The sequence below is a fragment of the Amycolatopsis anabasis genome (genome assembly GCF_009765355.1).
Taxonomy (GTDB): Bacteria; Actinomycetota; Actinomycetes; order Mycobacteriales; family Pseudonocardiaceae; genus Amycolatopsis; species Amycolatopsis anabasis.
This window is the reverse complement of record NZ_VTHK01000021.1, coordinates 1-56631: the sequence shown is the minus strand read 5'-3', so window position 1 is coordinate 56631 and position 56631 is coordinate 1. Positions and strand designations below refer to the sequence as shown.

54 protein-coding genes (1 of these 54 only partly in view) are annotated in these 56631 nt (G+C 66.7%); 27 read left to right on the top strand and 27 right to left on the bottom strand.

What is annotated here, in order from left to right; translation table 11 throughout:
- A protein-coding gene (locus tag FXO23_RS26120; protein ID WP_158888079.1) for an NAD(P)H-binding protein crosses the window boundary here: on the bottom strand, positions 1 to 682 show its 5' portion. Its footprint begins 155 nt before the window's first position; 682 of the gene's 837 nt are visible here — the first part of the coding sequence; its start codon is at positions 680 to 682; its stop codon lies off the left edge, out of view.
- Between the two features lie 77 nt (positions 683 to 759).
- On the opposite strand from FXO23_RS26120, the gene FXO23_RS26115 reads away from it, so the two are divergent.
- Positions 760 to 1527 (top strand): TetR/AcrR family transcriptional regulator, encoded by a 768-nt coding sequence (locus FXO23_RS26115; protein ID WP_343034514.1) that lies wholly within the window; start codon positions 760 to 762, stop codon positions 1525 to 1527.
- A gap of 179 nt (positions 1528 to 1706) precedes the next feature.
- Here the strand turns inward: FXO23_RS26115 and FXO23_RS26110 are convergent, their stop codons facing one another.
- From FXO23_RS26110 to FXO23_RS26095, 4 genes are all read right to left on the bottom strand, one after another.
- A complete protein-coding gene (locus FXO23_RS26110) occupies positions 1707 to 2204 on the bottom strand; it encodes a hypothetical protein (protein ID WP_158888077.1) in 498 nt (165 codons plus the stop codon).
- A gap of 718 nt (positions 2205 to 2922) precedes the next feature.
- Positions 2923 to 3291, bottom strand: a complete 369-nt coding sequence (locus FXO23_RS26105; protein WP_158888076.1) for a hypothetical protein — start codon at positions 3289 to 3291, stop codon at positions 2923 to 2925.
- Between the two features lie 475 nt (positions 3292 to 3766).
- Positions 3767 to 4267, bottom strand: coding sequence for a GNAT family N-acetyltransferase (locus tag FXO23_RS26100; RefSeq protein WP_158888163.1), 501 nt, complete (start codon positions 4265 to 4267; stop codon positions 3767 to 3769).
- A 639-nt stretch (positions 4268 to 4906) separates the two neighbouring features.
- Complete coding sequence (locus FXO23_RS26095) at positions 4907 to 5317, bottom strand: MerR family transcriptional regulator (protein ID WP_158888075.1); 411 nt, start codon at positions 5315 to 5317, stop codon at positions 4907 to 4909.
- A gap of 49 nt (positions 5318 to 5366) precedes the next feature.
- Here FXO23_RS26095 and FXO23_RS26090 point away from each other — a divergent pair, with 49 nt between their 5' ends.
- Entirely contained in the window at positions 5367 to 6248 is an 882-nt protein-coding gene (locus tag FXO23_RS26090) for an NAD(P)-dependent oxidoreductase (protein WP_158888074.1), read from the top strand.
- A gap of 1219 nt (positions 6249 to 7467) precedes the next feature.
- Positions 7468 to 8511 (top strand): S8/S53 family peptidase, encoded by a 1044-nt coding sequence (locus tag FXO23_RS26085; protein ID WP_158888073.1) that lies wholly within the window; start codon positions 7468 to 7470, stop codon positions 8509 to 8511.
- A gap of 169 nt (positions 8512 to 8680) precedes the next feature.
- On the opposite strand, the gene FXO23_RS26080 is transcribed toward FXO23_RS26085, so the two are convergent.
- The 3 genes from FXO23_RS26080 to FXO23_RS26070 are packed head-to-tail and all read right to left on the bottom strand — an operon-like array spanning position 8681 to position 11345.
- Positions 8681 to 9301: a LysE family transporter gene (locus tag FXO23_RS26080; protein WP_158888072.1), complete on the bottom strand. Its 621-nt coding sequence runs from the start codon at positions 9299 to 9301 to the stop codon at positions 8681 to 8683.
- A 49-nt stretch (positions 9302 to 9350) separates the two neighbouring features.
- A complete protein-coding gene (locus FXO23_RS26075) occupies positions 9351 to 10115 on the bottom strand; it encodes a helix-turn-helix domain-containing protein (RefSeq protein ID WP_158888071.1) in 765 nt (254 codons plus the stop codon).
- A gap of 33 nt (positions 10116 to 10148) precedes the next feature.
- Entirely contained in the window at positions 10149 to 11345 is a 1197-nt protein-coding gene (locus tag FXO23_RS26070; protein ID WP_246257813.1) for a vanadium-dependent haloperoxidase, read from the bottom strand.
- A gap of 410 nt (positions 11346 to 11755) precedes the next feature.
- Between FXO23_RS26070 and FXO23_RS26065 the strand changes: the two genes are divergently transcribed.
- The 4 genes from FXO23_RS26065 to FXO23_RS26050 are packed head-to-tail and all read left to right on the top strand — an operon-like array spanning position 11756 to position 14442.
- Positions 11756 to 11881, top strand: a complete 126-nt coding sequence (locus tag FXO23_RS26065) for a lasso RiPP family leader peptide-containing protein (RefSeq protein ID WP_158888070.1) — start codon at positions 11756 to 11758, stop codon at positions 11879 to 11881.
- A 13-nt stretch (positions 11882 to 11894) separates the two neighbouring features.
- Positions 11895 to 13757 (top strand): asparagine synthase-related protein, encoded by a 1863-nt coding sequence (locus tag FXO23_RS26060; RefSeq protein WP_158888069.1) that lies wholly within the window; start codon positions 11895 to 11897, stop codon positions 13755 to 13757.
- Complete coding sequence (locus FXO23_RS26055) at positions 13748 to 14005, top strand: lasso peptide biosynthesis PqqD family chaperone (RefSeq protein ID WP_158888068.1); 258 nt, start codon at positions 13748 to 13750, stop codon at positions 14003 to 14005. Before FXO23_RS26060 ends, FXO23_RS26055 begins: the two co-directional genes overlap by 10 nt.
- The gene (locus FXO23_RS26050; protein ID WP_158888067.1) at positions 14002 to 14442 is read left to right on the top strand and encodes a lasso peptide biosynthesis B2 protein; all 441 of its coding nucleotides are present in this window, start codon (positions 14002 to 14004) and stop codon (positions 14440 to 14442) included. The genes FXO23_RS26055 and FXO23_RS26050 overlap by 4 nt, the downstream gene beginning before the upstream one ends.
- 648 nt (positions 14443 to 15090) lie before the next feature.
- Here the strand turns inward: FXO23_RS26050 and FXO23_RS26045 are convergent.
- Entirely contained in the window at positions 15091 to 15774 is a 684-nt protein-coding gene (locus tag FXO23_RS26045) for a hypothetical protein (protein ID WP_158888066.1), read from the bottom strand.
- A gap of 444 nt (positions 15775 to 16218) precedes the next feature.
- Here FXO23_RS26045 and FXO23_RS26040 point away from each other — a divergent pair, with 444 nt between their 5' ends.
- On the top strand, positions 16219 to 17148 hold the full coding sequence (locus tag FXO23_RS26040) for an NAD-dependent epimerase/dehydratase family protein (protein ID WP_158888065.1): 930 nt from the start codon (positions 16219 to 16221) through the stop codon (positions 17146 to 17148).
- A 120-nt stretch (positions 17149 to 17268) separates the two neighbouring features.
- Here FXO23_RS26040 and FXO23_RS26035 read toward each other — a convergent pair whose 3' ends face one another.
- Positions 17269 to 17670: a hypothetical protein gene (locus FXO23_RS26035; protein WP_218952160.1), complete on the bottom strand. Its 402-nt coding sequence runs from the start codon at positions 17668 to 17670 to the stop codon at positions 17269 to 17271.
- A 452-nt stretch (positions 17671 to 18122) separates the two neighbouring features.
- Here FXO23_RS26035 and FXO23_RS52705 point away from each other — a divergent pair, with 452 nt between their 5' ends.
- Complete coding sequence (locus FXO23_RS52705) at positions 18123 to 18515, top strand: peptidase inhibitor family I36 protein (RefSeq protein WP_425484907.1); 393 nt, start codon at positions 18123 to 18125, stop codon at positions 18513 to 18515.
- Positions 18516 to 18572: 57 nt separating this feature from the next.
- Complete coding sequence (locus FXO23_RS26025; protein WP_158888062.1) at positions 18573 to 19016, top strand: DUF3224 domain-containing protein; 444 nt, start codon at positions 18573 to 18575, stop codon at positions 19014 to 19016.
- A gap of 2 nt (positions 19017 to 19018) precedes the next feature.
- On the opposite strand, the gene FXO23_RS26020 is transcribed toward FXO23_RS26025, so the two are convergent.
- The 3 genes from FXO23_RS26020 to FXO23_RS26010 form a co-directional block, all read right to left on the bottom strand.
- Entirely contained in the window at positions 19019 to 21832 is a 2814-nt protein-coding gene (locus tag FXO23_RS26020) for an AfsR/SARP family transcriptional regulator (protein WP_158888061.1), read from the bottom strand.
- A 356-nt stretch (positions 21833 to 22188) separates the two neighbouring features.
- Positions 22189 to 23076 (bottom strand): LysR family transcriptional regulator, encoded by an 888-nt coding sequence (locus FXO23_RS26015; RefSeq protein ID WP_246257845.1) that lies wholly within the window; start codon positions 23074 to 23076, stop codon positions 22189 to 22191.
- Positions 23077 to 23329: 253 nt separating this feature from the next.
- Positions 23330 to 23683 carry a DUF1330 domain-containing protein gene (locus tag FXO23_RS26010; RefSeq protein WP_158888059.1) on the bottom strand — a complete coding sequence of 118 codons (354 nt, stop codon included), beginning with the start codon at positions 23681 to 23683 and terminating at the stop codon, positions 23330 to 23332.
- 261 nt (positions 23684 to 23944) lie between these two features.
- Between FXO23_RS26010 and FXO23_RS26005 the strand changes: the two genes are divergently transcribed.
- Positions 23945 to 24436, top strand: a complete 492-nt coding sequence (locus FXO23_RS26005) for a peptidase inhibitor family I36 protein (RefSeq protein WP_246257844.1) — start codon at positions 23945 to 23947, stop codon at positions 24434 to 24436.
- Positions 24437 to 24651: 215 nt separating this feature from the next.
- Here FXO23_RS26005 and FXO23_RS26000 read toward each other — a convergent pair whose 3' ends face one another.
- The 3 genes from FXO23_RS26000 to FXO23_RS25990 are packed head-to-tail and all read right to left on the bottom strand — an operon-like array spanning position 24652 to position 28219.
- Entirely contained in the window at positions 24652 to 26757 is a 2106-nt protein-coding gene (locus FXO23_RS26000; protein ID WP_158888057.1) for a xanthine dehydrogenase family protein molybdopterin-binding subunit, read from the bottom strand.
- Positions 26758 to 26759: 2 nt separating this feature from the next.
- Positions 26760 to 27749, bottom strand: coding sequence for an FAD binding domain-containing protein (locus tag FXO23_RS25995; protein ID WP_158888056.1), 990 nt, complete (start codon positions 27747 to 27749; stop codon positions 26760 to 26762).
- A complete protein-coding gene (locus FXO23_RS25990) occupies positions 27746 to 28219 on the bottom strand; it encodes a (2Fe-2S)-binding protein (RefSeq protein ID WP_179956879.1) in 474 nt (157 codons plus the stop codon). Before FXO23_RS25990 ends, FXO23_RS25995 begins: the two co-directional genes overlap by 4 nt.
- A 362-nt stretch (positions 28220 to 28581) precedes the next feature.
- Here FXO23_RS25990 and FXO23_RS25985 point away from each other — a divergent pair, with 362 nt between their 5' ends.
- The 7 genes from FXO23_RS25985 (at position 28582) to FXO23_RS25955 (ending at position 35819) form a co-directional block, all read left to right on the top strand.
- Positions 28582 to 28938 carry a hypothetical protein gene (locus FXO23_RS25985; protein WP_158888054.1) on the top strand — a complete coding sequence of 119 codons (357 nt, stop codon included), beginning with the start codon at positions 28582 to 28584 and terminating at the stop codon, positions 28936 to 28938.
- 449 nt (positions 28939 to 29387) lie between these two features.
- Positions 29388 to 29720, top strand: a complete 333-nt coding sequence (locus FXO23_RS51730) for a dihydrodipicolinate synthase family protein (RefSeq protein WP_246257810.1) — start codon at positions 29388 to 29390, stop codon at positions 29718 to 29720.
- Positions 29721 to 30125: 405 nt separating this feature from the next.
- Entirely contained in the window at positions 30126 to 30806 is a 681-nt protein-coding gene (merB, locus tag FXO23_RS25975) for an organomercurial lyase (protein ID WP_158888053.1), read from the top strand.
- 1220 nt (positions 30807 to 32026) lie between these two features.
- Positions 32027 to 32329 (top strand): hypothetical protein, encoded by a 303-nt coding sequence (locus FXO23_RS25970; protein ID WP_158888052.1) that lies wholly within the window; start codon positions 32027 to 32029, stop codon positions 32327 to 32329.
- Between the two features lie 194 nt (positions 32330 to 32523).
- Positions 32524 to 33381: a helix-turn-helix transcriptional regulator gene (locus FXO23_RS25965; protein WP_158888051.1), complete on the top strand. Its 858-nt coding sequence runs from the start codon at positions 32524 to 32526 to the stop codon at positions 33379 to 33381.
- Positions 33382 to 33451: 70 nt separating this feature from the next.
- On the top strand, positions 33452 to 34219 hold the full coding sequence (locus FXO23_RS25960; RefSeq protein ID WP_158888050.1) for an SDR family NAD(P)-dependent oxidoreductase: 768 nt from the start codon (positions 33452 to 33454) through the stop codon (positions 34217 to 34219).
- Positions 34220 to 34247: 28 nt separating this feature from the next.
- The gene (locus tag FXO23_RS25955; RefSeq protein WP_158888049.1) at positions 34248 to 35819 is read left to right on the top strand and encodes an MFS transporter; all 1572 of its coding nucleotides are present in this window, start codon (positions 34248 to 34250) and stop codon (positions 35817 to 35819) included.
- 376 nt (positions 35820 to 36195) lie between these two features.
- Here FXO23_RS25955 and FXO23_RS52530 read toward each other — a convergent pair whose 3' ends face one another.
- On the bottom strand, positions 36196 to 36558 hold the full coding sequence (locus tag FXO23_RS52530; RefSeq protein ID WP_343034510.1) for a hypothetical protein: 363 nt from the start codon (positions 36556 to 36558) through the stop codon (positions 36196 to 36198).
- Positions 36558 to 37130 (bottom strand): LysR family transcriptional regulator, encoded by a 573-nt coding sequence (locus tag FXO23_RS52525; RefSeq protein ID WP_343034509.1) that lies wholly within the window; start codon positions 37128 to 37130, stop codon positions 36558 to 36560. The genes FXO23_RS52530 and FXO23_RS52525 overlap by 1 nt, the downstream gene beginning before the upstream one ends.
- Before the next feature lie 138 nt (positions 37131 to 37268).
- On the opposite strand from FXO23_RS52525, the gene FXO23_RS25945 reads away from it, so the two are divergent.
- On the top strand, positions 37269 to 38519 hold the full coding sequence (locus FXO23_RS25945) for an MFS transporter (protein ID WP_158888048.1): 1251 nt from the start codon (positions 37269 to 37271) through the stop codon (positions 38517 to 38519).
- A 163-nt stretch (positions 38520 to 38682) separates the two neighbouring features.
- Positions 38683 to 38835, top strand: a complete 153-nt coding sequence (locus tag FXO23_RS25940) for a hypothetical protein (RefSeq protein WP_218952159.1) — start codon at positions 38683 to 38685, stop codon at positions 38833 to 38835.
- 461 nt (positions 38836 to 39296) lie between these two features.
- On the opposite strand, the gene FXO23_RS25935 is transcribed toward FXO23_RS25940, so the two are convergent.
- The 3 genes from FXO23_RS25935 to FXO23_RS25925 form a co-directional block, all read right to left on the bottom strand.
- A complete protein-coding gene (locus tag FXO23_RS25935) occupies positions 39297 to 39728 on the bottom strand; it encodes a histone-like nucleoid-structuring protein Lsr2 (protein WP_158888047.1) in 432 nt (143 codons plus the stop codon).
- A 623-nt stretch (positions 39729 to 40351) separates the two neighbouring features.
- Positions 40352 to 40603, bottom strand: coding sequence for a hypothetical protein (locus FXO23_RS25930; protein ID WP_158888046.1), 252 nt, complete (start codon positions 40601 to 40603; stop codon positions 40352 to 40354).
- Positions 40604 to 40744: 141 nt separating this feature from the next.
- On the bottom strand, positions 40745 to 41875 hold the full coding sequence (locus FXO23_RS25925) for a serine hydrolase domain-containing protein (protein ID WP_158888045.1): 1131 nt from the start codon (positions 41873 to 41875) through the stop codon (positions 40745 to 40747).
- A 1281-nt stretch (positions 41876 to 43156) separates the two neighbouring features.
- Here FXO23_RS25925 and FXO23_RS25920 point away from each other — a divergent pair.
- Positions 43157 to 43354 (top strand): hypothetical protein, encoded by a 198-nt coding sequence (locus tag FXO23_RS25920; RefSeq protein ID WP_158888161.1) that lies wholly within the window; start codon positions 43157 to 43159, stop codon positions 43352 to 43354.
- A gap of 831 nt (positions 43355 to 44185) precedes the next feature.
- Here the strand turns inward: FXO23_RS25920 and FXO23_RS25915 are convergent.
- Positions 44186 to 45151, bottom strand: coding sequence for an alpha/beta hydrolase (locus tag FXO23_RS25915; protein ID WP_158888044.1), 966 nt, complete (start codon positions 45149 to 45151; stop codon positions 44186 to 44188).
- A 325-nt stretch (positions 45152 to 45476) separates the two neighbouring features.
- Here FXO23_RS25915 and FXO23_RS25910 point away from each other — a divergent pair, with 325 nt between their 5' ends.
- From FXO23_RS25910 to FXO23_RS25900, 3 genes are read left to right on the top strand one after another with little or no spacing between them, the layout of a single operon-like run.
- Positions 45477 to 46547, top strand: coding sequence for a sensor histidine kinase (locus FXO23_RS25910; RefSeq protein WP_218952158.1), 1071 nt, complete (start codon positions 45477 to 45479; stop codon positions 46545 to 46547).
- Entirely contained in the window at positions 46544 to 47200 is a 657-nt protein-coding gene (locus FXO23_RS25905) for a response regulator (protein ID WP_158888042.1), read from the top strand. The genes FXO23_RS25910 and FXO23_RS25905 overlap by 4 nt, the downstream gene beginning before the upstream one ends.
- Before the next feature lie 17 nt (positions 47201 to 47217).
- Entirely contained in the window at positions 47218 to 47952 is a 735-nt protein-coding gene (locus FXO23_RS25900; protein WP_158888041.1) for an FkbM family methyltransferase, read from the top strand.
- 272 nt (positions 47953 to 48224) lie between these two features.
- Here the strand turns inward: FXO23_RS25900 and FXO23_RS25895 are convergent, their stop codons facing one another.
- A complete protein-coding gene (locus FXO23_RS25895; RefSeq protein ID WP_158888040.1) occupies positions 48225 to 48695 on the bottom strand; it encodes a hypothetical protein in 471 nt (156 codons plus the stop codon).
- A gap of 230 nt (positions 48696 to 48925) precedes the next feature.
- Here FXO23_RS25895 and FXO23_RS25890 point away from each other — a divergent pair, with 230 nt between their 5' ends.
- Positions 48926 to 50071: a serine hydrolase gene (locus tag FXO23_RS25890; protein ID WP_218952157.1), complete on the top strand. Its 1146-nt coding sequence runs from the start codon at positions 48926 to 48928 to the stop codon at positions 50069 to 50071.
- A gap of 663 nt (positions 50072 to 50734) precedes the next feature.
- On the opposite strand, the gene FXO23_RS25885 is transcribed toward FXO23_RS25890, so the two are convergent.
- The 4 genes from FXO23_RS25885 to FXO23_RS25870 all read right to left on the bottom strand — a co-directional run bounded on the left by FXO23_RS25885 (position 50735) and on the right by FXO23_RS25870 (position 54808).
- On the bottom strand, positions 50735 to 51829 hold the full coding sequence (locus FXO23_RS25885) for a methyltransferase domain-containing protein (RefSeq protein ID WP_158888039.1): 1095 nt from the start codon (positions 51827 to 51829) through the stop codon (positions 50735 to 50737).
- A gap of 738 nt (positions 51830 to 52567) precedes the next feature.
- Positions 52568 to 53146 carry a hypothetical protein gene (locus tag FXO23_RS25880; protein ID WP_158888038.1) on the bottom strand — a complete coding sequence of 193 codons (579 nt, stop codon included), beginning with the start codon at positions 53144 to 53146 and terminating at the stop codon, positions 52568 to 52570.
- Positions 53139 to 54077: a hypothetical protein gene (locus tag FXO23_RS25875; protein WP_158888037.1), complete on the bottom strand. Its 939-nt coding sequence runs from the start codon at positions 54075 to 54077 to the stop codon at positions 53139 to 53141. Before FXO23_RS25875 ends, FXO23_RS25880 begins: the two co-directional genes overlap by 8 nt.
- 47 nt (positions 54078 to 54124) lie before the next feature.
- Positions 54125 to 54808 (bottom strand): hypothetical protein, encoded by a 684-nt coding sequence (locus FXO23_RS25870; protein ID WP_158888036.1) that lies wholly within the window; start codon positions 54806 to 54808, stop codon positions 54125 to 54127.
- Positions 54809 to 55001: 193 nt separating this feature from the next.
- Between FXO23_RS25870 and FXO23_RS25865 the strand changes: the two genes are divergently transcribed.
- Positions 55002 to 55946, top strand: coding sequence for a hypothetical protein (locus FXO23_RS25865; RefSeq protein ID WP_158888035.1), 945 nt, complete (start codon positions 55002 to 55004; stop codon positions 55944 to 55946).
- Between the two features lie 491 nt (positions 55947 to 56437).
- A partial coding sequence (locus FXO23_RS51105) for a hypothetical protein (protein ID WP_218952169.1) occupies positions 56438 to 56631 on the top strand: 194 nt, incomplete at its 3' end.

Sequence of the window (56631 nt, the reverse complement as noted above, 5' to 3'; positions counted from 1 at the left end):
CCCACTGGGTGTACTGGGCCTTCGCTTCGGCATGGGTCAGTTCCTCGAATCGGATTTCCCGGCCCAGCGCTGCGCCGATGGCTTTCACCTGGTCGAACTGGCTGATCGCGCCCGGTCCGGTGATGTCGAGTTTCTGCCCGGTGTAGCCCTCGTCCTCGATCGCCTTTGCCGCGACGGCCGCGATGTCCGCGAGGTCGATCGGGTTGACCATCGCCGCGCCGTAGGGTGCCCGCACGACGTTCTCGGCGCGGATCGAGTGTGCCCATCCCAGCGTGTTGGTCATGAACGCGCCCGGCCGCACGAACGTCCAGTCGAACCCCGCGGCCTCCACCGCTTTCTCGACGGCGTGGTAGCCGGGCCCGCTGGAACCGGGGACCGGGTCGTCGTCGGCGTTGATGCCGCTGAGCGCGACGACCCGCCGCACCCCGGCCTCCTTCGCGTGGCGGGTGAACTCCTCGACGGTATCCGCGAGCGGGGCGAGGTACACGGTGTCGATGCCCTCCAGCGCGGCCGGGAGGGTGTGCGGTTTGCCGAGGTAGCCCTTCGCCACCTCCACGCCGTCGGGCAGCGCCGCGCGTTGCGGGTTCACGGTCAGCGCGCGCACCTTCGCGCCGGCCGCCACCAGCTCGTCGACGACCAGCCTGCCCACGCTGGCGGTCGCCCCGGTCACCAGAATCGTCATGCTCTTCCTTTTGTCGTATGCCGTACGCCTAAATTTAATCGTACAGCATACGGGAATGTAGGATCGCCGCTGTGCCCATGGAACACAGCGGCGGAGGAGACCCGGACCGGACGCTCGCCCTGCTCTGGCGCGACCGCGATGCCGGGCCAGTCGAGCCCGCGCGCGGCCGCAAACCCCGGTTCACGATCGACGACGTGGTCGACGCCGCGGTGAAGCTCGCGGACGCGGAGGGCATGGCCGCGGCTTCGATGCACCGCGTCGCGAAAGAACTCGGCGTCGGCACGATGACGCTCTACACCTACGTGCCGTCCAAAGAGGAGCTCATCGACCTCATGCTGGACGTCGTCCTCCGCAGGCGCGCGTTCCCGGGACCGGGGGAACCGCGCCCGGACGACTGGCGGGACCAGGTGCGCCTCTACGCCGAGCGCACGCGCGCGATGTACCGGCGCCATCCGTGGATGCAGGAGGTGTCCACGGTCCGGCCGAGCCTCGGGCCGGGGATGATGGCTGGCAACGAATATCTGCTGTCCACCATGGCGAATCTCGGGCTGGCCCCGCGCGACCTGGCCGCGGCGGCGAACGCGGTGGCCGGGTTCGTCGAGTCCGCGGCGGGAGTGGAAGCCGGGCACGCGCGGCTGGAGCAGCTCACCGGTGAGACCGAGGACACCTGGTGGCGGCGGCGGTCCTCGTTCTGGGAGAAGTACTTCGACGCCGCCAAGCACCCGACGATCGTGCAGGTCTGGAACGACGGTGGGTACGACGACAGCGCTGCGGACCAATCCTCGTGCGCCTTCGACTTCGGACTCGAACGCATCCTCGACGGTATTGCGTCCATTGTGGACTAAACTACCGCGGCACCGGGCCTTTGTCCTTGACGAACCCACCGCTCGAACCGTCTTCGGCGAGCGCGAGATCGACGATCACCCGCGCGCGCCCGGCGACCGTGCGGGGCGCCGCGGTACCCGTTCATCACGGTCGCGGTGAACGGCCTGGCCCCGTAACGCGCTTCGCTGCCGAGTTGGTGTCACTCGGCCGGCCGGAGCTGATAGCTGGGGTGCTGCCCGTCCCACGCTTCCCGAAGCTCGCGGACCAGGGCGGTGCAGTGCCGGCACACCCTGCGGTCCGCCCATTCTGGGGTGTGGTCCGCGGCGGTGCGTAACGCCTGCTCGGCGGACCGGCTGAAGCCGGTGATCGCCTCGACCGCGGCGTCGGCGGCTGGCCCGCGCAAATGTTCGGTGACATCGGGCGGATCGGCCAGCACGATCTCCTGAGCCGCCAGTGCCGGTGCCCTCACCAGTTGTTCGGCCATCGCGAACTCGACGGCCTCGGCGTTACGGTGCCGGGAGGTCCAGCGCGCCTCGCCCGCAGCGGCGAGGCCGCACCGGCGTGCGGCGATCAGCCCGTTCCGCACCACGGCCAGCACGCCGACGATGTCCTCCGGGGCGGCCGAGTCGATCAGCGCGGTCGCGGCCTTCAGCATCGTGGTGGTTTCACTGTGCGGTGTCTCCCCGTCACCCTGCATCCGCACAGCATCGCTTACCCGCCCATTGGGTGGCGCGGTGGCTCGGCATCCGATGATTACTCCAGTTGCCGGCCATGGTGAGGTCGCGTTTGACGGTTTTCCGAATCGTAACGTACGGCTGATCTGCGGTTCTTGGAACCAGGTGGGCCTCCGGGGCCTGGCTTGCCGGGTTTCGGCGCCGTCGCGGGCGAGGTGCCGTCGGTCGGATGTCACACACGCGAAACCAGCCCCCGCTCCCACACCAGCACGAACGCCGAGGCGCGAGCCCGCACCGCCGCCGCGGTGCTGCACGCCGCCGGGACCCGGCGCCGAACCGCCCTACGACGGGCCGAGTCGCGCCAGCTCACCCTGGCCAGCGCTCAGCTGATACGCCGCTCCCATGCGCTGCGGCGGCGTGGCGAGAGCGGCAGGACGAGGGCGGTGCCGGGTCTGCCGCCGACGCCGTGGCCGGAGCAACGGGCCAGCGGCCCGCCTGGATCACTTCCGGGTAGACAGGGCGTTGCCCTGGTCGCAGCTGCAGTCCGCGACCAGGGCACATTCGTCGAATTCAGGGCTAGGCTCCGCAAGCAACTCTAGTGGCCTGCCGATACCGCCGGGATTATTCTGGGCGAGTCCTTCCTTGGGTTGCGGGCTCTTATCCACGCCGCTGGACATTCGATCCCCAGGTGATCCACTCAAAATTCGGCCAGCGGGCAGTAAAGGTGTCTGAGGTGGCCCGTCAGCAGGGGATGCTGTACCTGACCGCCAGGTCGTTGTCGCCGCGGTACAGGTCGCGCCGCACGTTGGGGGCGAAGTCCCCGATCACTCCATCGTTCTTGTAGAGACGCACCGGCTTGGACCTCGTCTGAATCGAGGATACGCGGTACTTCCATTCGGCAGGCAGGTACTTGGTGCCGCAGTCGTAGAGCTCATAGCGGGACGTCTGTCCTCCAGCGTCCTCGTAGAGGCATCCAAAGCGTCCCTGGCACTCCCAGGCGGTAACTCCCGCAGTGTCGGCCGAAGCCGTGGCAGGGGACAGTAGCAATGACGAGGCGGCCACGGCGGTCAAAGTCGCGCCGATTGCCGCTTGACGACGAGTTCTGGACATGTTTTCGCTCCTGTGAAATCATGGCCAGATGTGGCTGGTCGAAACGAAAATAACGATCAATACTCCCCTTGGTCAATGATTGGCGCCATTTCAATTCGCGTGGTATTGATTTAGCAACGGGTATCATTGGATGCTCGTTGCGAATAGTCAAAAGGTATTCGCTCCAAGTTAATGCGCGAGTCATTTGCGAGAAACTGTTAGATGGGGAATCCCTACCGTCACGGCGGCTGACCGACTGACGGAAAGCGCAACTTCACCCAGAGTTGCTGAACGGCTCTTCCTGACTCCATCCTCCGTGCGCAGGCTCGCGCCTCGGCAAAGGCCGCCAAGCCAAGTGCATAGATCGCCGTGAAGGGTGGCCCGGACGCCTCGTGCCGCGTACTCGCGGCTGTCCTCGTGGCCACCTCACAAAGCCGAACGAGATTTGATCCTGGGACAGGCGAAGTGGGCGCGGTGACCACGCCGCACCGACCCGCTATGTGAGGTCTTCGGCAAGCAGATCCATCAGCAGTCCGTCGTGCCAACCACCGCCCTCGGTGTCGCGCTCGTAGCGGCGCATGATCCCGACCTCGCGGAAGCCGACCGCCTTGTAGCAACGGATCGCGGCGGCGTTGTCCGCTGCGGGATCGATCACCAGCCGGTGATGCCCGCGGTCATGGACGAGGTGGCGGGCCATTGTGCGGACGGTGTCCATGCCAAGCCCACGGCCGTGCGCCACCGGGTCGAGGAACACGTCGACCGACGCGTGCCGGTACATCGGATCCGCTTCCTCCCCGTACTGCACCAGACCGCGCACTACGCCATCCTCAAGGACCGCGAAGCACACCACACCGGGCTCATCGAAGGGCCAGGTGGGTGAACCGTCCACGCTACCCCAGCGCTCCCTGACCTCGACGGTGGAGACGATCCGCCGCAACTCCGGGACATGCGCCTCGGCGACCGGAGCCAGCACGACGGTCTCCCCGCGCAACTCGATACTCAATTCGCGCTCCGTCCACTCCTGCAGTGCCGCCGCTCGGCAGAGAAGGCGCGGGCCCCGCGGTGGCAACTCCACCGATCCCGTGGATGTTATAGGTCGCCGGCTTCATCGAAACTTCGCCTTTCACACACCATGGGATACCTCGGCCACTCCGCTGATGGCAATTGGCCAACACATCAAGGTCGTCAGTTTCTTCCGACCTTTCCGTCGGCGTTGGTACGCCATGAAAGTCAAGGCTTGCTGGAAGCCGAAGTGGCACCGGCATGTTCCGCAGATCCACCACCGCACCCGTCGGGTGCCCGGCCAGCGCATCGAGCAGATCTCCAATGATTACTGCCACCCTGGGAGCCATCGCCGCGGGTGCGCCGCGCCGTGAACGCCGGCGTGAGCATCCTGCGCAGCCGCCGGTGGTCGGCCCCGTACGAGGTGAGCAGGTTGCTCATCCCCACCCACGGCCGAAACCACGACGCGTCGTCCGGCAACCGGTCACTGTAGAGCGGCCAGTGCCACTTGGCGTCCTTCGCTACCCACGGACCCCCACCAGCTGGGTGAGCATCGCTGATCACCGCCCAAGCGGCCACTCCACCCGACAGTTCCACCGGCACCACACGGCCGTGTTCCCGCAACAGCGCGATTTCACGGAGAAAGGACGGGCTCCGCGTCTACCTCGTCGAACGGTGGATAGCTCTGCCTGCCCAGTCGCTCGGCCGCGTCGATGTAGTCGGCGAGAGCGTCGCGGGACTGCGCGAGCCTGCTCATTTGGCCCTCCAGTCGATGCAGTCGTTCTCGCATCGCGGCGAGCAGTTCGGGGCATCCGATCAGTTCCGGTGCCTCGCCGACCGCGCAGGGCAGCAGGTACGCGATGTCCTCGGAGGACAGACCGGCGCCGAGCAGGTGCCGAATCTGCTTCACCCGCAGCACGGCGGTCTCGTCGTACTCGCGGTAACCGTTCGCGCGACGGTCTGCCTCCAGCAAGCCCTGGGCCTCGTAGTAGCGCAACTGATGGGCGTTGACGCCCGTCCGACGACTCAGTTCCCCGATCCTCATCGAAACCTCGCTTGACCTTCACACCGGTATCAACGTTGACGATGCTGCCATGAACAACAGCGATACACCCGTGACAGTCATCGGACTCGGGCTGATGGGCCAGGCACTCGCCCGCGCGTTCCTGAAAGCCGGGCACCCGACAACCGTATGGAACCGTACGACCTCCAAGGCCGACCAACTGGTGGCCGACGGTGCGCGGTCGGCGCCGACGATCGCCGACGCGCTCAAGGCAGGCTCCCTGACGATCGTCTGCGTCACCGACTACCAGGCCATGCACGAGCTGCTCGGCGCGAGCGAGGTCGAGCTGGACGGCACGATGTTGATCAACCTGACCTCGGGCGACTCGACCCAGGCCCGGGAAGCCGCCCACTGGGCCGAGCAGCGCGGCGCCCGCTACCTGGACGGCGCCATCATGGCCATCCCGTCGACGGTCGGGACCGCCGAGGCGGTGATTCTGCACAGCGGACCGCGGTCGGACTTCGAAGCACACAAGTCGACGCTCGGCGCGCTCGGCACCACCACCTATCTCGGTGCGGACCCTGGGCTGGCGTCCCTGTACGACGTGGCCGGCCTGGCCATGATGTGGAGCGTCCTCAACGCCTGGCTCCAGGGCACCGCCCTGCTCGCGACCGCCGGTGTCGACGCCGCCGCGTACGCGCCGTTCGCGCAGCAGATCGCCACCGGCGTCGCCGAATGGCTGCCTGGGTATGCCGAGCAGATCGACCGCGGCTCGTTCCCGCCCGAGGTGTCGGCCCTGGAAACCGACGCGCGGGCGATGGCACACCTGATCGAGGAGAGCGAGGCGGTGGGCGTCAACGCCGAACTGCCAAAGTTGATCAAAGCGATGGCCGACCGCTCGATCGCCGCCGGACACGGCGGGCAACAGTATCCCGTGCTGATCGAAGAGTTCAGCAAACCCCACGACGACTGACCAATCCGATACGGGCGCGCCAGGTTCGGCCAGGGCTTCGAGGACCACGCAGGAAGGCCTGGCCGACCAGCCCGTACTGGCGAGGTGGGAGGCTGGCGGGTGCGCCTGTCGGTTACCCCTCGGACGTGTTGATTAGGGTTCGGGGGAGGTATGTCCGAGTGGTTGGTGGCGGGACCGGCGGGCACGCTCACGCAGTCGGGCGGGGCCTACCGTGGCGGCGTCGTCGTGGCCAAGGACCGGCGAATGATCAGATAGCTCAGCGGCAGTACCTAGCGAACTACCTCGTCTGCGGTGGGCTCCCGGCCAGTCTCGGTGGCCCAACGGCAGCCGGTTGAAGCTCGTATGAAGCGGAGCGTGCTTACAGTCAAGGGCGCTGAACCGGCGATGAGGAGAGGATCATCTATGAACGACGGCTTCCAGGTCTCCTCGGTGGTGTGGCCGCGGTCGCCGGCGCGCTGCTGATCCAGAACGGTGCCGCTGCGCCGCGCCGCTGATCGCAGCCCACTCCAGCACGCCTGCGGCGGGCGTCCAGGCCACATATTCCCGGGACCGTCCGACGATCACCTGCACGTTGGCTGTCCCCGATTTCCCCGGCGGCACCATGAGCGTCGACGCCGATGCCGACGGTCGGGGCAGGCGACCTGGGTTCGGCACCGACACACACTGGGCCCGGATCGGTGCCCGCTGGTTACAGGTCAGCCCGTGGCTTCCGCGGTGCGCCCAAAGAAAGGTGTGCAATGAAACATCAATTCAGAAAACGCGCGGTCAGTGCGATAATCGCAGGAAGTGCGCTGGCTCTCGGTCCGGTACTCGCGCCTCCGGCGGCCGCGGTCCCCGGTTCCGCGGCGGTGACACTGCCGTTCAGTTTCAGCTTCGACTTTCAATTCAGCAGGAACACGCAGGACTTTCACGCTACGAGTTCCGGCCGGGTGTGCCTCGAATTGAGGGTGACTGGAAGCACGGATCCGGATGTCGCCACCCGCGACGTCATCGCCAAGGTGTGGCGACATGGCGGCGGTGGATATACCCAGGTCGGGTCTGCGGCGTCGTACCGTGCGGACGGTTCGTACCGGTCATTCTGCTGGTCCAGTTCGCCCAACCAGGTGCACCACATCGAGTTGTACAAGGAGTGGGGTCCATTCGCGCGAGTGTGGGGCGACGGCCACGTGAAGTCCTAAGGGCCTTGGTCGTGGACTTGTTGGGCTGACTAATCTCGCCGGTGATCAATTGCCCGAACAGTAATCAATCATTTGAAGGGTTCGATCACATGATTGCCAATAAGAAGTTGAGATGGATTGCCTCCCTTGGCGCCCTTCTTGTCGCGGTGAGTACCAGTTTCTTCCCCCAGGACGCCAGCGCGGTGGCCTCAGAGAAGGATTCGGGCACGCCGGGCCGGTCTGCCGGTGGAATCCAGGTCAATCCAAACCACGGGCTCGACCGGATCGATCAGCGCCAATTCCCTCTTTCGCGAAGCTATGGCTGGCATACTGCAGCCGAAAATGTGCATGCCTATGTGCTGGATTCGGGCATCGAGGTGACTCACGCAGACTTCGGCGGGCGGGCTGCCCGCGGCATCGACCTGGTAGGCGGAGACATTGCTAATGATTGCGCGTTCTTTTCCGCGACCGGCGTAGCGGGCCAAATCGGCGGGACCAAGTACGGTGCCGCGAAGGGCGTACGCATGGTTTCTGTGCGTGTGCGTGATTGTAAGTGGCAAACGACGCCTTCGCGGGTCGTCGCCGGCATCAACTGGGTGACTGCGAACGCGGTGCGTCCTGCCGTGGCTGTGCTCCCTTTCGATCTGCCTGCCAACAATGAGGTTGACAACGCGATCCGGGAATCGATCAAATCGGGAGTGACCTGGGTAGTGAGCGCGGGGAGTTCACCTCGGGAGTTCGAGGATACCTGCGCGGAAACTTCGCCGGCGCGCGTCTCCGAAGCGATTACTTCCACCGGTTCGGATGTCCTGAGGTCTGGCGATTTCCTACAGGTCGAAGCGCGCATCGGCTCCTGCGTCGACTTAGCCTCCCCTGAGCACGATCCTACTGCCATCGGACCAGGCAGCGATGAGAATCCCTGGGGAGTACACGACGGAGGAAGCGGGCTCGCCGCGGGTGCCGTGGCCCTGATCCTGGCGGAGCATCCGACTTGGACGCCGCAGCAAGTGCATCAGGAACTGGTTGGCAAGGCCACCCCGGCCAAGTTTCGTGGCGCGAACAGTTCCATTAAGCCCGATCGTGTTCTCTTCACTGGGACTAAATAATGTAAATTGGGCCTCGGCGGTGTCGATCAGGTCAGTTTGATCCTGAGCTGTTCGACACCCGCCTCGGTGAACTTGCGTTCGTAGTCGGCGATGAGGGCGTGCCTGGCCAAGGTACACGCCCATGGATCCGGCCCGCTGGTTTCCTTGCGCGGGCGCGGGAAGGTGCAGGTCAAAGGGAAAGGACCATCCATATTCCCAGGCCGACCAGGCTGAGGCCGCATGCGGCCTCGAGCAACCGCACACCCCGTGTCGACAGCGCTCGCCGGAACAGTGCGATAGCTCCGGCGCAGATCCAGCACCACAGCAGCGAGGCGACGAAGAACCCGGTGAAGAAAACGGCCAGTGACAGCCACGTGGCCTCTTCACCGAGGACGCCGCTCACGGCTGCGGCGGCGCCACCCCAGAAAACGACGTTCATCGGGTTTGCCAGGGACATGACCGCGCCGACCGAGAATCCGCCTCGTGTCGCGTCGACGTGGCTCTTATGGGCCGGGTCCGAGCCGGGCGGGCGCAGTGCCGCGCGCAGCGACATCACTCCAAGACCTGTCGTGAGCACGGAGCCGGCCAGCAAGAGCGGCACCCGCACGCCGTCGAGTAGGAAGAGCGTCCCGACTCCGGCCAGGCCCAGGACGGCCCAGGTCACGTCGCCCGCAAGCGAGCCGAGCTGGACCGCGAACGCACCGCGGAATCCTCCGCGCATCCCGCGGCGGAGGGATTCGGCGAAGACCGCGCCTGGAGCGGCGTTGAACACCATTCCCAGCCAGAAGGCGAGCAGGGCGACGTTGAGCATTGTCCCAGGCTCCCGCCAGGTGAGTGGCCCGGTCTTGTAGATCTGTGACCTATTTGGTCGACGCACGGATCTGTGCGGGAGTGATCGAGTACGCGGCTTGGAAGTGTTTGTGCAGGTGGGCTTGGTCGGTGAAGCCGACCAAGGTCGCCACCTCGGCGGGGCTGTGGCCTTGCCGCAGCAGGCGGCGCGCTTGCAGCAGTCTGGCCTGTAGGTGCCAGGCGTATGGTGGGGTTCCGGTCGCCTGTGTGAACCGCCTGGTGAAGGTTTCCCGCGACCATCCCAGGTGGGCAGCCACCCGCCCGACGTTCAACGGCTCCCACGGTTCTTGCCCTGTGCCGTCCCTGATCCAGGCGTGCGCTTGAGCCATCTCGGACGAGCCCCGTCTAGGGCCGAGGGCCGCCTGGTCGAACACCGCGTCGAGTAGTCGTTCCAGACGGCGGGGTGTGGTGGCGTCCACCGGCGACAAGGCCAGCCTCACCAGTTCGGCCCTCAGCGCCGGTGCTGTGAGGACCGGCTCCTGGAATTCCGCCGAGTGGCTGAGCCTGCGCATGAGGACTTCCGGGGCGAGGTAGAGGCTGACGCACGACCATCGCTCGTCATCGCCGACCGCGGTCCGGCACGACTGCACCTCGCCAGGGTTGTACAAGGTCAGCTCGTCGGTGCCCAGTGTGAACTGGCGGCGGTCGAGCTGGACGTCCTCGACGCCGCAGACGTTCGCGCTGATGACGTACTCGTCATGGCTGTGCCGGGTAAACCCACCCGACGCGGGAGCGGCGACGAAGAGCTCGATCCCGTCTTGCGACCACACCCGCACTCGGACAGTCTAGCTTCACGCTACCGTCGGACTTCAGCAGAAGAGCCGGTCGATTCCGGCGAGGGTGTGCGCGGCGATGCGGCCGCCGAGTGCGGCTCCTACATGGTCTGAGTTGCGGTAGTGGATGCCCGACCACACCCGCGCGTCGATGTTGTCCTCAGTCAGTTCCTGCCACGCCCGGTAGGTTTTGACCACTGCTGGCGCTGTCGGACTGGTGAGCTGGAACTCCCGGGCGGCGGCTGGGCCGCGCAACACGGTCAGGATGCGTTCCGCCGAACCCGCGTAGCTCGTGTGCCCGCTGGGGTATTCCGGGAACGCCGGGGTGACGTGTAGTGGTGTCCACTTCGGATGGGCGGCCTGCATCGCGGTCACTGGGCGCCAGTAGAGGTAGGTGTACTTGGCCTCGGAGACCGCGATCTCGGTGTCGACCGCGGCGACGTGGAAGGCGGCGACCAAGCGAGTCCGGTCGGTAAGCGAGCCTCCCGTCTCGGTGAGGGCGTGGCGCAGCGCGCCGGTGAACCCCAGGACCGAGGACTGGTACCAGAACGCGGCCGTGTCGGTCTGGGACTGTGTGCGGAGTTTACTGTCGAGGGCGCCTACGGCCTCCACCTCAGCAAGGTCTTGGCGATAACGCTCCGAATCGAGGGCGGGCGGCGGGCCGGGCCGGAACTGGTTCGCCCGGTCGAGCAGGAACGGCCGCGCGTTGCGGAAACCGGCCTGTTTGGCCTCGCGGAATCCGGGCGGCGTGGGCTGCCACACGCCGGGCGCGGGCGCGGGTGTGGGGAATGGTGCATTCATCGAGGCCGGGTCCAGGCCGTCGCCTTCCCGGTCGGCCAGCACCTTCAGCGCCTGCGCGCGGCCCACCTGGACCCCGCAGCGAGTGCCCGGACCGTCCGGGAGCCGCCGCAAGGTTTCGCTCAGCCGGGTGTCGAGGCGTTCGGCCTGGTTCGGGGCGAGTGCGCGCAGGGCGGTGTGGACGGCGGAAGCCAGAGCGGCCTCGGCGAACGGACGATCGCAGCGGGGGGTCCGCACCGCTTTCGCGGCGCTGAGCCAGGTCACCGCCCAGTTCCGGCTTTGCGTCACGTACGGGTCGGGATGCGGGGCCAGTGCCTCGGCGGTCGCGTCGAACCATTCGACAGCGACGTCGACATGGCGCTCTTCCGCCACCGCCATCACCGGGCTAGCCAGCAGGCCGACCAGAATCATCGTGAAGATCGATTTCACTCGCACACCGGGAGGTTATCGCAGTATCCGGTTGGGCTCACGAGGTTTATCGAGTACGCGGGAACCAGTTGCGCGTCGAGGACGACGTAGCCCGCACGGTGTGGGGTAGTCAATGATGTCAATCATGCGAAGTTTCTAAAGAATGATGCAGCGTTGTGTATGTACCCCTTGTTTATAGGAAGGTGCCGCAGCGAAGATTTCCTCCGTATCTGGTTGTCGTGCCCTCAAACGTGCTAACTTGACTCAAGTCATCGCAGTTTCGATTCGCTGGGACCGTGGTGCGCGAGTATTCGTCGCTGGCGACACCGTCGTGGCGGACTTCGCCCGTGCTTGCCCTGCTTTCGAGAATGTGTTTGCAAGAAGGCGTCGTGCGACACTTTTGCGCATGCGAGAAATTGAGAACGAGGAGAGGTGACATGGCAGAGACACAGGAGAAGCTGGTGTACGAAACGCCACAGTTGACGGAGGTCGGTGGATATTCCGAACTGACCGCCAACCTCGGTGGCTTCCCCCTGCCGGACCATATTTTCAATTGGTTCTGAGCTTCCTGCGGGGATGGATGAGATGAGTAGCGGTGGTCGCGGTACGGGCTGGTTCGTGGTCCTCTCGGACTGCGTGGCCGGCGCGGCCGTGGCCGCCGCCTTTCACAAAGCAGACCACCGCATCGTCCGGCATGCTTCGGGTCGTCCGTGGCTGATCGGGCAATGGGGCGACGAAGAACTGATGGTGGCCTCGGCTGGTTCGGCACGCGTCGCAGTGGTCGGCGACTGCTCGGCCACGCCGTCTCAACTGCGGCACGCGGCCGAAGGGCTGCGTGCCTTGACCGACCTCGACACCGTCGGCCACAGGTGGGCGGGCAGTTTCCACCTGCTTGCCTCTGCGGCGGGTCGGGTGCGCGTGCAGGGCACCGCGTCGGGACTACGCCGGGTCTTCTCAGCCCGAGTGGGCGAGGCGGTGGTGGCCGCCGACCGTTCCGATGTGCTGGCGCGGGTTTTGGGGGCGGACGTGGACGAGGAGATCCTCGCGCTGCGCCTGATCGTGTACGAGATTCCGCACCCTCTCGATCAGCGGTCGGTGTGGCGCGGAGTCGAGGCCGTCGCGCCGGGCCACTGGTTGGAACTGCGTGACGACCGAACCGCCCGCCAGCGGCGGTGGTGGTCTCCGCCGGAACCGGAGTTGTCGGTGACCGAAGGGGCGCCCGGGCTGGCCCGCGCCCTCGTGGACGCGGTCGATCTCCGAACTCGCGGGGGCGGGACGATCAGTGCGGACCTGTCCGGTGGCATGGATTCCACGCCGCTGTGTTTCCTGGCCGACCGCGGCCCGGCGCATCTGATGGCCGTGACGCGCATGGGCATCGACGCGAGTCAGGACGACGCCGGCTGGGCCCGCCGTGCCGCCCAATACCTCGGCAACACCACGCATCGTCTGCTGGTCCCGGAGAGCGTGCCTGCCTGGTACACCGATCTGCCACGCAGCGGTGAAGGCATGGACGAACCGACAGCAGGCGCTCGTATCTGGGCGCAGCTTCGCGACCTCGCCCGCGACATGACCGCCGCAGGCTCCCGGCTGCACCTGTCCGGCGAAGGCGGGGATCAGGTCCTGGAAGCCGCACGCGGGTACCTGCATGACACCATGCGGTCACATCCCATGGTGGGCTGGGCGCACCTGCGGGCGACCGCGGCGCGCCTGCGCTGGCGCCGGACGGATACGGCCCGAGCTGTCCTCGACCGTCGGTCCTTCTCGGACTGGCTGACCAAAACCGCTGCCGATCTTGCGCCGTACAACCCGCTCCACATCGGGCCCGATCTTGGTTGGCAGTCCCGTCCAGCGCTACCGGTCTGGGCGACTCCGGACGCCAAGGCCACGGTGCGAGCCCTGCTGGCCAAGGCCGCCACGACGGCCGAGCCGCTGGCTCCGACTCGTGGCCAGCACGGCACGCTGACCAGGATCTATGCCACCACCCCAACGTGCCGGAACCTGACACGTGTCGGCGCCGAAGCCGGACTACCCATCCACTATCCCTATCTCGACGACCGGGTCCTGGAGGCTTGCCTTGCCGTGCGTCCGCACGAGCGCAGCAACCCGCTCGCTTACAAACCGCTCATGACCGCCGCGATGCGCGGAATCGTCCCCGACGAGGTGCTCGGCCGCCGGACCAAGGGACACTTCATGGCCGAGATGCACGCCGGCCTACTTGGTAACCGCACGGACTTTGCTGAACTGCTCGACTCCTCGCACCTGGCCCACCTGGGCCTCGTCGACCCGGACGCCCTCCGCCATGAGGCCCTCGGCCCCTACACCGCCCGCACCTACCTGCTGTCCGTGGAGAATGCGTTGGCCCTCGAGGCATGGCTGCGCACCGCCCTCGAAAGCCCCTCCGCTAGCGATCATCACCCCAAGGAGCGCACATGCCGTTGACACTACGCCCGCATGTCAGTGCCACCGACACCGACGACGGCATGGTCCTGCTCGACGAGGCATCCGGCAGCTACTACCAACTCAACCCAGTCGGTGCCCTCATCCTGCGCGCCCTCATGGATGGCGCCGATACCGACCGCGCCGCCAGCGCGATCGCCGCCCGCTACCAGGTAAGCCGTGCCCAGGCTGCGGATGACATCGCCGCACTGCGCGCCGCGCTCCGCGAAGCCGGACTGGTGACCCGGTGAGCGCTCCCGTCACCATCGAACACCGCGAACGCCTGCCGCCGCACCGGCGTGTGCTCCCCCTGATCGCGGTCGCCGCCGCCCATCTGATCGGCCGCCTCCCACCGAAACACATCCGGCGCCTGCTGACTACCTGCGCCCGGAGCGCCCGCCCCGCCACCTACCCCGAGGCCGCCCGGGCACGGCGCGCCGTCATCGCCGTCAGCATGCACTGCGCCGGCCAAGGGTGCCTCCCCCGATCGATCGCGACCGCCCTGCTGTGTCGCGCTCACGGTAGTTGGCCCACATGGTGTTCCGGCGTGCGCACTGTCCCGTTCCTCGCCCACGCCTGGGTCGAAGCCGACGGGCGCCCCGTCGACGAACAACCCGCCGTCGCGCGGATGAGCCGCCTCATCATCGTGCCCGCCCCCGCTTTCCGCCTATCGCCAGCGGACGTGTGACTTCGCCGGGCAACTACGCGCGCAGCTTGGCGTGATCCGATCAACATACCTGTGCTGCCGAGACGAAGCCTAACTGAAGGCGTTCCCGCATAACCTCTGCTTCGGAGTCCATGATTTCCGTGGCAGACGTTTCAAGCAAAGCTAACGCGGAAGAAGGTTCGCTATGAAAGCCCCCTCCGGAAAGCGGGCGAGTGCCGTCAGCGCTATCGCCGTCGGCATCGTGCTGGCTTCGAGTTGGACAGCACAAGGTGCCCCATTGATGACGGCGGCACCGCCCGCGACCTACACCCTGGTCCAACAGGTCGAGACGCAGGGTAGACAGGTCAAGCTGTGGCGCGAAAACGGAACCGGAAGGCTGCATGGCGAGATCACCAACGCCAAGTGGCCCGACCAGATCATGCTCACGGGGAGTGGATGCCCAGGCGAGGCACGAGACTGCTACCTGACTTATGTACCCCCGGGCGCCCGCTCTGTGAACACGCCCGCGGTCTCTGGTGTGGTCGACGCGTGTGGGAACGCTGGGGCAGGGTGGAAATGCACTTGTATCGTGTGTCTCCACGCCGACAACGACAGCGGAAAGGAACCATCTGAAGTGGACACGCTCGCGCGGCGCGAATCGGGCCTCTAGTCGGCGGTAGCGAGAAGGTATCACCCCGGACTCTTTCCGTTCCTGTCTCGGGTTGGTGGTTGGTGGAGCCATTGCTCGAGGGCGAGCAGGTGGCTGGTCGGGAAAGAGCCGGCATGCCATCGGTGTGCGTACTGGTCTTCGCCGAGACGGGTCAGCAGTGCCCTCGCCGCGGTGGTGACTGAGCGAACGAGGGCGGGCAGTGGTAGGTCGGCGTCGATGAGTTGGTGACCGTCGTTGTCTGGCGACTTCTCTATCCTGTCGGGGAAGCGCAGGACGCGCACGTGCGCGTAAGCGTACGGGTCGGCGGTGATCAGCCAGCGGTATTCGGTCGGCTCGCCGTCCCAGGATACTCGCGCGTGCCGTTCACCGGCGGTGATCGAGTTCAACGCGGCGAGTAGATCGTCCAGGGCAGGGGTGACATAGGAGGCGTACAGCCGCTGTTCGCTGCGACGGTCCCCGACCTCGGCGACTAGCCAGCCCAGGTAGACCAGGTCAACCGCGAAGGTGAACGTGTCCGCCGGCCTTGGCTGGTACTGGGGAAGGACCACTGTGATGGTGAGCAGGCCGCGGATGTGTTCCGTCTCCGGGGTGGGAATCGAACGGGACAAGTAGATCTCGTCGAGGGGCTGGACGAGCGCTCGGAGTTCCCGGGTCGCCTTGGTCGGCAATGCGTGCAACGCCAGCCGCAGCGCCTCGCGTCGCACGACTGGGTCATTCCACTGACAATCTGGGCAGGGGCAGGTTTCGGGTGCGCGGTCCTCAAGCTCTCGGACGGGCCCGCGCACGAACCGGGCCCAAGCATCGAGTGCTTCGGCGATCGCGCCAGGCCGTAGCCGGGAGCGTTCGAACTCGTCGATTGCTCGCAACGTCGAGGCGGAGACTCGGGGAATCTGACGGCGCGCCTGCCCAGGTCGTTCGCGGATCGACAGGCCGGTGCGCAGCTGTGCCGGGCGCCTACGCGGCATTGCCCTTTCTGGTCGTCATGACGGTCATCGTCGCACAGAAGCTACCGGCCCGAAAACCATCACCCGTGAATGGACTGACAGCACATGACCGGCTGGCCAACTTGTCGGCACGAGCACGTCTTCTCGCTGGGTCGACAACTTCGCGGACCGCGTGTGCCGCAAATACGAACAAGGAGAACACGGGTGTCTTTGCAGGTCGTCGTCGGAGCCGGAGCCGCCGGATCGGCTACCGCGCTTCTGTTGGCCGAGGCTGGTGACCGGGTACGGCTCATCACCCGCCGTGGGAGCGGTCCGGCGCACAAGGGCGTCGAACGAGTCGCCGCCGACGCAACCGATTACACCCGGTTCGACGAATTAACCCGTGGCGCAACCACGGTGTTCAACTGTGCCATGCCTGCCTATGACCGTTGGCCGGCCGAGTTTCCGCCGTTGGCCGCTGCCGTGCTGGCGGCGGCGGAACGCGCGGGCGCGATGTACGTCATGCTTGGCAACACCTACGGTTACGGCCCTGCGGATGGACCCGTCAACGAGGACTATCCGCTGGTGCCCACCACTGTCAAGGGCCGTATCCGGGCTCAGATGTGGCAGGAAGCGCGCGCTGCCCACGACGCGGGTCGGGTACGCGTGACCGAGGTTCGGGCGAACGATTTTCTGGGCGCGGGCGCCTACTCGCCGTTCACGCTACTGGTGGGAGCACAGGTGCTAGCTGGCTCGCCAGCCTTCTTCCCAGGCGATCTCGACGCACCGCACAGCTGGACCTACACCGGCGATGCAGCGCGCACGCTCATCGCAGCAGCACGACACGAGGAGTCCGGGGGCCGTGCCTGGCACGTACCCTCCACTTCCGAGGCGCCGGTGCGCGAACTGGCCACGCGCTTGGCGGCGGCGGCTGCCTCGCCTGGCCCGTGGCTGGGGCGTATGACGAGAGCCACACTGGAGAAGATCGGGCAAAAAGATCCGATCGTAGCGGAGTTTTCGGAAATGCTTTACCTGTACGACAGGCCTAACGTCGTCGACGCGACGTTCACCGCGAAGAACTTGAACATCACTCCCACCCGACTCGACGAGGTTCTGGCCGAGATGGCGGCGGAATACGCCGGACCTACTGCCTGACAACTTGCGGGATTTGCGTTTGCTTCGTGCGAAAGGTGGGCGCCGAGGTCGCCGGAGAATCACCGGCGACCTCGGCTTGTCACACGCCTGACCTGCCCAATGTTGCCGCAGCGGCGTGTCCTACGGCCGGATCTGGATGCACACTGGTCCCGGTACCCTGCCTTCGTAGGTAGTCTGGGAACAGATTTGGGAACCTGGCTCGAATTTCATGTTGAGGAACCACTTGACCCCTAGGGAGCCGAGTCCGCAGCCGTTGTTCTTCTTAGTGCGTTCGAAGTAGTAGCCGCCGAGTTCGGTACCCCAAATTTTCACATCGACCACGCAGATCTGCCTGGGGAAGTAGGGGGCGACCGTTGAACTTAGATGGCCTTCGACCGTCTCTACGTTCACTCCCTTGCCCACGACGTCAATGCAATGTTTGTTCCAATCGCCGGGGCCGTGTGCGCTGATGCAGCCACCGGCCGACTGGACGCCGATTTCTGAGTGAGTCGCGGCGTTCGCCGAGGGCGCCGCAGCAAGCATTGAGAATAGCGCTATGAACCCTAGCAAGATTTTACGCATACTTGTCCGCTCTTGTCCGATGTGAACCGTCTGAGATGATTACAGGAGAAACGTCTCCGTGTCGCGTGAGCATAGTGAGACGCGTCTTCAGTTCAGTTTTAGTCCGGCTTCAAGCGTCGCGCGCTGTGCGTATGGGGCCGTGCGTTTCCATGCGGCGGTCCCAGGTGTTGCGGCCGAGTTGGAGCGAGACGTGCGCCGACCTTCTCGACACGCGGTTCACCTGAGCGGACTGGACGGACAGGTTGACGCCCTTCCGAGCGCGAGTCCTCACCGTGCCGAACCCAGCACCTGCATGGTCGCCTGGCGCGATATACAAGCACGCATCAGAGGTTGCCGTTTGCTCATCGCCGGTGCGTTGCTTCGCCAGCCACAGTGAGGAAATATGACATTGATTCACGAAGTCGAGTGTTGCGATGAGAGATCGGGTGAATTCGATGAAACCACGGCACGTCGCCCTGGTCGGATTGGCGGCGGCTGGCATCGCCACGGCTATCCCGGCGGCCGCCACCGCGGCCGCGGCTGGCCCGTCGACGCCGCACTGCGGTTCCAATACCGTCTGCTGGTATTCCAAGCCAGGTTTTCGAGGTGATATGGGCGTGGCGAAGCCCGTGCCGCTGGGTTCCTGCTTCGCGCTCTCCGGTGGCATCGCGCGAGTCGCCGAATCGGGTGCGAATGCCAGTGATATACCCCAGGTCTTCTGGTCGAACAGCAACTGCACCGGATTGGGAAGGGTCATCATGCCCGGACAGGAGGCTCCCTCGCTCGGCTTTGGAGCCCATTCGCTCAGCGGATCGTTTCAAAAGTGATGTAGAGTTCTATTTATCAACCCGTCGATCGACCGAGGATGAACGGACCTCCAGCACATGAGAGCAGAATCCACTTTCACGGTACATGATTTCAAACCAGCTCCGGTGACCCCTGCGCTATCGGTTCGCACTGGAGTTGACGTTGGTGTATACACGATGGAGAAGCGTTACGAGGGTCAGGTTTCTGGAAGGTCCGCATCGTTGTTCACCGCAGCGTTCGATCAGAAGACAGGGATCGGCTCCTACGTTGCAGTTGAGTCTTTCGAGGGCGAACTCGGCGGGCTGTCCGGTACGTTCAATTTTACCCACACTGCCTCGACCGGTGGCGAAAATCAGCGGTACGATGAGTCGTTCGTTATCGTGCCTTCGAGTGGTACCGGTGCTTTGAGGGGAATCGTCGGCTCGGGCGGGATGAGTGTCGACAGTGACGGCACTCACAGGATATGGTTCGACTACGAACTGTCTCACCCCCTGAGCAAGAAATCCATCGAGGGACGTTGAGGTTATCCGCGATTGCAGATTTGCTTGTGAGGACTGGCGGCCGGTCGCACGTCGTGTTGTGCAATGTTTTGGACAGCCCGCTTCAAATGACCGGATCCGTGTCGGTTGTCGGTGTGACGCAATGCGGTGGCCAGAACGGTCATGATGTTGGCCTCGTGGTCGAACCTGCCAGCTTCTTGGAAAAGTCTAAGGCTGGTACGAAGGTAGACCACGGCCTTCTCATGGTTGCCGAGTGCGACCTGAAGTTCGCCGAGTTGGTGGTGGCTGAGTGCGGCGTCGAACCGTTCGGCGATGCATCCCCGAATCGTGAGAGCTTGCTGGCTGTAGACCACGGCTTTGGCGGGGCGGCCCGCCCGCATGTGGGTGTCCGCGAGCAGGTGAAGGCCTCTGGCCTCTGCCCTACGATCGCCGAGGCGTCGGTGCAGGGCGAGGGCGTATCGGAGGTGGTCGATAGCCGCGTCGGTGCGGCCAAGCCGAGTGAGAGCGCGAGCGATATTGCCGTAGGCCGTACCGATGAGCCCTGTGTCATTGTGTTGTCGGAGTACGGCGAGGTGCTGCTGGTAGAGCCGCAGTGCCTGCCCGGGCCGGTTGAGACGGAGATGGTTGTGCGCCAGAAGAGCGAGGATCTGTGCCTCGCCGAGATAGCCGGCATCGTTCTTCGCCGCGGTGAGTGCGAGTCGAAGGAGGGGAGTGTGGTCCACCTGGTGCGCGCAGCGTTCCAGGAACTCATTCAAGGTGGTCGCAATCTGCCATGCATGTGCGTATTCGCCTGTTTGCGCGCTGAACCGTACCGCCTGGCCGAGGTTGTCCAATTCTGTTTCAAACCAGATGATGGCTTGGGCTTCGGAAGTGAAGGTTGCGGCGACTGCGGGTGGCTGCCGGCTCACGGAACGAAACGGGAGATCGTCACCCAACACGCGTGCCGCGTTGACCGCGCTGTGCAGGCACCAGTCGAGCATGCGACGTATCGCCGCCGTCCTTTCCGGACCGCTCAGTTCGGTTGCTTTGCTGCGGGCGAAGAGGCGAAGCAGGCCGTGCAAGGCGAACTGGCCGGGAGTGACGCGTCGCAGGTGGTGGGTGTCAGCGAGATAGTTGAGGAGGTGACGCGCGTCTCGGCTGCGCAGTCCGGCGAGAGCGGCTGCTGCGGGCACGCCGATCCGGCTACCTGGCCACAAACTCAGCAGGCGGAAGGCTCTCGCGGCATCAGGTTTCAGGTTCCGATAAGCGGAATCCAGCGAGGCAAGCAAATCCGTCTGCGCGTCCGCGAACGTTGTGAAGGTGTCCAGACGGTCGTCTTCGCTGGCTAGCTCTTGGGCGAGTTCGCGGACAGTGGCGACGTCAGCGAGGCGGTCAGCGGCGAGGACGAGAGCCAGGGGTAAGTGCCCGCAGTAGTCGGACACCGCGGCCGCGCCGCCCGGCTCCGCCGCGAGCCGTTCCCTGCCGACGAACCTCCCGAGAAGCTCTATCGCTTCTTCGTGCCTGAGCACGTCGAGTTCTATGCGCTCGGCACCATGGGCGGAAGACAAGGCTCGCAACCGGTGCCTGCTGGTGACCACCACCACGTTGCCGGGGCCCGGTAACAGGGGCAGGACCTGAGCGGATTCAGCGACGTTGTCCAGCACGAGCAGCATTCGCTTACCGGCCGTGATGGTACGAAAGGTCGCCGATCGCTCGTCGAGGTCTGCCGGCATGTCCCCGGGCTGCTGTCCAAGTGCTCGCAGCAGTGCCCCCAGAATGTCTTGGGGGGTTGGCGGGGGAGACTGGGGCGCATGCAGTTTGACGAAGAGTTGCCCATCGGGGAACTGGTCACATCTTGTGTGTGCCCAGTGGGTCACCAGCGCCGTCTTGCCTGTCCCGGCGGCTCCGTCGACGGTAATCAGGCGGAGGGCACGAGCGCTGTCGTCCCGCGGGGACGCGAACTTGTCCAGCTCCGCCAGGTACACTTCCCGACCGGTGAACCGCGCCGTGTCCGGCGGTAGCTGACGTGGGACGACTGGGCAGGTTGTGGTTGGCGCACAAGCTGACGCGGTGGAGTTCGCGTCGTGGGCCAGCACCTGTTGGTGGGCCGCGCGAAGTTCTTCGCCAGGATCGACCCCCAGTTCGTCCGCGAGCCGGGCGGCGATCAACGCATATGTCTGCAACGCCTCGGCCTGGCGCCCCATACTCTGAAGGGTGTGCATGAGCTGGACCCAGAAGCGTTCTCGCAGAGGGGCGATCGCGGTCAGTCTACGGAGCCTGGGCACCAGGTCGGTGTGCCGGCCCAGCCGCAGTTGGATATCGATATAATCTTCTTCAAACTGAAGACGGCGTTCCGCAAGCTGGCTGAGTTCAGCGAAGTGCGAGTCGTGGAAAGGCACGTCTTCACAGGGCTCACCGCGCCACAGGATGAGTGCCTCGTGAAGCCACTGCACCCGCTCTTCGTCGTCGGTGCTCTGTAGCGCCGCGTCTATCCGTTCCTCGAATCGCAGAAGGTCGAGTTGGTCGGCGTTGAGAGTCATCTGATAGCCGCCCGGAACTGTGGTCAGCAGATCGCGTGACGAATCGAGGGCCGCACGAAGCCGGGTCACGTACAGCTGGATCGCACGACGGGGGTCTTCGGGCGGGGTGTCTCCCCACAGTTGCATCGCCAGCCGCGTGAGCGGGACTGCCCGGTTCGGTGACAACAGAAGTGTCGCAAGCAACACCCGCAATTTGGGGCTCCCAACCTGGACATTCCTGTCGCCGCACGTCAAAGTCAAAGTGCCCAGAATGGAGAAGCGGACATCGTGGCTCATCTGTTCCAACTCGTTCCGTGAACGATTCTTCTCCCCCATCATCGAGCGCAGCTTCCCCCGCCTTGGTTTGCTGTGTCACAGTGAGACAACGTCGCGCGTTCCGTAACGCGGCACGTGCATCGCTGGAACGCCAATTCTCGCGGGCTCGTCGTGAATACCGCAACTGCAACCCGATGATTCTTCGGTCCCGCTCGATACCCAGTCATGCATGATTATCGCGGGAGTGATACACGCCGAGCGGTTAGGGTGACAGATGTCAGGAATCCCTGTCACCGGCGGCAGCTCTCTTCGGTGGCCGTGTTCCGGGGGTGACCAACCGATGACAGCGAGCGACCGACTCGGTACGTTGAAGGCAAGGTGTCGAAGCGAGGCAAACGTGCCGTGGTTCGTTGCCGGGCTCAGGGCAGGTTCGGATAAGCCGCGCGGGCGGCCTGACGGACGGCGAGCACGTTGGGACGCTCGCGATTGGCCTCGTGCCACGCCAGTGCTGAGGTGCACGGTGGCAGGTCGGTGACATCGACGAAGGCGATACCTGGACGCGGGAAGAACCGCCTGGCGGCGGCGGGCTGGAAGGCGATGGCCTTACCGTGGGCGATGGTTGCGAGCAGTGATTCCACGTCACGCACGACCGGCCCATACTTCACGGGTGAACCATCGGGGCGGGGGTCCACGGCCCAGAAATCCCTCCAGACCTGGGGACATTCGGGCGGAAACGAGATGACCACCCTGTGCTGAAGTTCGTCGAGGGAGACCTCGAGCCGGCTGGCGAGTGGGTCATCGGCGGACAAACAGACCACGCGAGGCTCTGTGGCCAAATGATGCGTCTGTATCTCTGCGGGGGCAGGCGGACGGCAGAAGACCACGTCCACTTCCCCGGTGAAAAGGCTGAGAAAGTGCTCGACCACGTTGAGTAGCCGTACCTCGACGCTCAGGTTCGGGTTCTTGAGCCGTAACTCGGCCAGAACGCGGTGTGTGTGCGTCATCGCCGATTCGGCGCCAATCGTACCGATGACCACCTTTCCAGTCGCTGAGCGTGTGTGCCCTTCGACTGCGCGATGCAGCTTGCGCATCGCGTCCAACGCCGCGCGAGCCTCGGGAAGGATCGCGCGGCCAGCCGGGGTGAGCTCCACGGACCGGTTGGTGCGCGCGACGAGTTCCACACCCAGTCGCCGTTCCAACGCGCTGAGTTGGCGGCTCAGCGCGGGCTGGCTCATGAACATCCGAGCCGCGGCACGACCAAAGTGCAGCTCCTCGGCGAGCGACAGAAAGATCCGCAACTGGTGCACTGTCGGAGCTGTCCAATGCTCCACCGCCACCTCCGTAAGCTTGTGAGCTGCGATTATATGACGCCGACCGGCGGTCGGGTACGGCTGTCTCACGCCGGTCTGGCCCCTGCCGAGGGGCTCGTCCGCGAGTGAGGCCATGGGCGGGAAGGTGCGGAACGTGTTCGGGCACACCTGTGAGACCGCGGGTCCGCCGACACCGTGCGCAGGCCGAAGAATCTACCCCGTGCCTACTTCTGCGGTCGGTGAGCTGCGGCTACTCCAGGGTTGCGGCCGCTTCCCGCAGTGTCGTCGCCAGGGCGGCGGAGTCGTGGTCCGGGCCGCAGCCTTCAACCAGGATGAGGTCGCCTGGGATGTGGTTTGCTCGCAGCCGCAGGATCTCCTGGTAGGCGGGGGAGCCGTACCACTCGCGTGCGGCGCCGAGGCTGGGGAACTCGATCACCACCAGAGCGCCGGGCCATTCTCCTTCCTTCACCTCCACTGGCGCGCCGTGCACCAGGAACTTCCCGCCGAACGGGTCGAGCGTGGCTTGAATGCGCTCCATGTATTGATAGACCTCCTCCGGCAGTACGGGTGGCGGGCGCAGGTGTGCGAGTCCGTAGGCAGTCATGGTTTTCCTTCCAGGTTTTCGTTGTTTTGGAAGTAACCTTGGCCGAAGGCGTGCGTGACGTCGATTACCCCGGAGGTAATGACAGGGCGGAGTTGGCAGGGGGAGCCTTGGGGGCCGAACCAGGCACCCAGCGACTTGTGGCCGGTCAGCCGGGAAGATGCCGATCGACCCACATGATGTGCTCGGTGGAAACCTGACGCAGCACTGCCCGGGTCATCCTCGTGCCATATACGAAGGAGAATCGGTCGGGATGTGAATCGCATGGATTGTGTCATTGCGGAATCTTCCGATCTTGCGGGAAAATTACCGTTGCCACCGAAGTTCGTCATAGTCGACGGAATCGCTGATCTGTGTGGCAAACCAGAGAAAATCATTGAACGTGGGGACTCGCCGATGTCGATCATCACGAAGACGCTCGTAGTGGCGACGGCCGCATTGTCGTCCATGGTCATCACGCCGGGCGCCGCCGAGGCCGCGACCGGGTACGACCGCTGCCCGCCAGGACATATGTGCCTGTTCGACCTGTGGGACGGGCAGGGGGCCATGGCATACTTCAAGTCGGGATCGCCGGATCTGGCCCTGCAGAACTTCGACGACAGGGCCCAGAGTCAGCGGAACAACAACTCGAGCAGTTTCTGTGCGTACGTCAACAAGTACTACGACAACAGCGGCACTTCCGGAACCTACCCTCCTGGCACTTCGGGGAACTTCAACACCAACGTCAACGCCTATAGTTCTCTGCGGAAGTGCTGACCTCTCTCGAGCCTGGCATGACAGGTGTGAACCCTCAATTCGGCCGAGTTGAGGGCTAACACCTGTGTGCGGGGTTGAGGGTTCACGCCCGTGTGCGGGCTGTGGCGTGAAAAGCCGGTCGTTGCGGTCAACCTGCGTTTGCTGCGACTTGTGGTCAACAGTGCGGAGTAGCTGCTTGACCAACCGGCGACCGACGCCCAGCATGTGCACCGCGTTCAGAGCAGGTCGGAGATTCTAATGGGGAGATCGCGGACGCGGCGGCCGGTGGCGTGGAACACTGCGTTGGCGATGGCGGGCGCGACCCCGTTCGCCCCGATTTCTCCGATGCCTTTGGCGCCGAGCGCGCTCGCGTGACGATCGTCCTCCTCGACGAAGGACACGTCGATATCCCCGATGTCCGCGTTGACCGGCACGAGGTAGTCGGCGAGGTTCTTCGACCGGAACCTGCCGCGGCCGGGTTCGAGGATCGAACGTTCCAGCAGGGCGTGCCCTAAACCCCAGATGATGCCGCCGGTGAGTTGGCTGCGTGCCGCCAGCGGGTTGATGATCCGGCCAGCGCCGTACACCCCGACGCACCGGCACACCCGTACGAGGCCGAGTTCGGTATCGACCCGGACCTCGACGAAGACGGCTCCGTACACATGTGTCGAGAAATCACGCGAAGCACCCGTCGCCGAGGCTGTCGGCTCCGGTGCCCACGCGCCCTCGGCCTCCAGGCTCGCCCTGCCAGAGCGCCGCAGTCCCTCGAACCCGCCCGCCGCGTCGAGTTTGCCGCGCAGGTCCGATGCCGCGGCATGGACGGCGGACCCGATGCCCATGGTGGACATCGACCCGAACACGCCGATGTGGGCCGGCAATGTGCTGATGCCGTGGTGCACGTCGATGGTTTCCGGCTCCCGCTCCAGCACTTCCGCCGCGACTGCCTGCACCATGGCGGGCAGGCCGGTCCCGATCTCCTCCATTCCAGTCTCCACCACGATCCGGCCGTCGGCACAAGCGCGGATCCGCGCCGAGGCGGGGCCTCGGTGGGTTTCCATCGCACATGCGGACATGCCCCACCCGACGAGTTCTCTTCCCTCCCTGAGCGAGGACACCGGGGGGCGCCGTGTCCAGCCGAACCGGCGTGCGCCCTCACGAATGCACGCCTCGAGCGTCCGTGATGAGAAGGGTCTGCCCGTCATCGGATCGGTTTCCGGTTCGTTGCGTAGCCGCAGTTCAACGGGGTCGAGGGCGAGCCCATGAGCCAGTTCGTCCATCGCGGACTCGATGGCGAACATGCCCACGGCCTCGTTCGGGGAACGCATTGGTGTTGGCGCGGGCCGGTCGACCTGCTGGACGCGAGCGCGAACCGCGATGGCCGGACTGGCATAGAGCGCAATCGCTGCCTGGGTCATGTTCTCGATGTGGTAGCCCGGTGCCCGGCTGGTCGGATGTGAGCCGATGTGTTCGATCGCGGTCAGCCGTCCATCCCTGGTCGCACCCAACCGGACGTGTTGCCGTGTGGCTGGCTGGTGCCCGCACAGCGTATACATCTGCGCACGGGTCAGCACCAACCGCACCGGCCCGCCGCACACCTTGGCCGCCGCCGCGGCCAGCGGAATATGCGGCCAGACATAAGCCTTCGAACCGAACCCACCGCCGGTGTAGCGCGACTCGATGCGAACGTTCTCCGGTGGTAGGCCGAACAATCCGGCCATCGTTTGCTGGGTCAGCGCGATTCCCTGGGTCGCGGTGTGCACTACCAGCTGGTCTTGGTCCCACCAGGCCAACGTGGCATGTGGCTCGATCGGATTGGCGTGCCGGTCCGACGTCGTGTAGGTCTCGTCGACCACGAAATCGGCTTGCGCGAGGCCGGCCTCGACATCTCCGACGGCCTCATCAGCGTTCTCGCGCAACAATGTCGGCCCCGTGGCCGGGGTTTCCTCGGCCTCGCCGAAGGAAACCGGCCTCGTGACATCCTCGTAGCGCGGTCGGACGAGACCAGCCGCGAACCGGGCCTGTTCCCACGTCCGGGCCAGTACGATGGCGATCGGCTGCCCCTCGTAGTGAATTTCGTCGTCCTGCATGGGCAGCACGGTGTGCCCCAGTGGCGGCGACGGCATGGGTGCTAGCCGCGGCATGTGCGCATGGCCGATGACCCGCACCACGCCGGGTGCTCCTTCCGCGGCCGAGGTGTCGAGCGCGGCCAACCGTCCTCGTGCGACCGTGGAGAGGACAAGTGCTGCCGCCAGCGTGCCCGGATGGGGCTTGTCCGCCGCGTACAGCGCCGTCCCGCTGAGCTTCGCCCGCCCATCCGGTCGACGCACACTGCTGTCCGACATGCTCACGTCGTTGCCCCCGCATCCTGCACCGCACGAACCGTCGCACGCTGCGCCAGCTCGACCTTGAACTCGTTTCCTGGTAGCGGGCTGGCTTCACCGAATGACTCGGCGACAGCAGCCCGCAGCCCCTCGGTGTCGCCAACGTCGATACCAGGCAACTCGACCTCGGTGTTCCGGAGACGCCACGGCCGGGGCGCCACCCCACCGATCGCGACGCGCGCCCGCGTGATCGTGTGACCGTCAAGTTCGACGACCGCGGCCGCCGACACGACGGCGAACTCGTAAGATGTCCGTTCGCGAACCTTCACGTAGTGCGATCGCCGGGCAGCCACCTCGGCCGGGACCTCCACCGCGACTATCAACTCGTCTGCCAGCAACTCGGTGTGCCGGTCTGGTTGCTCGCCCGGAAGACGGTGAAAGCCGGTCAGCGGGATACGCCGCTCGCCTCGCGCACTGCGCGCCACGACTGAGGCGTCCAGCGCTGCCAACGCGACCGCGAGGTCCGACGGGTGGGTCGCCACGCAATGCCGACTACCACCGAAGATCGCGTGCCTACTGGTGTCCCCGCCGTCCAGTGCCGCGCATCCCGACCCGGGCTCGCGCTTGTTGCACGGTAGCGACACATCCGCCCGGAAGTACGGGCAGCGGGTGCGCTGCAGCAGGTTCCCTCCGATGGTCGCCATGTTGCGCAACTGGGCCGAGGCGGATTTCACCAGGGCCTGCGCGATTACCGGGTATTCGCGCTGGATGGCCCGGTCGGCCTGCACGTCGCTCATTGTCTCCAGCGCACCGACGCGCAGCCCGCTGTCGCCGGCTTCGATGCCGGTCAGCGGCAGGCCGGTGATGTCCAGGACCAACTGAGGAGCCTCGATGCCTTCCTTGATCCAGTTCAGCAATTCGGTGCCACCGGCGATCAGCTGGGTGTCCGGCTGAGGTAAGCGTGCGAGAGCGGCGTCGATGGTCGCGGCGCGCTCGTATTCGAATGTCCTCATCGGATTGGCGGCTCAACTTCCGCGGCCGCTTCGGAGACCGCTTCGACTATCTGGACGTAAGCCGCGCAGCGGCAGAGGTTGCCGCTCATCCACTCCTTGATCTCGTCGGTGGAGGTGGCATGGCCCTCAGCGATGCACGCGACCGCTGACATCACTTGTCCAGGAGTGCAAAATCCGCATTGGAACGCGTCCTTGTCGAGGAAGGACTGCTGGACCGGGTGGAGCGTGCCGTCATCGGAGGCGAGGCCCTCGATCGTGGTGATCTCCTTGCCGTGCACGGCCAATGCCAGCGTCATGCACGACAGCACACGGCGCCCGTCGACGAGGACGGTGCAAGCGCCACATTCGCCGCGGTCGCACCCCTTTTTCGTCCCGGTCAAGCCCAGCCGGCCGCGCAGCGCGTCCACCAGTGTGGATCGAGGATCGACCGGAAAGTCACGGGGGTGATCGTTCACCGTCACCGACAGCATCGGTTCGCTGTTGCCAGGCACGCAAGTGCTCCTTGTGGTGGGTTGAGGCATCGCCGGGTAATGGAAGGCCAACGGGATGCGAGCGTTGCAGGACCAAACGCCCGAGCGGAAACTGGTGCTGAGCCTAACTCGCGCCGCGCGCCACGCAAGTACCGACAAATTCCTCAGTTACTTACCTTCAGGTCAGTGTGAGCCCGCGGGTACACCACGCTGGGCTGCGCGAGCTCCAGAAGGAATCATGAAGCCGAACTGAAAGCCTTGGCGATGTACCGTGTGGCGCGCTACATGCGATGAGCATGTCTCGAACGAAGGGATCTACGAGGATGTCCTCACGTACCGCTCTGAGGCGGGCGGCCACAGGTGTGGCCGCACTGGGCATGGCCGCCGCGGCATCGGCGGCTTTGGCCGCACCTGCGCACGCAGGCACGAGCGGATGCAACAATCTCGTCTGTATCAAAATTAACGGCAGTGGGCTGAGGGTGGAATCCGTGCGGGCCAGCTTAACCTATAACAGCCGCTTCTTCGGCCATTTTCATATCTACGGGGGAGGCCTGGACGTGAACACGAAGCCGGCCAGGAGCTGGGGCTACCCGGACAGCTATACGCTGAATGTCCAGCGCGACCTTCCCAATCGTTCCTTGGTGTGTGTTGAAGGCTGGTCCCATGTCAATGGTCGATTTGACCTCATGGGCAGGGCCTGCGGCGAGATCAAGGCTTGACCGACGGACTGTCGGATAAGATCACTTCTCGGGTATGACTGGCTCGCGATCGGCATAGGCCGGTCGCGACCGTCTAATAACCATCACGGCTTGGGGGCTAACACCTCTGAACCCGCTGACGGAGGACGGCCTCGACGAGAAGGCATTCGCCGGATTGATCGAACGACTCACGGCGACCCGCGTCGATTCGATTACCACGCTAGGATCAACCGGGGCGTATCCCTACCTCTCCCTACCTCACCCGCGAGGAACGCCCGCATCGCACGCCTCGCGGTGCGGCACGCCAACGGCGTATCCGTGATCGTCGGGATCGGCGGCCTGCGTACCAAACATGTGCTGGAGATGGCCGAGGACGCCCGGAAGGCAGGTGCCCCGGTGTTCTGACCAACCCGGACAAAGCCGCAGCCCGCATCTCACACCTGCGCTCGCTACTGCCCGAGCATGTCACGGTGGGTGTCAGCGGCGATCCCGTCGCAGCGACTGGCCTCAACGCAGGATGCCAGGTCTGGTACTCGGTCATCGCCGGGACACTGCCAGGACCCGCACTGCACATCGCGCGCTCGGCCCAAGCTGGAGCGTCGCACGCTTCGTCCGCGGCTTCTCAGCGGCTGCAGCCGCTATGGGACCTGTTCGCACAGCATGGCAGCCTGCGGGCGGTTTCCACGGTCGCCGAACTGATCGGACTGGTCGCACGCCCCAGTCTGCCGCTACCGATCCGAGGCCTGGTCGACGACGACCGCGCGCGGGTCGCGCCCATCATCGATCACCTCGACCTCCGCTGACGTGCACCCCTCCCCACAGCAACGCGCGCCCGACGAACCCTGGGACGTACACCGCGCGACATCCCACTTGAGCACAAGGTGCACCAGCGCGCGCGATCACAAGGTCGGATATAGGGCTACTGAGGCCGCGGCCGCGAACCGAACGGGCAAGCCAGGCACGTATTCGAGTTCTCGCTCGGCGGTCTGTTGCAGACGGACCGCGGTCTCGGTGCGGACATCTTCGGTGTACGGCGCCGACCATTGTGTGAACGCTGTTAACCGGTGTCTGGGGCCGTGACGGCGTCGACTCCTCCGGGCAGATTTACTCGGCGATATCATCATCGGGTGGCGGATTGCGAAGCGAGTGCACGCTGACAGGTGTCTGGCTGCGAAGTGCGGAGCTGAAGGTGGGAAGCGAGGGCAGCCATGAGCGCCGACGACGACACGAGTTGGGACGAGGACGTCCGCGTCGCGGTCTACCGCGCGTTCGCTGAGCGCGGGAGGCCGCCGACGACGCCGGAACTGGCCGATGCCGCGCACGGATCGCTCGCGGTGGCGAAACAGGCGCTGCGCCGGCTCGCGGAGCAGCGGCACGTGGTGCTCGACGCCCGCGAGCAGGTCGCGATGGCCCATCCATTCTCGGCGATCCCGCTGGGGTTCTCGGTGATGGGCGAGCGGACGCTGTGGTGGGGCGGCTGCGCGTGGGACGCGTTCGCGATACCGCATCTGGTCAAGGCCGAGCCCGAGGTTCTGGTGGCCACCCGCTGCCGTGGCTGCGGCCAACCGCATGCGCTCCTGGTGAATGACCGGACGCCGCCGAAGGGCGGTCTGGTCGCGCACTTCCTGGTGCCGACGGCGCGGATGTGGGACGACGTCGTGCACACCTGCGGCAACCAGCGGTTGTTCTGCGGCGAGTCCTGCGTGGATGGATGGCTCGCGGAAACGCGGCAGGACAAGGGTTATGTCATGGACCTGCCTACTCTGTGGCGGCTCGCGGCGGGGTGGTACGAGGGCAGGCTCGACCACGGTTACCAGCGGCGCGAACCTGCGGCTGCGGCCGCGTACTTCCGGCAGGCGGGGCTGTCCGGCTCGTTCTGGGGCCTGTAATCCACACCAGGAAAACGCGGTGCAGCGTTGGGCCTCGGTCACGCTGTTCCGCGGACGCGGGTAACCACGTCATCCGAGCGACTGTGTGGCGCGCGCCGGTCGAGGATTCGCCCGCGCCAAGGCGCTGACATGACTGAGCGACTCGCAGGGGCGGTCCAGAGCGCGTGTTTCGAGTATTCAGCGGCCTGGGCGCGCGGCGCAGCGGCCCGCCGAGCGACGGCGGAGCGAAGAAGGATCGCGGAAAGCAAGAATGTCAGAACGTCGACCATGAGCCCGAGCGACGGCCCCAGTGCGGAAACGATCAAGCCGCCCCCGGCAGATCCCGCCAGCTGTGCGGTCTGGCCGCTGACGTTGCGCAATTCCATGCCAACGTGGAAGTTTCTCTCGCCGAGTACGTCGGGGAGAAGGGCTTGCTGGGCGGCTTTGAAAGGGCCGCCCAGCAAGGCCGTTGCGGCTACTGACGCACACAGGACCCAGAGCGGTACACCGGTCACGACCACGCGGATTATGGGCACTTTCTTCCTGGCCAGCTGCACTCACGTCAATCCCTGAACCTAGATATGCCACTCGACTTTTGCAAGTATGAAATACGGTCAAACATCAAGATCGAATGGCGACTGCCTTGGATCCTGCCTCACCGATGCTTCTGGCGCTGACATATGGCAATACGGAACTTCTCGGGTTCTTGACACAGTCGACAAATGACCAGATCCGGGTCGAGAGTCTCGTTGGGTGACCGCTATGAGTTCGTTGTGGCTGTTCATGTCCAGCCGGACGACCTCGCGCGCTTGGAGGTTGCGTCCCTGGGCGTGAATGACACGTGTTTGGTTGTTGAGCCAGAGTCGAGCGGTGACGCCGCCGCTGCTGGCTTCGTGGAGCAAAGTGTAGGTGGTTGCCTCGGCGCTGGGTGCGGTGGTGATCATGGTCGCGGCGACCGTGGATGCAGAAACCGCTGAGATAGCCAAGTGCTTGAGCACCAAAATCCTTCATATTCCAAGTGCTGGCGGGGTGTGCTGGTAATGATCGTCATGACCGATACCAACGCGGTGATTCTTACAGGGCAGGACCTTCATGCCAGCGTCTCTCCAGTTTCTTTTTCGCTTCAAGGCGCGTGTATCATGAGGCGAAGCCGTACTGGACATTACGCGGGATCGCGAACGTCTGCTGATGAGCCACGTTGGCCCGATCTCTGCCCGTGTACCAACAGAACCACGAGATGAGTGGCCGCTGACATCGGCGGCGAGGACGTCGATCTTTGGCTTGAAAGCGGCGGAACTGGTGCTCCACGGTTCGCGAGCTGCGGCACGGTCAGTCCGTGGCGGGCCAGCAAGGTCCAAGCGGTCAGCGCCGCGATGGTGGCCTTGCTGATGACCGACCACACGGGACCGGGCGCGGACCGTCCGGTCCGCCGGGAGCTGTCGGGCGGGTTGGCGGCGAACACCGGACCGAACACTCTCAGACAAGTGATCGAGCGTGCCGGGCACAGGACCTGGATACCCGCCAGCGTCACACGGACCGAGTGAGCCACCTACTACGACGAACCCGCCGCCGCATTCGGACTCACCATCGACGTGTTGAGGTGCCCCGAACGAGGCGGCAAAGTCACGAGGCACTTCTCCTCGGAAAGACTGCCCGCGCAACGCCCGGTGGTCTCACGTTCCCGCCCCGCCAGATTCCACGATCGGGGCACGCAGGCAGGGCCGATTAGGATGGCGGGATGGATATCTCCCGGCTTTCGGCGGAGGCACGGCAGCAGCGCAGCGCTGAGATACGTGAGTTCCTGCGCTCGCGGCGGTCTCGGCTGACTCCTGAGGACGTAGGTATGCCCACCGGCGGTGGACGGCGTACCTCTGGCCTGCGTCGGGAAGAAGTGGCGGTGCTCGCCGGCGTGGGGGTGTCCTGGTACACCTGGCTGGAGCAGGGGCGGGAGATCAATGTCTCGGCCGACGTTCTGGATGCTGTCGCGAGCGTGCTGCGGCTTGACGCGGCTGAACGCGAGCATCTGTATTTGCTGGCTGGGCTCAACCCGCCGCCACTGCCCCCCTCGAACCGGCAGGTACCTGATGGGCTGCAGCGGGTGATCGACGGCTGGCTGCCGCGCCCGGCTTACGTGATTGACCGGCACTGGAACCTCGTCGCGGTCAACCGCGCGGCCCGTGTCGTGTTCGGCTACGACCACGGTGACCACAACTGTCTGGTGAGTTTTTTCACCAACACCCATTATCGGAACGCGCTCTGCCGCTGGGAGGACGCGGCGCGGGCCATCGTCGGTCAGTTCCGCGCTGACGCGGCCCGCTACCCGGACGATCCGGAGTTCGGTCGCCTGGCTGCCGACATGTGCCTGGCAAGCCCCGCGTTCGCCAACATCTGGGCGGAGCATCGGGTCGGCAGCGCCGCCCAGGGCCTCAAGATCCTGCACCATCCCGAAGCAGGGGAACTGGTATTTGAATACACCACCCTGCCGTTGTCCGACCTGCCAGGTCACCGGTTGCTGCTGTACACCCCGGCATCGGGCGACGACACCGGCTCCCGGCTGGCCGCGCTCCTGGAAATGTCGGAACCGCTCGCGGGCTGAGGGTGGTGGTGTCAGACCCAGGTTCAGCCGACACTTCTGTGAGGTGACGGGCCGCTAGACGATCGCCGGTATGAAGCGATTCACGAACCGGACGGTTCTGATCACCGGCGGCACCAGCGGCATGGGCCTGGCTGCCGCGCGCCGTCTGTGCGATGAAGGCGCCTACATCGTCATCACCGGGCGTAACCAGGCACGGCTCGACGAGGCCGTCGCCCGGCTCGGCGCCGAGGAGGGCCGGGTTCTCGCGGTCCGCGCCGATGTGGCTTCCGTGCCCGATCTCGATGACCTCATGCGGCGAATCGAGACCTGGCGCGGTGGGCTGAACGCGGTCTTCGCCAATGCGGGTGTGGGGGTCTTCCAGCCAAGCCAGGAGGTCACCGAAGCCGATTTCGATCGCGTGGTCGACGTCAACCTCAAGGGCGTCTTCTTCACCATCCAGAAGGCGGTGCCACTGATGCCCGATGGTGGCGCGGTTGTCATCAACGCGTCGTGGACGCTGTACCGCGGCTTGCCCATCGCCTCGATCTACTCGGCCAGCAAAGCCGCTGTTCACAACCTCGCGCGCACCCTGGGGTCGGACCTCGCCTCGCGCGGCGTCCGGGTCAACTCGGTGAGTCCCGGCTACATCGACACCGCGATGTACCGGGCCGTCAACCCCGATCCGAGTGCCGAGATCCGCACCGTCGCCACCATTCCTCTCGGCTGTCTCGGCCATCCCGACGAGGTCGCGGCGGCCGTGGCGTTCCTGGCATCGGATGACGCCTCCTACATCACCGGCCAGGACCTCGTTGTCGATGGCGGCCTCGTCGGGGCCGTGCCGGCGGAACCCGCGCGGTGAGGGCGGCTCGGGAATGGGGGAGTGCGAAATGAGCGTCTTCGCGGGTGAACGCGATCGTCGCCTTGGCCGTGTTGTCGCGCTGGTCGCGGTGCTGCTGACCCTCTTGATTCTGCCGACCTCGGTCACCGGGTCAGGGGTGGCTCTACCGCATATCGGCCTCGACACGCAGGCGTCGCTGGACGCCTTGCAATGGGTGGTCCACGCCTACAACCTGACCTTCGCCAGTTTCATGCTCGCCTGCGGCTCACTGGCCGACCTGATCGGCCGGCGGCGCATGTTCACGATGGGTGCGGTGCTGTTCACGGCGGCATCGGCGGTGAGCGCGATGGCCACCGGCATCCTGCTGCTCGATCTGGCACGCGGGATGGCCGGTATCGGGGCCGCCGCGCTGTTGACCAGCGGCAGTTCCATCATGGCCACGACCTTCACCGGCGCGGCGCGCGTCAGGGTCTTCGCCGCCGTCGGAATCGTCACCGGTGCCGGGCTCGCACTCGGTGCGATGGCGGCCGGCGCGCTGGCCGACAGCTTCGGCTGGCGTTCGTTCTACGGATCGCACGCACTGCTGATGTTGCTGGTTTTGCTTGCCATCCCGTTCCTACGCGAATCCCGAGGAGAGTCCGCGGCCATGGTGGACTGGCTGGGGACCGCAACGTTCGTGGGCAGCCTTTTCCTGCCCATGCTGGGTATGGTCGAAGGCCCCCAATGGGGCTGGGCCAATCCCGGTGTGCTGGGCCTGCTGGCAGGGTCGGTCCTTCTGATGGTTGTCTTCGTGCTGGTGGAGCGGCGAAGTCGACATCCGATGCTCGACCTGAAACTGCTGCGCAACACCAGGTTGATGGCGCTGTGCTTGATCCCGGTGGTAGTGACGTTCGCGTTCGTGATCCTGCTGCCATTGCTGCCGAACTACCTGCTGGTCGTGAACAACTCGACCAGCAAGGCGGCGGGCACCACGATGCTGCTGATGACACTGCCCATCCTGGTCACACCACTGCTGGCCGGGAAGCTGATCAAATGGGGGCTGTCCACTCGCGCCGTGTTCGCCATCAGCCTGGCGTGCTTGACAGCCGGTGTCGCCTGGCTGGCCCTGGCCCTGCAGCCCGGTATCGCCGCGGGAGCGCTGGCCGGCCCATTGATCACACTCGGAATCGGATTGGGGCTCAATTTCGGTTTGGTCGACGGCGCGGTGCTGACTGTCGTAGCGCCCGAGGCCACCGGTACCGCCGCGGGCTTCCTCAACACCCTCCGGCTGGGCAGCGAAGCCGTCGTCATCGCGGCCGCCGGCACGGCCCTGGTCAACTTGCTTCAGACGCGGCTCAACGATGGACTTGCGCGCTTTCCCGCTTACCGGGGCACAACCGAGAACCTGGCCAACAGTGTGAACGCGGGCGATCTCGTCGGTCCTTTGTCGACGCTGCCTGGTGAACAGCGACCGCGGTTCTTCGGCTTCGTCACGGAAGGCTTCACCGACGCCTGGCATGCGGTTCTCTGGACCAGCGCCGGGATCTGCGCGGCCCTGTCCGTAGCGATCTGTGTCATGCTCGCCGAGCCACGGCGCGCACCAGCCTCCGCTCCGGGACGGCAGGTCGCGCCGGGACGGTGACCCTCCAACGAAATCCGCGGAGGGAGGCGGCACTCGGCTGAACGTATGGTCGGAGGTGAGGATGAGCGGCAACCCCCATCTCAGGCGCAATCGCTATTCCGGAGCGCGGTACAGCGGATCCGGTTTCCGGGGCCGCGGGCCGGGGTGATGATCAGCGCGGCGAGCAGGTGCGATCTACAGGGAGTGCGTGGGGGAGTGGCACTTTCTCGCCGCACTCGCCGTGTCTGGACCAGTCCATGTCCTGGCAGCCGCGGACATCGCCGTCCTGGAGGGCGTCAGCCTGCCCGTCATGAAGCCGTTCGGACTGCTGGAGTCTCTGCCCGCCGACGTCGTCGCCGAGGCCGAACGCTGGCGCGATCACCTCACGTGGCGGCGTTCAGCGCGAAATCACCCAGCGCGGCGCCCAGGTCGCGGTGGCGTCGTGGCCGGCCGCTGTGGCGGCGAGGTGGGCGCGGAGGGCGGCCAGCGCTGGGTGGGGATTGTCTCGACGCCAGAGGAGCGAGTGCGGGTAGACGGGCGTTGGGTCGGTCACCGGGATGCGGCGCAGGTCGTGGCCGGCGGGCCAGACGAGGCGGGTCTGCTCGCCCATGAAGGTGGCCAGGGCCGGGGTGTCGGCGATGGTGTCGAGGAGCGCGTCGGAGCCGAAGTTGGGGCCGGTCGCTTCGATGGTGGGGCCGAACTCGGCGACGAGGTCGTCGTAGTAGGCGGCCCACTCGGTACCGGGGACGATGCCGGGCATCAGATCCGGTGACCGGCGAGCTGAGCGACGGTCACCGACCGGGCGCCCGCCAGCGCGTGGGCGGGGCCGGTGAGGAGCTGGAGCGGCTCGTCGAGCACCCGGACGGACTCGATGTCCTCGGGAAGGGGCCGGCCGGGCACGGCGACGGCGCGGAAAGACGCGTCGATCGCACCGGACCGGATGGCGGCGATGGCCGTCTCGATGTCGAACAGCCATACCACGTCGAGCTCGATCTCGGGGTGTGCGCGGTGGAAGCCGCGCATCAGGCCCGACGCCGCGCTGCGCGAGGCGAGCACGTCGACGCGCAGCGGACGGCTGCCGGTACGTACGGACGTGACCGCCCGCTCGGCGACGCGCAGCAGCTCGCGCGCGTGGGGCAGGAACGCCTGCCCGTCGATGGTGAGCTCGGCGCCGCGCGCGGTGCGCGTGAACAGCCGCACACCAAGGTCCTTCTCCAGCCCGGCGATGCGCTTGGAGACGGCCTGCTGCGTAATCGACAGGTCAGCGGCGGCTTCCTGGAACTGGCCCGCGTCGGCGGCGGTGACGAAGGTGCGCACGGCTTCGAGATCCACGCCGATCGACCCTAGAGCACAACGTTTGGTTGTGCCTCGTTGGCGGATTGGTTGTTTGACCTGCGATTGGGTTGTCGGCTCTGCTCTCACTGGTCAACGTCAGTTTGTTCGAGTGGGATATCAAGGGGTGCGCTGCGCATGATGGGCAAGAGACCGTTGGGCCGACGGTTCGGGTGGCTGTGGGCGGCGTACGCGGTCAGTACGTTCGGCACGTGGCTCGCGTTCGACGCGTTCTCCCTGATCGCGATCCTCGTGCTGCACGCCGGGCCGACCGAGGTGTCGCTGCTGGCAGCCGCAGGGCTGGCGGTGGGGGCAGTGGTCGCGGTGCCGCTCGGGCCGTGGGTGGAGTTCCGCCGCAAGCAGCCGGTGATGGTCGGGATGGACCTGACCCGGTTCGTGGCACTGATGAGCGTCCCCGCCACGTACGTATTCGGTCTGCTCAGCCTCGTCCAGCTCCTGGTCGTGTCCGTCGTCGTCGGTGCGGCCGACATCGCTTTCAGGGCGGCCAGTGGCGCGTATCTGAAGGCGCTCGTGCGGCCGGAGGACCTGCTGGTCGCGAACGGGCGGTTCGAGTCCACGACCTGGACCGCCACCGTGCTCGGACCGCCGGCCGGCACGGCCGCGATCGGGCTGTTCGGCCCGGTGATGACCGTGGTGGCCGATGCGGTCAGCTATCTGCTCTCAGCCGCAGGGATCCGTGCGATAAGCGGCAGCGAGCCGGGCCCCGTGCGCACCGCTGCGCACGGGGCGCGGCTGCGGCCCGGCGATCTGCTCGAAGGGTGGCGGTACATCCTGACCCACCCGACCCTGCGCCCCTTGTTCTTCAACACGATCCTGATCAGCGGCCTGGTCATGGCAACCTCCCCGCTGCTCGCCGTCCTCATGCTCCGCGACCTCGGGTTCGCTCCCTGGCAGTACGGCCTCGCGTTCGGCCTGCCCTGCGTTGGCGGCATCATCGGCGCACGGCTGGCTCCCCGACTCGTCGCACGGTTCGCACAGCACAAGGTCATGCTCGCCGCCGGGGTACTGCGCGCGTGCTGGTCGCTTGGACTGGCCTTCATCCAGCCCGGCGTGGCCGGGCTCGTGCTCGTCATCGTGGTCGAGTTCGGACTGATCATCTGCATGGGCGTGTTCAACCCGGTGTTCGCGACTTACCGGCTGGAGCGAGTCCCGACGGACCGGATCGCCCGCACCCTGTCAGCGTGGTCGGTCACCAGCAAGGCAACTGTCGCGGCCATGACCGGGCTGTGGGGCCTGCTGGCCGGCATCGCCGGCCCCCGCACCGCGATCGCCGTCGCCGGCCTGCTCATGCTGATCACCCCCTTCCTGCTTCCCCGGCACGGCCACACGCCGCACCACGAGCAGGATCTGGCCCGGAGCGCAACGTGACACACCGCAACTCGCCACCCGCCCGAAGGCAGGCTGTGGCTGGTCCGCCGATGCGCGTCGCGTCCGATCACTGCCCCCGCACACACTGCCCTTCCATGGACTACCAGCGCGCGGCCTGTCCCATCTGCCCGAGGGCTGGGACTGCGAAGCCCTGCTGGCCCGCGTGGAAGGCGCCATCGCCGACGTTCGCGCCAGTGGCGGCACCATCGCCTACGTCCGCGTCGGCTTCACCGAGGCTGACTGGGACGCGATCCCGGCCACCAACAAGTCCTTTGCCCCGATGGCCCAGCACCGCCTACAGCTCCCCAGGTGGTGAGCATCGAGGTCAGCGGCGGACCAGGGGACGTGCGCGTGCGGATGGCGGGAACCGAACGTGCACGGCGAGGTCGCCAGCTCGTCGTCCGAATTGGCCGGTTCTCTGCTGGCTGCCGACAACGTCCCGGTTATTCCGTCACTGCGGTATCGCACGATCGTGTCACTGCACCTGAAACCTACTCGGCCGTAAACTGGGGCATACTCGGGCCGTAGCCCCCCGGGGCCTGAGCATCGGGCTGCCGGACATCGAGCGAGACTGTCCGGCAGCCTGCTCAATCGTTAGTCAAGCCGCTCTCTGTCTCCCGATAGTGTCAGTTTTCCCGCTCGATCGGGTGAGCTGGAGCATTGGCGGGTTACGTCAACGATCATGCGTGCATTCAGATGGTGGTGTCTGGGGCGGTCGAAGCCTCGGGGGGCGAACCTGTCGACCGCTCCAGGCATCCGGGCATGTGATGGGTCCCTTCAGGCCTTGGCGTCGGCCTTCTTCTTGCGGATCGTCCGCTTTCGCGCGGGTTTGCTGTCCGCATCCGGTTCGGGCTCGGCGGGGGCCTGCTGGGCGGCGTTGTGGGCTTCGATGATGTGGGCGGGGATTCGTCCGCGCTCGGCGAGTTCGTAGCCATTCGCCTGGGCCCATGCCCGGACGGCCCGGGTTTTCTCCCGATCAGCAGTGCTTGGCGCCGCGGTGGCGGACTGTCCGGTGGCAAGCCGGATCTTGCGGCCACCGATCCGCCGGCCAGCCTCGGCGAAGCGCGCCAACTCCTCGCGGAGCGCCTTGGCGTTCCCGTCGGACAGGTCGATCTCGTAGGAGACACCATCAAGAGCGAACGGAACGGTCTGGCTCGCTTCGCTGCCATCGAGGTCGTCGACCATCTCGACGTGGACCTTCTGTGCCATGTCGGCATCATCCTTTCGTCGCCAGGGGCTGGAACTACGGCGTCCCACGTGGAGACGATCAGAGGCTAGCTGGCCGGTCGTCGACAGTGTCGTCGCCGCGCTGCGAGTCCACGCAGTTGTCATCGTGGCGTTCACCTCGATCTGCGGACCACGAGGCTCCGAGGGCACGACCGCCCAATACATGGCGAGTTGACAAGAACTGCTCCTGTGGGCTCCTCTCGTTCACACCTGCCGCCAGGCCGGAAAGCCTGCTGATGACACTGCTTCATAATCAGGCGGCCCAATCGTTCCAGCACAACGCAGTCTCGACACATTCGAAGACATTCGGACACATGGTGTCCCGCGTTCGCCAGCAGATTGGTGTCGATCCCGTTGCTGCCTATGTGGTTCGTCCGATGCTGGCCACACCCTGCGGGGTCGTCGACATGGTCACTGGTGATCTCCGTCATCCACGCGGTACGGATCCAGCCGGACGGTCACTACGCGCTCCTGTCCAGCAGCGGCTTGTGTGGTGCCCCAGATCAGCCGGACGCCCCGACGCCTGACGGCCCCGGCCCTGGCCTCGTTGCGGCTGGTGCCGCTGGGGTGGCGGGTCAGGCCAGGAGCGCTCCGGCAATGCCCGCTCATCCTGGGGTGCGCCGCGCATGGCGCGGCGGGAGAAAAGGTGCAATGGCGAAGTCGCCCAGCTCCGAGGCGATCGCGGCTGCGGTGCTGGCGGCGACGATGCGCGGGTCGGCGGTGAACGCCGAGACCGTGGCGGCTATCGCCGGGGCGAGTAGAGCGACGCGGGCGTCGGCGAGGTCGCGCAAGCTGTCGCGGACCGCGAGGGGGAGGCCGGCGGTGTAGGTGCCGGCGGGCACGGTCAGGCTGTGCACGGAGGGGCACAGACCATGGTGAGCAGGCGTCCGGGTCGTCCCGGGGTGGCGGGCAGCGGTGGAGGAAGAATTGCCCACGGGTTGTCCACGGCGAGCGCGCGAGGGCCGCTGTGGCGGTTCTCGCGGTCGAATGCGGCCAGGTCATCGGCAGAAGGCAGCTGTTGCCACTGAGAGCACCGCGTCGAGGGGCGGGTCTTGCTCGTACGGGTTCAGGGACAGCACTAGGGATCTGCCTTTCCCGTCGGAGAGGGTGACGGTGGTGTAGCCGATCAGGCCGCCGGTGTGTCCCCAGGTTTGTTTTGGCCCGTCGGCGCAGGGAATCGCGAACTCCTGCAGACCCAGGCCGTAGCGGTACAGGCCCGGCAGGGCTGCCGTCGTTCGCCGCATCTGCGTCAGGCCTGTCGCGCTCGTCAGACGGCCGTCGAGCAGCGCACGGACGAACTTCGCTTGGTCTCGCGTGGTCGAGATCATCTCACCGGCGGCGTAGTCCAGCGACGGGTCCATCTCGGTGGCATCCACGATGGTCGGCGGATCCGTCGGTGGGTCGGTCTTGAGCGACTCGTAGCCGCGGGCGTGTGGCATCGGCAAGGTCGGGCGATGGCCCGGCACGCTGGAGTCTGTGAGGTGGAGCGGGCGCAGGACTCGTTGTTCCACCTCCTTGCCGTACGGGTGGCCGGTCAACTTCTCGATGAGCAAGCCGGCCACGACGTAGTTGGTGTTCGAATAACGCCACGACGTGCCAGGAGGAAAGTGTGGGTCTTTCGCGAACGCCACGGCGAGCAGCTCCGATGGTAGATAGTCGTCGAAGCGGCCTTCGCCTCGCCAACGGTTGGTCGAGTAGCCAGGTTCATGCGCGTAGTCGTACAAGCCACTGGTGTGTTGCAGGATCTGCCGCACCGTGATGTGCGTTCCGTTGGGCACGACTCCGGGCAGATAGCGATCGGTCGGTTCATCGAGTGTCAGCCGTCCCTCGTCGACCAGTTGCAGGAGCACCACGGCGACGAAGGTCTTGGTGACACTGCCGATCCGGAAGTAACCCTGGGCCGAGGCCGGTATGCCTGATCGGAGGTCACGCACGCCGACCGCGTCTGACCACCGGCGCGCGCCGTTCTCGACGTAGATCAGCCCAGCGGTGATGTGGCGGTCGGCAACCATGCCGGCCAGCCGCTCGTGCAGCTCGGCGGTGGGAACGCCCGCCGCGGTCGGCGCGCCGCAAGGGCTGACGGCGACGGCGGCCGACATGGCCGCGGACAAGATCGTCTTCAGCAGCATGGTCGCCACGCTATGTATCACCCGAGCCGCGGACCATGAGGTAAACCGCACGATGAACCTGCGGAAACCGGCTCCTGTGCTCCGAGTCGCTGGTGGGTGGCGTGGCATAGCCGGCCGATCCGAGCAGTTGGCCGAACTTCGGATGCAGGCGGAAGTCCCACGAGGCCGGTCATCCCCAGCCTTCGTAGCACCAGCGGAAGCATGGCGAGGACGAAGCGCCTGCGTATTTCGTCCGCTCCTTCGGCGCAGGTCCCGGCCCGACGCAGGTGCGTTTTGCGTCATGGAGACGCAACGGCATACGGGGACGGGGCGTGGGTCTCGGAATCCTGGGTGCCGAAGACGCCCTCGCTTTGCGATCGGCAGCAAGGAAGGGGTGGATAACATTCTCGTGCGTGCCGAGGCAGCAGGAGGATCGAGCAGGTCAGAAGCGCCTCGCGAGCAGCGCGGCTGGAAATCCATAACGTGCAAGAGCGGTGGCACGCCGTTCCCCGATGGTGGTGACCCCCGGACCCCGTCCCCGGATTGCGTGCACAGCTACCGGGCGTCCTCGGTCGGACAGCCGGACAACGCCTACCCCGTGACGGCCACCGTGCACTGGTCGATCTCGTGGTCCGGTGCAGGCCAGTCCGGAACGTTCCCGGGTATGACGACCACGACCAGCGTGACCTTCCGCGTGGCGGAGAGCCAAGCACTCAACACCGGCGGAGGGCTGAACCGGCGGAGAACCGCACGCCCAACCCCCGCCACCGCCCCGCTCAACCATATCGTGCCAGTACCGATGTCGGGACAAGCCTTCTGCAATTGGCCGGTGTGGCATATACCCGGTCGCCAACGTTTAGCCGATCGGCGCGGAGGTCCGCGTGAACGTGGCCAGCGCGGCGGCCCGCGACGGAAGCACAACCTCAGACCAAGACTCGGGCAACACCCAGCCTGACGATCTGAACATCGCACGCTGATCAAATGGTGACCGCGCGTCAGGAGGGGGCACCGTATCGCCATGGTCGGATAGTTGACAAGGTGCGGGATTTGTAGCTGGTGAGACATTGAAGCTCGACTCGCCGTTGGATGCTTGATGGGTAATCGAGATACCAGCGATGGGCCTTCGTAGTTGAGGATCGCTCGCAGCGCCGACCCCTTGGCCGTCTAACAACGGTCAATGTCTCGACCGTCCGTGCGCGCTGGCGACCCCGCAAGCGAGACGGAGTCAGAGATGATTGCCAGTCATATCGTGATGATCCTGACCGAAGAGAAAACTCCGGGAACCGGTGGTATTCGGGGTCGATAGTGGACAACATCATCCCGCTGGTGCTGCTGGGAGTGGCGCTGCTATTGCTGTGGTTCGGCGGCAGCAGAGGGCGGAATTCCGCGGTGATGAAGCGCCTTGCTGGCGTGGTCATCGCGGTGGCCGTCATCGGCCTCGCCCTGAATGGCGGTGGTGTGAAGGTCGGCCTGTGGCTTGTCGGGCTGTTCACGAACTGATGTGCCCAGGCACGTCGAGGTTGAACGCGCTGCGCCGGTGACAGCTGCACGGGACCGGCAACCATCCGGCCCGCTGACCCGACTCCACGATTACGGAAACGCCCCACGTCACCCCCAGAGGGGACAGTCCCTTGCGGTCGCCGGTGAAGTGGGCGAGCCCGGAAGAAGCCGTCCATGTTTACGGGATGTCGGCAAGGCGGCCTTCGGTTGGAGAGTTGTGGCGAGTGGCGCTGTTAGGGTTGGGCGGCTCTCCAGGCTGCCCACACCAGGAGTAACGCACCGACGAGTCACCCCGAACGCGTCCAGCAACCTGCGGCGCTGCTGCTCCTCCAGCTCACCCACACGCCGTTTTTGGTCCCCCCCCCGCACACCGCCATGAGCGCCACGACCCTCGCCGGACCGAACCCGGGCACCGCACGAAGAACCTCGACCACCCGCGTGGGCTGCTGTCCTCGGCCGGGTTCACGATTCTGGTCGCCGCCCGCCGCGACCACGGCGGGCACACCGAGCCGCGGATCGTCGCACCGACCCGCACGACCTTCCGGCCGCTTTGAGGTCGGGGGCCCAGGGAATCTCACCCCTGGGCCACCCGACCTGACAAGCCAACCGGGAATTCTCGTGACCGTTCACTCGAGAGGATTTCGGGTTTGTTTCCGGTCGGCTCAGCAGCGACGTCGGTTGGTACGGGTCGCTGACTACGGCGGTTGCCAGCCAGTGCCCGGATCATCACGCCGATCTTCGCGATCGCTCGTGGGGCATCCACCGTTCGGTCCCGGTTTTCCGGCGTCCGGGCGATTCGTGCCGCCCTGCCTGCTCGACGTGTGCGGGCGATCATGGCCGGGTGTCGGTGCCGGATGTGGCGATGCGGGTCAGGTTGGCCAGCGAGTCGGTGCCGGGGCTGAGGTAGTGGTCGTGGTCGGTCACGTCCGAGGTGGCGAAGACGCGGGCACCGAAGTTCGGGGCGGTGGGTTTGGTGCGGTGGCCGAGCCCGAGCAGCCGTACTCCGGGAATCCACCGGATCCAGTCCCTTGTGGACTGTCCGGCCCATATCCGCGCGGTGGTGCGCAGTTGTGTGACGTTGTCCACGCCCATTCCGGGGCTGCCGAAAACCGCGATGTCGGTGACTTGCGGGGGCAGTTCGGGCGCGGCTAGGCCGATCACCGTCGAGCCGTAGCTGTGCCCCAGCAGCGCGATCGTCACATGTGGACGGACGGCGACGAGGCCAGCTATGAGCCGTCGCAGCGCCACCGCTCCCGCTCGCGCCAGGTCTTCGCGGGCTGAGGAGATGTCCACCGCGTCCGGCGTGTCGTAGCCGAGCCAGGCGATCACGGCGAACTGACCCACCTCACCGGACGCGGTGGCCGACCGGTAGAGATCAGCGGCCTGCACCGCGGGTGCGCGGTAGGCCAGTCCTCCCACGCCGGTGGAGAAGTTGTCCGCCCGGTTGCCTGCCCCGGGCACCAGGACGGCGATCCGGTTGGCGGCGGCGAGGTTCCCGAACACCTGCGCTACCCGGCCGCCTCCCCGCGGGTCGAAGAGCAGGAACTGCCCGTCGCAGTTCCGGTACGGCGGGTCGACCGGGCGCATGACGACGCGGTTGGCCGCGTACCGCAATTCCGGTGGCGCGCCGTCCAGCGCCCCGACCACACCCGGGTAGCGGGCCACGAGTTCGTCCTGCTCGGCCTTGGCGGCCGAACTCAGAAAGCGGTGTATTCCGGCGGGATCGGTGTGCACCGGGTCCGGCAGGTGCCGGTGGTCGGCGAGCCACGCGGCGGTGCCCACCGGGGGCGTCAGCACTGCCGTCCTGGCCGGGGGCTCCAGTGTCGCTGCAGTGGGGGTCTCCGCCACCGCAACGGTGGCCTGGGTCGGTATCCGTCCTCGGCGGCTCATCGGCTCCGCCGTCGGTTCGGCTCAGGGAATTCGATCACCCGGAAAACGGTGCCGATTCTGCGGACCCATGTCGTCGGCCCGCCGATCGCAGTGTCCTGACGATGGGTGGCCCCTGGGCGTACGCCCGCGAGCCGATGCCCGGCCGGTGATCGCTGGCTACGCTCGCCGCATGCCCGGCACATTCCGTCTCAGATCGCGCCGGCGGGTACCGGCGAGGGGCCGGACGGTTCTGGTGTGGACGGCGCTTGCGCTGTCCCCCGTCGTCCTGGCCCTCTGGATCGCGCTCGACGGCTCGCCCGCCGTTCTGCCCGTCCTGAGCGTGGTCCTGCCGTTCGGCGTGATCCGGCGGCGGCCGCTGGGCGCGCTGGGCGTCCTACTCGCCGAGACGGTGCTGGTGCACCTGGTGCCGCTGCCCGGATTCCAGTCCGGAATCCTGGTCCTGCAGATCGCGGCCGCCGACCTGGCCATCGGGTGTCTCGCGGCCGCCCGCGGCCTCCGGGTCTCGCTCGGCGTGGGGATCGTGACGCTGGCCGTGCACCTCACGGTGGCGGCCGTGTTCGGGCTCTGGCCCAGCGCGTTACACGCCGTCCTCGTCGCCCTCGTGCTGATCGTCGCCTGGCTGACCGGGAACACGATCCGCCTCCGCCGGCGGTACCGGCAGGCGCGCCAGGCACAGGCCGAAGCCCAGGTCGTCCAGGCCGAGCGGCTGCGGATCGCCCGGGAACTGCACGACATGGTCGCGCACAGCATCGGCGTCATCGCCATCCAAGCCGGCATGGGCAGCCGCGTCATCCACACCCAGCCGGCGGAGGCCAGCGAGGCGCTACGGGCCATCGAGGCCGCCGGCCGGGACACCCTGGCCGGGCTGCGCCGGATGATCGGCGCGCTCCGCCGGTCCGACGGCGAACCCGTCGCCGCGCAGCACGGCCTGGGCGACCTCGACGACCTGGTCGCACGATCCCTCGGCGCGGGGGTGAGCGTGGACGTCCAGTGGCGCGGCGAGCGGCGCCCACTGCCGCCCGACATCGACCTGTCCGCGTTCCGGATCATCCAGGAGGCGGTCACCAACGTGGTCCGGCACGCCGGAACCGACCGGTGTGAAGTGGTCCTCGACCAGCGAGACGAGGAGTTGCTCATCGAGGTGACCGACAACGGACGCGGCGGTGCGCCGAGCGCGGGCTACGGCCTGCGCGGAATGCGCGAGCGGGTTGCCTTGCTGCGCGGCGAATTCACGGCCGAGCCGCGCCCCGAGGGCGGTTTCCGGGTCACGGCCCGGATCCCGATCCCGGCGGGTGTCCGATGACTGTCCGCGTCGTCCTCGCCGACGACCAGCCACTCATCCGCAGCGGCCTGCGTGTCCTCATCGCCGACACCGACGATCTCGCCGTGGTGGGCGAGGCGGGAACAGGCACCGAGGCGATCCAGCTCGCCCGCGACACCCGGCCGGACGTGGTCGTGATGGACATCCGGATGCCGGGCATGGACGGCATCGACGCCACCCGGCGCATCGTCACCGATGCCGAACCACCGCACGTCCTGGTGCTCACCACCTTCGACGAGGACGAATACGTCTACGGGGCGCTTCGCGCGGGCGCGAGCGGGTTCCTCGTCAAGGACATGGCGCTGGAGGACATTCTCGCCGCGATCCGCGTGGTCGCCTCCGGTGACGCGCTCATCGCACCGGGCGTCACCCGGCGCCTGATCGCGGACTTCGTTGGCCGCGCCGAACCCGTGCCCGCGCACCGGCCGGTCACCGGGATCACCGAGCGGGAACGCGAGGTGCTGACCCTGGTCGGCCGCGGCCTGTCCAATCGTGAGATCGCTGCCGAGCTGTACATCAGCGCGGCCACCGCCAAGGCGCACGTGGCGCGCCTGTTCACCAAGCTCGACGCCCGCGACCGCGTCCACCTCGTCATCATCGCCTACGAGATGGGCCTGGTGACACCACCACGTTGAAACGACTGGGGAAACCGATGCTCCGATCCGCCCTCACCACCGCAGCGACCCACGCACTCGCCCGCTGGACGCCCTTCCTGGACACCGAACTGCACACGCTACGCGGGCTGGTTCGCCCCGGCGACGTGTGCGTGGACGTGGGTGCGGCCGCTGGCCTGTACAGCCAGGCGCTCTCCCAGCTGGTCGGGCCCACCGGGACGGTGCACAGCATCGAACCACTGGCCTTCTCCCATCCCGTGTGGTCGCGGGTGCTGGGCGCCTGGAAACGGCCGAACGTCATCCGGCACGCCCTCGCGCTGGGCACCCGGACCGGCCGGGCGGCGATGCGAGTCCCGTTCGGTCCCCACGGGCCGGCCACCAGCAGATCCTTCCTCGACTCGGACACCTGCGGCCTGGGGTCCAACGCCGAGTACTGCTACCACGTCGACATGCTTGTCGAAGCCAACACCCTCGACGGATTCCGCACCGACGCCGACCTGCCCCGCCTCGATTTCCTCAAGATCGACGTCGAAGGGGGAGAGTTGCACGTCCTGCAGGGCGGCCAGCAGACCATCGAGGTATTCCGGCCGACGATGCTCATCGAAATCGAAGCACGGCACATCGAGCGATACGCGTACTCCCCGGACGATGTCGTGCGGTGGCTGACCGCCCACGGCTACCGCATGTATGCCTGGCGACACGGCTGGCACGACGTCAACCGAGTGTGCCCGCACGCCAACAACTATCTCTTCCAACCAGCAGGGAAAGCCTGACCGGCAAAGACGCCCGAGACGCCGAACAGATCTCCCGACCGGTGGGTGGGCCCCCTCGCGGTGCCCAACCGCGGCCAGATCACGACGCCCCCGCCACCCGTAGACAAGCTCCACGGGGACGAACGTCATGAGGTCGACGTTCCTACTCCCGGCCGGGTGTGTTCTTGTTTCTAGGATCTACTCGTCGTCGTGGAATGAACTGAATAGGCCGGCGATGCGGCTATCGAGCAGGCGTGCCGATGCTGCGGTCGCGTGAGCACCTCCGTGCGCCATCAATGGGATGTCCACATAGGACACTGTCCGACCCGGGACGGGGTGGTGTGGGTTCCGCCATGGCGGGCGGACGGGAACACGAAGCCGTGGAAGGTTCTCCGGCGACCTCCCGCTACCTGGCCGGAGTCGCGCAGAAACCACATCCGGCTGGCGCTCCCACCCGACCAGCCTGAAACGCTGGCGGGGCAGTCTTCGCGCTCGCGCAGGTACAGCCGCTGCGGGCCGATGCGTTCCCCGCCGGGGCTGAGTTCCTGGAAGCTTCGCAGCGTGCCATCGCGGGGCCGGGTCCTGATCCCGGTCTCGGCGCGGAAGTAGCGCCAACCGGTTCCGGCATCGACCATCTGCCGCAGGAAGTCCGGATTCTCGCCTGTCGGCGGGCGCGGCTTCCTCCGGGCTGAGTTCGTTGTCCACCGCGGCACCTCCTTGCCCGGCGGCCAACCCGGACGACCGATCAGCATCGCGCGACTCATCCAACGACTCCGCAACCTCGGAGTCTGCCCCGATCAAGCCCGTAGCACCGCACTCTTCCACCTCGCCACCGAGATCCCGATCCCCGCCGGGATCCTCGGCCGGCATCCACACCGATGTCACCGCCGCCTGCCAACGCCACTCTGCCGACGGCTGGGCCACCTGCGCCGCCGACGTCAGTCGACCATCCCCATGGTCCCGCGAGATCCTGTGCTTCGCTGACAATCAGAAGATGCTCGACCACGACGGGGGAACGGTGGCTGGTGCGCACAGAGGACATTTGGTCGGCACGATGGTGGTCGCCGCTGCGGTCGTGACCGGCTGCGCGACTATGTCGGCACCACCGGACCAGTGCTCTGCTCCGGCAGCGCCGGATGTGACCACCGTGAATGGGTGGACCGGCTACATCGCGGCGCACCGCGACGACGTGTCCCTGGTACTCGACGACGGCCGCGGGAACCGGGTGGTCAACCATCCCGACCAACCTCAACCCTTGGCGTCCGCGGTGAAGGTGGTCACGCTGGCGGCTTACGGCCGCGCCGTCGCACACGGCGCGGTCCGGCCGGACGAACCGGTGCGGGTGGGCGAGTGGGAACGCTGGTTCTTGCCCGATACCGACGGCGGGGCGCATGCCCGCGCGCTGGATATGCTCGGGATTCCCCATGACCGGGTGCGCGCTCTGGATCCGCGGCGGGTCGTGCCTCTGGACCGGCTGGTCGCCACCATGATCCAGGTCAGCGATGACGCTGCTGCGGACTTTCTGCGTGACCGCCTCGGCGATGACGCGCTGCGGCAGGCCGCGGCCGACGGCGGCTGGCCTGATCTCGATCTGCCCGCCGAGGTCGGCGGCATCATCGCCTTGTGGGCCCCGGAACTCGCCCCGCCGATCACCACACCACGCTCAGTCCGCGGCCCCGCAGAATGGGCCCTCGTCCGGCGCTACGCACACGATCCCGCGCTTCGAGCCAACCTGCTCACCCGTCCCTTACCGCCGCAGGACGCGGAACGCGCGTGGGCCGACAACGGCGCGGCCGCGCCGGCGGCGCACCTGGCCGCACTGCACCGCGCGATCGCGACCGGATCGTTCGGCCCCGGCGCCGACATCGCACGCCGCCACCTGGAACAGGTGCCCAGCACCCTGCCCGGCGTGGCCGCAATCGGCTACAAGGGCGGCAGCCTCAACGGCATCCTGACCGGCGGCATCGCACTGCGCCGCCACGACGGCACCATCGCCAGCGCCGCCCTGCTCGTCCGACGGATGCCACCAGAGATCCAGGAGAACGCCTCAAGCCCCGAGAACGTCCTCGTCGCCGCCACGACCGATCCCGCAGTCATGACACGACTGCGCTGCAGCATCCTGGCTTACTCAGAGAAGTAGGGGTTGCTCATTGCGCGGCGCTGCTGGCAGTGGTCACAGCTGCGGCCGCCTGCTCGGGGAAGCCTGGATCTCCACCCGGGACGGTGCCGCCAGCGGCCACCAGCACGCTGCCGCGCAGTGGTGCGCCGAAGGCTGCGGATCCGTTGCCCGCCACAGTTTTCAGCAAGCATCCGTGTGACGAATCGCTGACCCCGGACAGCTGACCGAACTGCTGGGGGAAGTTCCACCCACCCGGAAAACGGACAACGCGGCGGGACCGGGGTGCGGCTGGAATTCCACCCTCGCCGTGGTCGATGTCGCGTATTTGACCGGAGTGGCCGACGGGTTGACACAGATTTACGAGGTGCAGAAACCCGAAGCCGCGTTCTGACAGGAACTTCCCCGATCGAGGGGTACCCGCCGGTCGCCTACCACCCGACCCAGGCCACACCCCGCGACCTCCGCGATGTCGCGGTAGGGATCGCGGACAACCTGGTGTTCAACGCGGCCGCCACCCTGGGACAGAACAAGATCGGCGAGGTCGATCCCTGCGCGGCGTCGCGGGATCTCGCCGAGACGGTGCTGACCAACCTCAAGGCCGGTTCCTGAAGGCCCCCTGGCAGGCGCATGAGCCCCTGGAGCGAGCGGTCCGCCGGCGCGACACGCCACCGCTTGGGGAAGCGGTCAGGGAACGAACCGTACGAACCGGGAGATCACCTGGTCGGGGCTGTCCCGCCACACCCGATATTGACCGTGTGGTGTCACCGTGAGACCGAACCGGTCCCACGACGGCTGACCCCACTCGTGCCACCAGCCGAACGCGGCCTCCACGCGGGACCAGATCGAGACTCCGCCGCCCTGGCGCACCACGCGGTAGCCCTCGTCGTCCGGGGTGAGCGCGATCGAGCACCAGGAGCCGTCCGGGCTGGACAGCATCGTGGTGTCGTCCTCGTGCCAGGGGCGCGGCAGCTGCAGGGCCGCGAGGAACCAGACGAGGGGGTGGGTGTGCCAGGGCTCAGGCGGCAGCCTCGTCACGAACTCGTCGTGCAGCGCCGCGCGTCGACGTGGCGAGAGCGCGGCCTGCGCACCGGCCGCCAACGCGGGCAGGCGCACGAGGCGTCGCGCGAGCCGCCCTTCGAGGCGGCCGGACACGCGCCGCAGCAGCGCTAGGGGCCCGGCCTCGCCCGCCATCGCGAGGGAGACGGCGAGGATGCCGTCCTCGGCGAGTTGCTCGGCCCAGTCCCAGGGCACGGCCGACACCGCGCGGGTCACCAGGATGCGGTCGTACGGCGCCTGCTCCGGCCATCCGCCGAGCACGTCCCGCGCGTCCAGCCGCGGGTGCCGCCCGATGCTCGCCAGCCGGTCCCTGGTCGTGGCGATAAGCCCGGCCGCGCGGTCGATCGAGCACACCGCGGTGTCCCCGAGCCGGTGTCCCAGCAGCGCGGCGCCGTACCCGGTTCCCGTGCCGACCTCCAGAACACGGTGATCGTCTTCCACGCGCAGAGCCTCAAGCAGGCCGGCCAGCTGCACCGGCGAGGCACACGGGATGTCCGCCCCATCCGGCCCCGCGACGGTGGCCACCGCGGTGCTCGCGAACTCGAGTTCCGGATCCGCGATCGAGTCGGCGTCCGGCAGCAGCTTGTGCCGGGGGATCTCGGCGAACGCGGTCTGCCAGGCCGGATGGTGAAGGTGCCCGCGGCCAGCCAGCTCGCCGACCATCCGGGCGGCGTAGCGCGCCCAGGCATGGTCATCGTCGGCGGCGTCGCCGTCGCTGCTCACTCCAACGTCCCCCAGCAGGCCGATGACAATGTGAAGCGCCTTCAAGATCCATTGTCGATCTCCCGGAAGACCATCGCGACCGGCATCTGGACGCTCTCGGTTGTCTCACACGCGACAACGCGATAACCGACTGTGCCGAACCGGTCCACTTCTGCCGGATTGACCATGCCCCGAGGTCCCTGCCTGCCCTGACTGTGCGCAATTCTGGCGATCAGAGGAGGGCTCAGGCACTGGTACCGCGCGCAGCAGTGAAGCGACGTGCTGCCCACCGTAGCCCGCATTTCCTAGGTCACAAGGTCCGTGCGGGCCGGGGGCAACCTGGCACCGTTCTTCCGCAAGGGCCTGCCGACGAACTGCGCCTGCCGTGTCCCAACTTAGCGGGTTGGTCGATCATCCGCTGTCAGTCGGCGATGGCCATCGTGCCGTGCGTGGACCGGATGCCCTCCACGTCCGCGGCGCTTCCGAGCTGGCACCTTCTCATGCTCCAGGCGATCGCGTCCCCGAGGCACTGACCTGTGGCAGCCGCCGCCGTTCGCGGGAAGCGCAAGAAATTAGGCCTGAGTCGCCGGCTAGCGTGTCAGCGTGCGGGTATTGCGGTCCCGGTGGGGGAGTGTCCCCATTGGACTGCCTGCCAAAGAAGCTTTCGGACTGCGGCTGGATATTCGGTGCCGTTGCAGACGGCCATTTTGACCACTTCGGAAAGTCCTGTTGGTGCGCGTCCGGTGCCGTGGTGGGTGATCAGGTGATGTTGCAGATGAGGCCTCGCTGGCCATGACGCGGCGACGCCGGTAGGGGGTGTTTGGCGACGGGTAGGTTTCCGTGCCACTGCAGGCTGACCAGCTTCTGGACCTTGGCGGCTCCGAACGGGTCGTCGTGCTCGGTGTGCAGGCGGTGGGCGAGGTCCACGCTCGCGGTGCGGGCGGCGAGCAGTGGCATGCCGACGACGCCGGCCCAGGTCGGACGGAGTCCGAGGCGTTCGCCGATCTGCCGTGCTGTTTGGTAGATGTCGGCCAGTACGAGGTCGCGGCCCGTCAGGTCGCCACCGGGGCGCCACAGGTGGATGGCGCGGCGGTGCAGGTAGGCCTGGCCGAGGTTATAGCTGGAGTGCCGGTCCTGTTCGGTGCGTGCGACCGGGGCCCACCAGAGGTTGCGCCGTGCGCCCCACCGCGCGACGCCGTAGGCGCATTGAGCCCAGATCGCGGCGTATTGGTCGAAGTCGTCGCCCTCGTCGGTGTCCTCGGGCGCGAGGGTGTCGGCTTCGCGTAGCGCTTCGACGTCTGTTTCGGTCGGTGCCAGATCGGGTTCGTCGTCAGCCATGGGGGTCCACGTCCTCGCTGTTGGCTACCGCGGGGCCGAGAAGATTGAGGAGCTCGCGGCGGGACACGGGATGCGGTTGGTTGAGCAGGCGGTGGGTTTCGGTGAGGTCGCGGCCGGTGTGCCGGTACAGGGCGTCGGCCGTGGTGCTGCGGACGGTGTGCAGGTCGGGCAGCACCGCGCTGGTGATCAGGTTCCCGAGCACGCCCGCGGCGGCGAACGACGCGGCGGCGAGGTCGGGGTCGTCGACGCGCCAGTAGCCGCTGGTGTCGCTGTAGCTGACCCAGTGTCCGCGGGGTGTGGGCAGTGCGTCGACCAGTTCGCGGGCCGCGAGGGCTGCCCGCATCACCGCTGGCTGCCGGTCGGGATCGACGGCGACGAGGTCGTCGGGGGCCTGGTAGATGCGGTGGGCGACGTCGGCGAGGGTGGCTTCGTGACAGAGGGTGTGGTCGAGGCCGACGATCGAGTCGTGCTGCACGACGAACCGGCCGCTGGTGGTGTGCCAGAGAGCTTCGGCCGTGCCCTGCTGCAGTGTCCGCGGCGCGGACAGCAGCTCGGTCGCCTGATTCAGGTCGAACCACCACGCGCCGGCCCACGCGGGGTCTGGGTTGTCCTCGGCGGCGTCCGGCGCGGTGGTGACCACGCGGACGTCGGCGCCCGGGGCGGGTGTGGTGTCGCGGCCGGTCTCATCACACACGCGGTACGGGTAGATCTCGTGCGGGCTTTGGGCGAGCGCCTCGGCCGTCGCGTTGTCGAGTTCGGTGCCGTCGAGCCAGGCGTCGACATCCTGGTCGGTGATGGCGACCGGGTACGGGATGCCGTCGGGGATTCCGAGAACGTGCCAGCCGGTGTCGGTCAGGGCCACACCTACGCGTGCGGTCTGGCCGCGGGTGTGCAGTTCGCGGATGAGGCCGGGAGTGATGTCCAGGTCCATGGGGTGCTCCTGGGGGAAGGCAGGTAGGTGCGTCGGGGGAGTGGTGGTCAGGCTTTGGGCTGCTGGATTGCCAGTGCGAGGACCTGGCCGAGCCACGCGGGCCGGGCGGGGCTGTGGAGTATGCGTTGGTTGATCGTGCGGATGAGGTGGTGCAGCGCGGCCGGATACTTGTCGTCGGCGTTGGACACCTTGGTGGCCGCACGGCACAGATAGTCAACGGCCGTGGTGGCGACGGGATCGTGGTAGCCGCGCCGCTCGTAGTCACGCCGGAGCGCTCGCCCGGCGTGCAGCGAGTCGGCGGTGGGCGTGGCCGCGGCACCATCAGGCCACAGCAGGTTCAGGACCGTATCGACCAGGTCGTGCAGTGTCTCGTCTTCGCGCGAGGCGTCGTGGTGGCGCAGGAATTGCCGCACGGTGAGCGCGGCCAGGTGGCCGGCGAACAAGGAGGTTCCCACGAGGACGCGGTGCGATGGTCCCTTCGCTCCGCCTGCATGCCCGCACCACAGGACCCGGGCCAGCGCCCGATCCAGGATCTTCCCCTCCGCCTCGTAACCCAGTGCGGACGCTGCACGGCCGGCGCGCAGGAGGACCGCGATCAGGATCTGCGCGTCGGTGAAGCCTTGGGGAGTGGGGCGAGCCCACCGCGGAATTGACCGTGGTGGTTGGAAGTACGAGGCGTCAGGCCAGGACACGGCGAGCGGGGAGGGTTCGCCGCCGGGCAGATCGATCATCTCAACTCCCCGCTTTTCCGAGACGGTGGGGCGCGGCGGGGTTCTGCGCTCACGAAACCGCGCACCCCACGACTATAACCACTGGTTTGAAGGCGTTGCAACCGGTGGTTATAGTCGTGGGGTGTGGGCCCGTGTGGCCGCGCCGCGCCCGCCCGCAGTGGCCATGCGCACGACAGGAGCAAGGAGGACGACGGTGCAGATCCCGGTACCCGACCTGGCCGCGATTCGCGCGATCGACGATCCCGTCCGGCGCCGGGAAGCCGCCCGCGCCATGGCGCAAGCCGTCACCGCGCAATGCCGCACCATCGAACTGGACGCCGAAAAAGAACTCATCAAGCGCCACGGGTCTGTGTCCGCCGCCGCGCGCGAACTCGGTTTCAGCCCCACGGCCTTGCTCAAGCGTCATCCCGGCGCCGACCGTGACACCGCGCCTGCCGGGAACGGGGCGGCGCAGGCCATCCCGGCCCTGCGGTTCGCCACCCCGGAGGAAGCCGAGGCCGCGTTGCAGGACTGGCAACTGGAACGGGCCGACCTCGACGACGAACGAGACCAGCTACTTCTCGGGGCGCTCGCGGCGGGGATCGACCCGGTGCGGATCTATGAGCTGACCGGAGTGCCGGTCGACACGATCACCCGGTTGCGCCCGGCGGGCAACATCACCGTGTCGGCGCTCGCCGACTCCGATCTCGACCTGCTCGACGATTTCGCTCGCGCCCTGCACAACCACGCTCGCGCGCGGATGGACCACGCCACCACCCAGGCCGAGCGCACGGCCGCACGCATCTGGCAAATGGTTGCGCGCTCGGTGATCGTGAACTGCGCGCCCGGCGCACTGGTGGATCCACTGCCCGCCGAGGCCTACCGCGACGAGGAGACGTTCGTCGCGGCGATGACGCAATCCGCTCAGAACAAGACGGACAACGAGACGTCCGATCCGACCCCGGACCGGGTCGCCATGCAGGGTGGTCCGGACGCCTGGCTGGCCAAGCAATCCATCCAGTTCCGTAGAATCGCTCAACTCCCGGCGGCGTCGGGCAAGGACCTCGACACACACCCCGCGATCTCCGCAGCCTTCACGGCGATCGCCGACGCGATCGCCCACCTACGGCGGACGGGGACACTGCCCACGCTGCAGTGATCGCAAAACCGGCCACCAGCGCCAGATGCCCGAGGCGCCCGACGAAGACGCCGATCGAGCACACCCACATCCGCACCCAGGAAGACCACCATGACTGTCCTGACTCAGTCGAGATGGCCAGGACTCGCTGAAGGTGGCCAGTGAGGGCGGTGAACTCTTCCGGCACTCGCCCCCGAATCGCCATCCTGGACCCCTGGCTCCGCGGCGACTGGCCCCGACCAGGCAGGCGGAACCCCACGGCCTGCCCGTGATCAGTCCGGAAGCCCTGCAGGGCGCACCGGTTCGCTGCCTCCAGCTCGTCGCGCTCGACCGGTGCCCAGGCGACGTTCGCGGCCATCGGCCAGGCCGCGCCGGTGACCGAGTCGGCGATCATCTGACCCACCTCGGCGGGGTCGATCTCGGCCGGGAAAACTCGCGCAGAACAGGGTGGCCACGACCGGCCACTGCTCGCGGTAGTCGGCGGGGATCATCGTCTGTTCCTGTCCGGCCTCGTGGTCAGGTACCGAGATCGCCTTGGTGCGGCGGTTGGTTCTCGGCGTGCGCGGGCGGTCGCTCCGGCTGCGCGGCTCGCGGCGGCCGGGCTGGTACTGGACGCATGGGTTCGGCTGTACGTGGCGGACTTCAAAGCCGGGAAGGACTGGGATGCGGCCGGTCAGGTGGCGCACCGGTTCATGTCCGGCGACGA

Bases quoted from the DNA above. Each gene is read 5' to 3' on its own strand.
- FXO23_RS26115 (WP_343034514.1), top strand. From the start codon at position 760: ATGGAACACAGCGGCGGAGGAGACCCGGACCGGACGCTCGCCCTGCTC.
- FXO23_RS26110 (WP_158888077.1), bottom strand. From the start codon at position 2,204: ATGCAGGGTGACGGGGAGACACCGCACAGTGAAACCACCACGATGCTG.
- FXO23_RS26105 (WP_158888076.1), bottom strand. From the start codon at position 3,291: ATGTCCAGAACTCGTCGTCAAGCGGCAATCGGCGCGACTTTGACCGCC.
- FXO23_RS26095 (WP_158888075.1), bottom strand. From the start codon at position 5,317: ATGAGGATCGGGGAACTGAGTCGTCGGACGGGCGTCAACGCCCATCAG.
- FXO23_RS26090 (WP_158888074.1), top strand. From the start codon at position 5,367: ATGAACAACAGCGATACACCCGTGACAGTCATCGGACTCGGGCTGATG.
- FXO23_RS26080 (WP_158888072.1), bottom strand. From the start codon at position 9,301: ATGCTCAACGTCGCCCTGCTCGCCTTCTGGCTGGGAATGGTGTTCAAC.
- FXO23_RS26065 (WP_158888070.1), top strand. From the start codon at position 11,756: ATGGCAGAGACACAGGAGAAGCTGGTGTACGAAACGCCACAGTTGACG.
- FXO23_RS26060 (WP_158888069.1), top strand. From the start codon at position 11,895: ATGGATGAGATGAGTAGCGGTGGTCGCGGTACGGGCTGGTTCGTGGTC.
- FXO23_RS26055 (WP_158888068.1), top strand. From the start codon at position 13,748: ATGCCGTTGACACTACGCCCGCATGTCAGTGCCACCGACACCGACGAC.
- FXO23_RS26035 (WP_218952160.1), bottom strand. From the start codon at position 17,670: ATGCTTGCTGCGGCGCCCTCGGCGAACGCCGCGACTCACTCAGAAATC.
- FXO23_RS52705 (WP_425484907.1), top strand. From the start codon at position 18,123: ATGAGAGATCGGGTGAATTCGATGAAACCACGGCACGTCGCCCTGGTC.
- FXO23_RS26025 (WP_158888062.1), top strand. From the start codon at position 18,573: ATGAGAGCAGAATCCACTTTCACGGTACATGATTTCAAACCAGCTCCG.
- FXO23_RS26020 (WP_158888061.1), bottom strand. From the start codon at position 21,832: ATGATGGGGGAGAAGAATCGTTCACGGAACGAGTTGGAACAGATGAGC.
- FXO23_RS26010 (WP_158888059.1), bottom strand. From the start codon at position 23,683: ATGACTGCCTACGGACTCGCACACCTGCGCCCGCCACCCGTACTGCCG.
- FXO23_RS26005 (WP_246257844.1), top strand. From the start codon at position 23,945: ATGGATTGTGTCATTGCGGAATCTTCCGATCTTGCGGGAAAATTACCG.
- FXO23_RS26000 (WP_158888057.1), bottom strand. From the start codon at position 26,757: ATGTCGGACAGCAGTGTGCGTCGACCGGATGGGCGGGCGAAGCTCAGC.
- FXO23_RS25995 (WP_158888056.1), bottom strand. From the start codon at position 27,749: ATGAGGACATTCGAATACGAGCGCGCCGCGACCATCGACGCCGCTCTC.
- FXO23_RS25990 (WP_179956879.1), bottom strand. From the start codon at position 28,219: ATGCTGTCGGTGACGGTGAACGATCACCCCCGTGACTTTCCGGTCGAT.
- merB (WP_158888053.1), top strand. From the start codon at position 30,126: ATGAGCGCCGACGACGACACGAGTTGGGACGAGGACGTCCGCGTCGCG.
- FXO23_RS25965 (WP_158888051.1), top strand. From the start codon at position 32,524: ATGGATATCTCCCGGCTTTCGGCGGAGGCACGGCAGCAGCGCAGCGCT.
- FXO23_RS25960 (WP_158888050.1), top strand. From the start codon at position 33,452: ATGAAGCGATTCACGAACCGGACGGTTCTGATCACCGGCGGCACCAGC.
- FXO23_RS25955 (WP_158888049.1), top strand. From the start codon at position 34,248: ATGAGCGTCTTCGCGGGTGAACGCGATCGTCGCCTTGGCCGTGTTGTC.
- FXO23_RS52530 (WP_343034510.1), bottom strand. From the start codon at position 36,558: ATGCCCGGCATCGTCCCCGGTACCGAGTGGGCCGCCTACTACGACGAC.
- FXO23_RS25945 (WP_158888048.1), top strand. From the start codon at position 37,269: ATGATGGGCAAGAGACCGTTGGGCCGACGGTTCGGGTGGCTGTGGGCG.
- FXO23_RS25935 (WP_158888047.1), bottom strand. From the start codon at position 39,728: ATGGCACAGAAGGTCCACGTCGAGATGGTCGACGACCTCGATGGCAGC.
- FXO23_RS25925 (WP_158888045.1), bottom strand. From the start codon at position 41,875: ATGCTGCTGAAGACGATCTTGTCCGCGGCCATGTCGGCCGCCGTCGCC.
- FXO23_RS25905 (WP_158888042.1), top strand. From the start codon at position 46,544: ATGACTGTCCGCGTCGTCCTCGCCGACGACCAGCCACTCATCCGCAGC.
- FXO23_RS25900 (WP_158888041.1), top strand. From the start codon at position 47,218: ATGCTCCGATCCGCCCTCACCACCGCAGCGACCCACGCACTCGCCCGC.
- FXO23_RS25895 (WP_158888040.1), bottom strand. From the start codon at position 48,695: ATGAGTCGCGCGATGCTGATCGGTCGTCCGGGTTGGCCGCCGGGCAAG.
- FXO23_RS25890 (WP_218952157.1), top strand. From the start codon at position 48,926: ATGCTCGACCACGACGGGGGAACGGTGGCTGGTGCGCACAGAGGACAT.
- FXO23_RS25880 (WP_158888038.1), bottom strand. From the start codon at position 53,146: ATGGCTGACGACGAACCCGATCTGGCACCGACCGAAACAGACGTCGAA.
- FXO23_RS25875 (WP_158888037.1), bottom strand. From the start codon at position 54,077: ATGGACCTGGACATCACTCCCGGCCTCATCCGCGAACTGCACACCCGC.
- FXO23_RS25870 (WP_158888036.1), bottom strand. From the start codon at position 54,808: ATGATCGATCTGCCCGGCGGCGAACCCTCCCCGCTCGCCGTGTCCTGG.